The organism is Arthrobacter glycogeni (assembly GCF_054510815.1).
In genome coordinates this window covers 57,672-110,590 of record NZ_JBTNDV010000014.1, presented here as the reverse complement: position 1 = coordinate 110,590, position 52,919 = coordinate 57,672, and the positions used below count along the sequence as shown (strand labels likewise).

Annotated in this window: 49 protein-coding genes (1 of these 49 only partly in view); 25 read left to right on the top strand and 24 right to left on the bottom strand. The window is 63.1% G+C overall.

Annotation, left to right across the window (positions count from 1 at the left end; genetic code table 11):
* The first annotated feature begins 7 nt into the window (after positions 1-7).
* Entirely contained in the window at positions 8-157 is a 150-nt protein-coding gene (locus tag ACX80G_RS14605) for a DUF4396 domain-containing protein (RefSeq protein WP_459308506.1), read from the top strand.
* A 127-nt stretch (positions 158-284) separates the two neighbouring features.
* Here the strand turns inward: ACX80G_RS14605 and ACX80G_RS14600 are convergent, their stop codons facing one another.
* Positions 285-773 (bottom strand): DUF7793 family protein, encoded by a 489-nt coding sequence (locus ACX80G_RS14600; protein WP_459308502.1) that lies wholly within the window; start codon positions 771-773, stop codon positions 285-287.
* A 223-nt stretch (positions 774-996) separates the two neighbouring features.
* Here ACX80G_RS14600 and ACX80G_RS14595 point away from each other — a divergent pair, with 223 nt between their 5' ends.
* Complete coding sequence (locus ACX80G_RS14595) at positions 997-1,584, top strand: TetR/AcrR family transcriptional regulator (RefSeq protein WP_459308501.1); 588 nt, start codon at positions 997-999, stop codon at positions 1,582-1,584.
* Between the two features lie 180 nt (positions 1,585-1,764).
* Here ACX80G_RS14595 and ACX80G_RS14590 read toward each other — a convergent pair whose 3' ends face one another.
* Entirely contained in the window at positions 1,765-3,270 is a 1,506-nt protein-coding gene (locus ACX80G_RS14590) for a S8 family serine peptidase (RefSeq protein WP_459308499.1), read from the bottom strand.
* Between the two features lie 421 nt (positions 3,271-3,691).
* Here ACX80G_RS14590 and ACX80G_RS14585 point away from each other — a divergent pair, with 421 nt between their 5' ends.
* A complete protein-coding gene (locus ACX80G_RS14585; protein WP_459308497.1) occupies positions 3,692-3,844 on the top strand; it encodes a hypothetical protein in 153 nt (50 codons plus the stop codon).
* A gap of 400 nt (positions 3,845-4,244) precedes the next feature.
* Complete coding sequence (locus ACX80G_RS14580) at positions 4,245-4,460, top strand: hypothetical protein (RefSeq protein ID WP_459308496.1); 216 nt, start codon at positions 4,245-4,247, stop codon at positions 4,458-4,460.
* A gap of 223 nt (positions 4,461-4,683) precedes the next feature.
* Here the strand turns inward: ACX80G_RS14580 and ACX80G_RS14575 are convergent, their stop codons facing one another.
* From ACX80G_RS14575 to ACX80G_RS14550, 6 genes are all read right to left on the bottom strand, one after another.
* Complete coding sequence (locus ACX80G_RS14575) at positions 4,684-5,643, bottom strand: D-2-hydroxyacid dehydrogenase family protein (RefSeq protein ID WP_459308494.1); 960 nt, start codon at positions 5,641-5,643, stop codon at positions 4,684-4,686.
* 97 nt (positions 5,644-5,740) lie between these two features.
* On the bottom strand, positions 5,741-6,223 hold the full coding sequence (rraA, locus tag ACX80G_RS14570) for a ribonuclease E activity regulator RraA (RefSeq protein ID WP_459308493.1): 483 nt from the start codon (positions 6,221-6,223) through the stop codon (positions 5,741-5,743).
* A 49-nt stretch (positions 6,224-6,272) separates the two neighbouring features.
* Positions 6,273-6,671 (bottom strand): universal stress protein, encoded by a 399-nt coding sequence (locus tag ACX80G_RS14565; protein ID WP_459308491.1) that lies wholly within the window; start codon positions 6,669-6,671, stop codon positions 6,273-6,275.
* A complete protein-coding gene (locus ACX80G_RS14560) occupies positions 6,668-8,302 on the bottom strand; it encodes a tripartite tricarboxylate transporter permease (protein WP_459308489.1) in 1,635 nt (544 codons plus the stop codon). Before ACX80G_RS14560 ends, ACX80G_RS14565 begins: the two co-directional genes overlap by 4 nt.
* Complete coding sequence (locus ACX80G_RS14555; protein ID WP_459308487.1) at positions 8,303-8,806, bottom strand: tripartite tricarboxylate transporter TctB family protein; 504 nt, start codon at positions 8,804-8,806, stop codon at positions 8,303-8,305. It abuts the gene before it with no gap.
* Entirely contained in the window at positions 8,803-9,816 is a 1,014-nt protein-coding gene (locus ACX80G_RS14550; protein ID WP_459308485.1) for a Bug family tripartite tricarboxylate transporter substrate binding protein, read from the bottom strand. Before ACX80G_RS14550 ends, ACX80G_RS14555 begins: the two co-directional genes overlap by 4 nt.
* Before the next feature lie 245 nt (positions 9,817-10,061).
* Between ACX80G_RS14550 and ACX80G_RS14545 the strand changes: the two genes are divergently transcribed.
* On the top strand, positions 10,062-11,639 hold the full coding sequence (locus tag ACX80G_RS14545; RefSeq protein ID WP_459308504.1) for a sensor histidine kinase: 1,578 nt from the start codon (positions 10,062-10,064) through the stop codon (positions 11,637-11,639).
* Positions 11,636-12,304 (top strand): response regulator, encoded by a 669-nt coding sequence (locus ACX80G_RS14540; protein ID WP_459308483.1) that lies wholly within the window; start codon positions 11,636-11,638, stop codon positions 12,302-12,304. Before ACX80G_RS14545 ends, ACX80G_RS14540 begins: the two co-directional genes overlap by 4 nt.
* Before the next feature lie 177 nt (positions 12,305-12,481).
* Here the strand turns inward: ACX80G_RS14540 and ACX80G_RS14535 are convergent, their stop codons facing one another.
* Positions 12,482-12,904 carry a GNAT family N-acetyltransferase gene (locus tag ACX80G_RS14535; RefSeq protein ID WP_459308482.1) on the bottom strand — a complete coding sequence of 141 codons (423 nt, stop codon included), beginning with the start codon at positions 12,902-12,904 and terminating at the stop codon, positions 12,482-12,484.
* Between the two features lie 72 nt (positions 12,905-12,976).
* Positions 12,977-13,933, bottom strand: coding sequence for a DMT family transporter (locus ACX80G_RS14530; RefSeq protein WP_459308480.1), 957 nt, complete (start codon positions 13,931-13,933; stop codon positions 12,977-12,979).
* Between ACX80G_RS14530 and ACX80G_RS14525 the strand changes: the two genes are divergently transcribed.
* The 6 genes from ACX80G_RS14525 to nrdR all read left to right on the top strand — a co-directional run bounded on the left by ACX80G_RS14525 (position 13,932) and on the right by nrdR (position 21,245).
* A complete protein-coding gene (locus ACX80G_RS14525) occupies positions 13,932-15,341 on the top strand; it encodes an aminotransferase-like domain-containing protein (protein ID WP_459308478.1) in 1,410 nt (469 codons plus the stop codon). The two genes, ACX80G_RS14530 and ACX80G_RS14525, sit on opposite strands and share 2 nt — an antisense overlap.
* 142 nt (positions 15,342-15,483) lie before the next feature.
* The gene (locus tag ACX80G_RS14520) at positions 15,484-15,795 is read left to right on the top strand and encodes a hypothetical protein (RefSeq protein WP_459308476.1); all 312 of its coding nucleotides are present in this window, start codon (positions 15,484-15,486) and stop codon (positions 15,793-15,795) included.
* Between the two features lie 1,251 nt (positions 15,796-17,046).
* Complete coding sequence (locus ACX80G_RS14515) at positions 17,047-18,069, top strand: DUF808 domain-containing protein (RefSeq protein WP_459308474.1); 1,023 nt, start codon at positions 17,047-17,049, stop codon at positions 18,067-18,069.
* A gap of 76 nt (positions 18,070-18,145) precedes the next feature.
* On the top strand, positions 18,146-19,135 hold the full coding sequence (locus ACX80G_RS14510; protein WP_459308473.1) for a phosphotransferase family protein: 990 nt from the start codon (positions 18,146-18,148) through the stop codon (positions 19,133-19,135).
* 140 nt (positions 19,136-19,275) lie between these two features.
* Positions 19,276-20,637 carry a histidinol dehydrogenase gene (hisD, locus tag ACX80G_RS14505; protein ID WP_459308471.1) on the top strand — a complete coding sequence of 454 codons (1,362 nt, stop codon included), beginning with the start codon at positions 19,276-19,278 and terminating at the stop codon, positions 20,635-20,637.
* A 110-nt stretch (positions 20,638-20,747) separates the two neighbouring features.
* Complete coding sequence (gene nrdR, locus ACX80G_RS14500; protein WP_459308469.1) at positions 20,748-21,245, top strand: transcriptional regulator NrdR; 498 nt, start codon at positions 20,748-20,750, stop codon at positions 21,243-21,245.
* A 96-nt stretch (positions 21,246-21,341) separates the two neighbouring features.
* Here the strand turns inward: nrdR and ACX80G_RS14495 are convergent, their stop codons facing one another.
* Genes ACX80G_RS14495 through map (ACX80G_RS14485) form a run of 3 tightly spaced genes read right to left on the bottom strand, consistent with a single transcriptional unit; the run spans position 21,342 to position 23,867 of the window.
* On the bottom strand, positions 21,342-22,097 hold the full coding sequence (locus ACX80G_RS14495; RefSeq protein ID WP_459308467.1) for an SDR family oxidoreductase: 756 nt from the start codon (positions 22,095-22,097) through the stop codon (positions 21,342-21,344).
* On the bottom strand, positions 22,090-22,929 hold the full coding sequence (gene ppgK, locus ACX80G_RS14490) for a polyphosphate--glucose phosphotransferase (RefSeq protein WP_459308465.1): 840 nt from the start codon (positions 22,927-22,929) through the stop codon (positions 22,090-22,092). The genes ACX80G_RS14495 and ppgK overlap by 8 nt, the downstream gene beginning before the upstream one ends.
* Before the next feature lie 59 nt (positions 22,930-22,988).
* Positions 22,989-23,867: a type I methionyl aminopeptidase gene (gene map / locus ACX80G_RS14485; protein ID WP_459308463.1), complete on the bottom strand. Its 879-nt coding sequence runs from the start codon at positions 23,865-23,867 to the stop codon at positions 22,989-22,991.
* 60 nt (positions 23,868-23,927) lie between these two features.
* On the opposite strand from map (ACX80G_RS14485), the gene ACX80G_RS14480 reads away from it, so the two are divergent.
* Positions 23,928-24,092, top strand: a complete 165-nt coding sequence (locus ACX80G_RS14480) for an SPOR domain-containing protein (protein ID WP_019481305.1) — start codon at positions 23,928-23,930, stop codon at positions 24,090-24,092.
* Positions 24,093-24,095: 3 nt separating this feature from the next.
* On the opposite strand, the gene panB is transcribed toward ACX80G_RS14480, so the two are convergent.
* On the bottom strand, positions 24,096-24,980 hold the full coding sequence (gene panB / locus ACX80G_RS14475) for a 3-methyl-2-oxobutanoate hydroxymethyltransferase (RefSeq protein ID WP_459308462.1): 885 nt from the start codon (positions 24,978-24,980) through the stop codon (positions 24,096-24,098).
* A gap of 112 nt (positions 24,981-25,092) precedes the next feature.
* Between panB and glnA (ACX80G_RS14470) the strand changes: the two genes are divergently transcribed.
* From glnA (ACX80G_RS14470) to ACX80G_RS14455, 4 genes are all read left to right on the top strand, one after another.
* Positions 25,093-26,433 carry a type I glutamate--ammonia ligase gene (gene glnA, locus ACX80G_RS14470; RefSeq protein WP_459308460.1) on the top strand — a complete coding sequence of 447 codons (1,341 nt, stop codon included), beginning with the start codon at positions 25,093-25,095 and terminating at the stop codon, positions 26,431-26,433.
* A gap of 13 nt (positions 26,434-26,446) precedes the next feature.
* The gene (locus tag ACX80G_RS14465; protein ID WP_459308458.1) at positions 26,447-29,458 is read left to right on the top strand and encodes a bifunctional [glutamine synthetase] adenylyltransferase/[glutamine synthetase]-adenylyl-L-tyrosine phosphorylase; all 3,012 of its coding nucleotides are present in this window, start codon (positions 26,447-26,449) and stop codon (positions 29,456-29,458) included.
* A 145-nt stretch (positions 29,459-29,603) separates the two neighbouring features.
* Positions 29,604-29,804, top strand: coding sequence for an AsnC family protein (locus ACX80G_RS14460; protein ID WP_459308456.1), 201 nt, complete (start codon positions 29,604-29,606; stop codon positions 29,802-29,804).
* A gap of 114 nt (positions 29,805-29,918) precedes the next feature.
* Positions 29,919-30,068, top strand: a complete 150-nt coding sequence (locus tag ACX80G_RS14455; RefSeq protein ID WP_459308454.1) for a hypothetical protein — start codon at positions 29,919-29,921, stop codon at positions 30,066-30,068.
* A 69-nt stretch (positions 30,069-30,137) separates the two neighbouring features.
* Here the strand turns inward: ACX80G_RS14455 and glnA (ACX80G_RS14450) are convergent, their stop codons facing one another.
* On the bottom strand, positions 30,138-31,562 hold the full coding sequence (glnA, locus tag ACX80G_RS14450) for a type I glutamate--ammonia ligase (RefSeq protein WP_459308452.1): 1,425 nt from the start codon (positions 31,560-31,562) through the stop codon (positions 30,138-30,140).
* Between the two features lie 264 nt (positions 31,563-31,826).
* Here glnA (ACX80G_RS14450) and ACX80G_RS14445 point away from each other — a divergent pair, with 264 nt between their 5' ends.
* Positions 31,827-32,264, top strand: a complete 438-nt coding sequence (locus ACX80G_RS14445) for an RDD family protein (protein ID WP_459308450.1) — start codon at positions 31,827-31,829, stop codon at positions 32,262-32,264.
* A 101-nt stretch (positions 32,265-32,365) separates the two neighbouring features.
* On the top strand, positions 32,366-33,136 hold the full coding sequence (gene map / locus ACX80G_RS14440) for a type I methionyl aminopeptidase (RefSeq protein ID WP_459308448.1): 771 nt from the start codon (positions 32,366-32,368) through the stop codon (positions 33,134-33,136).
* Between the two features lie 97 nt (positions 33,137-33,233).
* Here the strand turns inward: map (ACX80G_RS14440) and ACX80G_RS14435 are convergent, their stop codons facing one another.
* From ACX80G_RS14435 to lipB, 3 genes are all read right to left on the bottom strand, one after another.
* Positions 33,234-33,986 (bottom strand): DUF4191 domain-containing protein, encoded by a 753-nt coding sequence (locus tag ACX80G_RS14435; RefSeq protein WP_459308446.1) that lies wholly within the window; start codon positions 33,984-33,986, stop codon positions 33,234-33,236.
* Between the two features lie 93 nt (positions 33,987-34,079).
* On the bottom strand, positions 34,080-35,084 hold the full coding sequence (lipA, locus tag ACX80G_RS14430; RefSeq protein WP_459308444.1) for a lipoyl synthase: 1,005 nt from the start codon (positions 35,082-35,084) through the stop codon (positions 34,080-34,082).
* A gap of 3 nt (positions 35,085-35,087) precedes the next feature.
* Positions 35,088-35,801 (bottom strand): lipoyl(octanoyl) transferase LipB, encoded by a 714-nt coding sequence (gene lipB / locus ACX80G_RS14425; protein WP_459308442.1) that lies wholly within the window; start codon positions 35,799-35,801, stop codon positions 35,088-35,090.
* Positions 35,802-35,910: 109 nt separating this feature from the next.
* Here lipB and ACX80G_RS14420 point away from each other — a divergent pair, with 109 nt between their 5' ends.
* Positions 35,911-37,656: a serine/threonine-protein kinase gene (locus ACX80G_RS14420; protein WP_459308440.1), complete on the top strand. Its 1,746-nt coding sequence runs from the start codon at positions 35,911-35,913 to the stop codon at positions 37,654-37,656.
* Positions 37,657-37,666: 10 nt separating this feature from the next.
* Here ACX80G_RS14420 and ACX80G_RS14415 read toward each other — a convergent pair whose 3' ends face one another.
* A complete protein-coding gene (locus ACX80G_RS14415) occupies positions 37,667-38,566 on the bottom strand; it encodes a TIGR01777 family oxidoreductase (protein WP_459308438.1) in 900 nt (299 codons plus the stop codon).
* A gap of 118 nt (positions 38,567-38,684) precedes the next feature.
* On the opposite strand from ACX80G_RS14415, the gene ACX80G_RS14410 reads away from it, so the two are divergent.
* Positions 38,685-42,203 carry a S41 family peptidase gene (locus ACX80G_RS14410; protein ID WP_459308436.1) on the top strand — a complete coding sequence of 1,173 codons (3,519 nt, stop codon included), beginning with the start codon at positions 38,685-38,687 and terminating at the stop codon, positions 42,201-42,203.
* Positions 42,204-42,290: 87 nt separating this feature from the next.
* On the opposite strand, the gene ACX80G_RS14405 is transcribed toward ACX80G_RS14410, so the two are convergent.
* The 4 genes from ACX80G_RS14405 to ACX80G_RS14390 form a co-directional block, all read right to left on the bottom strand.
* Positions 42,291-42,722, bottom strand: a complete 432-nt coding sequence (locus ACX80G_RS14405) for an OsmC family protein (RefSeq protein ID WP_459308434.1) — start codon at positions 42,720-42,722, stop codon at positions 42,291-42,293.
* A gap of 48 nt (positions 42,723-42,770) precedes the next feature.
* Positions 42,771-44,540 carry a 2-oxoglutarate dehydrogenase, E2 component, dihydrolipoamide succinyltransferase gene (gene sucB / locus ACX80G_RS14400; RefSeq protein ID WP_459308432.1) on the bottom strand — a complete coding sequence of 590 codons (1,770 nt, stop codon included), beginning with the start codon at positions 44,538-44,540 and terminating at the stop codon, positions 42,771-42,773.
* A 159-nt stretch (positions 44,541-44,699) separates the two neighbouring features.
* On the bottom strand, positions 44,700-46,082 hold the full coding sequence (lpdA, locus tag ACX80G_RS14395) for a dihydrolipoyl dehydrogenase (RefSeq protein ID WP_459308430.1): 1,383 nt from the start codon (positions 46,080-46,082) through the stop codon (positions 44,700-44,702).
* A 189-nt stretch (positions 46,083-46,271) separates the two neighbouring features.
* Positions 46,272-47,810, bottom strand: a complete 1,539-nt coding sequence (locus tag ACX80G_RS14390; RefSeq protein WP_459308428.1) for a leucyl aminopeptidase — start codon at positions 47,808-47,810, stop codon at positions 46,272-46,274.
* Positions 47,811-47,987: 177 nt separating this feature from the next.
* Between ACX80G_RS14390 and ACX80G_RS14385 the strand changes: the two genes are divergently transcribed.
* From ACX80G_RS14385 to ACX80G_RS14375, 3 genes are all read left to right on the top strand, one after another.
* Entirely contained in the window at positions 47,988-48,980 is a 993-nt protein-coding gene (locus ACX80G_RS14385) for a proteasome assembly chaperone family protein (protein WP_459308426.1), read from the top strand.
* 109 nt (positions 48,981-49,089) lie between these two features.
* Complete coding sequence (locus ACX80G_RS14380; protein WP_459308424.1) at positions 49,090-50,337, top strand: DUF4192 domain-containing protein; 1,248 nt, start codon at positions 49,090-49,092, stop codon at positions 50,335-50,337.
* 285 nt (positions 50,338-50,622) lie between these two features.
* Positions 50,623-51,873, top strand: coding sequence for an RNA polymerase sigma factor (locus ACX80G_RS14375; RefSeq protein ID WP_459308422.1), 1,251 nt, complete (start codon positions 50,623-50,625; stop codon positions 51,871-51,873).
* A gap of 109 nt (positions 51,874-51,982) precedes the next feature.
* On the opposite strand, the gene ACX80G_RS14370 is transcribed toward ACX80G_RS14375, so the two are convergent.
* Complete coding sequence (locus ACX80G_RS14370) at positions 51,983-52,207, bottom strand: DUF7455 domain-containing protein (RefSeq protein WP_196866630.1); 225 nt, start codon at positions 52,205-52,207, stop codon at positions 51,983-51,985.
* A gap of 259 nt (positions 52,208-52,466) precedes the next feature.
* On the opposite strand from ACX80G_RS14370, the gene ACX80G_RS14365 reads away from it, so the two are divergent.
* Positions 52,467-52,919: the beginning of a DNA gyrase/topoisomerase IV subunit B gene (locus tag ACX80G_RS14365; protein WP_459308420.1), read on the top strand. It continues 1,656 nt past the right edge of the window; only the first 453 of its 2,109 coding nucleotides appear in the window; it begins with the start codon at positions 52,467-52,469; its stop codon lies off the right edge, out of view.

Genomic DNA, 52,919 nt, shown 5'->3' with positions numbered 1-52,919 from the left:
CGGATGGATGCTTTTAATGCACTTCGGCAACTTCATGCCAGCACCCACCGACATCACCTTCTTCTTCCTCATGCAGATCGGACTCGTCCTCGGTTTCCTCACTGCCTACCCAGTAGTCCGAGGACTCATGCAGCGACGCGTCAAAGTCACCGCCTAAGCGCGGCACCGCCGAGAACCATCCATTTTATCGTGTTGCAGTACCGTCAGCACCAGCGCGGGCTGGCGATACTGCGGTTTAGCCAGCCCACGAACCCCAGAACCCGTGGACCCTCAGGTCCACTGATCTACCGCGTAGCAAAGCCACCCGACTGATCACCTGACTCGCGCGACCGTGGTGGAATTCTTTCGAGCGTATGGCGTTGAACTTCACTATGCCTCTCGTGCTCCGGTGGACTGTTGTCGAATGGGATTTCGTGTAGCCAGATTCGGGCTTCTACAGCACTTTCAAAGTATTCAATGGGATACGGCGGCCTATGCACGGCACGGAAATGTTCGATGAGTACGCGCTCGACGGGTGAGGTCCCAAAGGCGGCGACGGCGGATACGTTCAACGATGTTGCGAGCAGAGCGAAGGCATCCCTGGAGAGGGTCACCATGCCGTTGAGGTCCGCGAGCAATAAGGCGGTGACTCCTGGATGCTGTGCCTGCTGTTCCTCGATCAACGCCAGGATATCCTCCGCCGTCAATACCAGAGAGTCATCCCACCGGACCAATGACACACCATCGTCTGAGCGATCGAGTTGGAACCTGGGTTCATTTCGGGATTGCTTCACCGCTGGTGCCTCGCTTGTGTGTTCTGAGCCCATCCAGTGGGGACGAAAGCCGGTTCGCGCCGAAAGGCCTAACGAACCCGGTAGCGCCGACTCCGCGGCTTCGGTTCATAGCTATTGGGTGCCCGGCCGTTTGGGGGAACGGCCGGGCATCTCATTGTAATCACAGACAGACCAGTCTGTCTGCTATATGTTGGATAGACCACTATCCTGAGCTGGAGGAGCCATGGAAGCTGCGACCATAACGCCGGTGAGAGACGCTCGTGAGCGTATTCTCGCGACGTCCTACGATCTCTTCCAAGAACGGGGTACCCGTGCTGTCGGTGTGAACGAGATCATCGGGATGGCCGGTGTCGCCAAGGCCACGTTTTATAGCCATTTTCCTTCGAAGAACGACCTAATTCTTGCGTTCTTCGAACGACGGAAACGCCTTTTTACGCTCGGCTACCTTGCAGTCGAGGCCCAACGCCGCGGCTCCACGCCCCGGGAGCAGCTTCTGGCCATTTTCGATATCTTCGATGAGTGGTTCCATACCCCCGACTTTGCTGGCTGCCCCTATATCCGCGCACTGCTTGAGGCCGGTCCAGGGCATCCGATCGGTGCGGCCAGCCTCACGTACCTTAACGACGCGCAGTCCGAAGTGAAGAAGGCGGCGGTCGAGATGGGCTTGAACGAGCCGGACGAATTCGCGCAGTGTTGGATGATCCTTCTGCAGGGCTCCGTGGTCGCGGGGTTGGGTACCGATCGGAACGCAGCTCAACGCCTCAAGAAACTCGGGGAACACCTCATCACTCTTCACACTCCGGCAGCGTAGGCGCTGAGCCCCTCCCGTGCTTTATGTGAAACACCGTAACCGCGGATCGGATCACGACAAAGTGGCTCCCCGGAGTTCGATGGCTGCCGCAAGCCAAAGCACGGTGCGCCGGTGCCCGCCCGGGTGAGCGGAGGCACCGATGTTTGCGACGGATTCGATGTAGCTTCGGGGTGCTGGGAGTCAGGCCAGGGCGGTGATGGTGTTGGATTTCGTCGAGGCGGGGCTGCTGCCAATGGTGTTGGTCGCGGTGACCGTGAAGTTATACGCTCGTCCGGCGGTGAGACCGGTAATTGTCACTGTCGTGGCGGAGGCGGCGATGGTCACGCTGCCGATCCTTTGGGTTCCGGAGTAGGCCGTGATGGTCTGGCCTGTCAGGGCCGAACCGCCGTCGCTACCCTTGGTCCAGAACAGTGACGCCGATCTGCTACCTGCGGTCGCTACCACATTGGTTGGAGCGACCGGAGCTTTAGCGACGGTTCCACCAGATGCAGTCGATGGGGCTGCGTAAAGGAGCCTGTTCGGGGTCCCTGCACTGGCCGAAGATACGATGCTGGTCGTCGCGGCGCTGTTGAGCATCGCCGTGACTTGTGCGGGAGTCAGTGAGGGCTGCTTGGCGAGCAGGAGCGCAGCTGCGCCGGCTGCATGCGGGGCGGCCATGGATGTTCCGGACATGGTTGCCGTCGATGTCGTCGAGACATGCGACGCCGACATAATTGATACGCCGGGTGCGTAAAGGTCCACGCAGGTTCCAAAGTTGGAGAAGGAAGCCTGCCGGTCCGAAGAGTCGCTCGCGGCCACGGTAAGGGCCGCTGGCAGCCTCGCAGGGGACGCGGTGCAGGCGTCAGTGGCAGAATTTCCCGCCGCCACTACCGCGGTGACGCCGTCATTGATGACGCCCTGAAGTGCCGCGTCGACGGTAGAACTAGCGGAGCCGCCCAGGCTGAGGTTGACGACGGCCGGGGTTCCTGCGGTGTGGTGTCCGACTATCCAGTCCAAACCGGCAATCACGTCGGAGGTGTAGCCTGAGCCGGTGCAACCAAAGACCCGCACCGGGACAAGGGTGGCCGCTTTGGCTACACCATAGGTAGAGCCCGCGATGGTGCCAGCGACGTGGGTGCCGTGCCCGTTGCAATCACTGGTTCCCCGGCCGTCGGAAACGGCGGACCAGCCCTGGATAACACGACCGCCGAAGTCCGAATGAGTACGCAGGATGCCACTGTCAACTACATAGGCGCTCACTCCGGCCCCGGTGGTCGCGGCGGTGTAGGAACCGGACAGGGGCAAGGCGCGCTGGTCAGTACGGTCCAGCCCCCATGGCGCTGGCTGCTGGGTAGCCGAAATACTCATTACCGTGTCACGCTCGACGGCTTCCACCTGCGGTGAATTCGCGAGAGCGTTCGCCTCGGGTGGTGTCATGGTGACGACGGCAGCGCGCACCGCCTTCGAAAACTGGCGGTCCACGCCAATCCCTTTGCCCCGCAAAGCCCGGGCGGCGGCTGCAATGTCCGTACCCGGGGCGTACCGGACCACATATTGAGTAGCCTCGTCGGCCCCGGCCTGGGCCGTCCCGGGTTGAGTTACATCCGGCGCTATTCGAGGCGCAGCGGACGCGGCCGGGCCCATACCGGTGAGTAACACCGAAGACAGGACAACAGTGGTGAGGAAACGGGACGCAGCTGGCAGCACGCGGGCCACCTTTCAATTGGAATAATCATGGATAGGAAAAACTACGCACAGGCGTGACCTGTTCACCTAAACTAACGCGACCATGAGCAGGAACGGAGCGCCCAGGGGCGATCCTGCGGAAAGCCTGCCCATACGTCGAATGTTCCTGCGTGAAAGTAGTGTGCACACCCAAGTCTGCCCGCGTCAAAATCCAGAGTGGCTAACCTCGCGCCGGAATTGGGGCGCGGTTGTTGATCCTTCTACGACATGATCGAAGGCGGTCATTCGTGCAGGCGCCTTCGGGCAGCCACGTTTGCTGTGTAGCGAACCTCAGACCAGACCGAGGTCCACGCCGCCCTGCTCACGGGTTGTCATACGCACGTGCGCAGGGGTTCTCGAAAATCGCTGCTGTGAGCATTCGCGCCTGGGTGGACTTTTCGGCGTGGCTTTAAATCGGGCGGTCGCCGGTCTTCACCCGGTGGGTGCCCTGATTGCCATCAGTGCTCTGGCCAGCGGTATTCGCACGCCGTGGATCATTGGGTATGGCTTAGTGGTGATTGTGGGAACCGCCGGGTTTGGTACCCTTCCTCACTGACCGTGGGCAGGCAGCTTGCCGACGTCGACTGGGCGCTCCTTATCCCGGTGGGCGCGGTGGGGGCGGTGGTGGAATTGGCGGTCGCCGCGGCGCGACCTGTGTGGAGGCGCCGCCGCATACGGAGCCCGGAGTGTCCGCTACAAAGCCACAGCGCCGCCGGCCGGGCGGCCCGGCCTTGCTGGTTCTTGGCGCACTCTTCACGGTTTCCGTCGTCCTCGGTCCGGGGAACTTCCTGGTACCCGGGCCCTGATCCGGTCCCGCTTCTTCTTCGTGCGCAGCGCCAGCCGAAGGAGCGCCGAGCTGGATCGCTAACCGACCAGGTGTCGTCGCGCCCATCATCGGCGCGAGAACCCTCGGCCAGCTCGAAGAGAACCCATCCGCATCCGACCTCAAATAAGAGGTGGAGGCCATTCACCGCCTCAATGAGGTCAATGCCACCCACGCCGAACGACTACCCAGACGGGCGATTCGGGACGTAAGGTTTGAAGCCGCCGGGACCGACGACGAGGCAGCCATTGAGGCTGCCTACGAAAACAAATACCCTGACAGCTCCGCCGCGCAAGTCATGCGGGGCCCCCGACCCAAAGCAGCTTCCTTCCGAATCTCGCAGCGCTGAGAGTCGCTACGAACAATAGGAGCGCCCGAAGGCTCGGAACGTGCCTAGTGCTTTCGCTTTCGTTGTCGCCGGGAAGGTTCCCGGTTAGAGGTTGCTGGCCCCTCCACCAGATCGTTTCTGGTCCTGGCTAGCCGTTTCCCAGTAGCCACCAGGGGTTTGAACTGACCCTACGCCTGAATGACGAGCCCTCGGACTATGGCGAACACGCCTACGCCTGGTGTTGTCACGGCGAAAGAACTCTTTTAGGTTGCCCGCTTAACCATGCCTGAATGTTTTCGAGCGCTTCGGAGTAGTACCTGCGGTAGCTTTCATTCGTGACGTAGCCGATATGTGGGGTGAGAACTGTGCGGGGGCATGATGCCCACCTGCTTCCCGCCGGGGGAGGTTCTTGGTCATACACGTCCAGACCTGCTCCGGCGATCCAGTTGTTATCCAAAGCATTGATCAGCGCATCCTCGTCGATGAGGGGTCCACGCGCCGTATTGATCAGGTAGCCATGAGGTCCGAGAAGCCGAAGCTCTTCTTCTCCGACGATGTGCCGGGACCGTTCCGAAAGCCGCACGTGCACGCTGACGACATCCGATTGACTAAACAGTTCCCGTTTGGTGACTAGCCGTGCGCCTGCTTCTTCGGCTTTGTCAGCAGTCAGGTTGGGGCTCCACGCGATGACCTCCATATCGAAGGCCTGTGCGTAACGGGTGACAGTGCGTCCAATGCGCCCAAGTCCTAGTACGCCGAAAGTTCTTCCGGATAGTTCGACTCCTACTCCTTGCTGCCAACCTCCGTCGCGCAGGTATCTGTCCTCGACTGGAATGTTGCGAACGAGCGCCATCAGGAGGGCCCAGGTGAGCTCCGGCGCTGCTGCTGCAGACCCACCGGTTCCGCATACTTCGATGCCAAGATCACGGGTGGCGTTGAGGTCAATGGAATCATTGGCCATGCCAGTGGTCACCATGAGTCGCAGGTTGGGTAAGTGTTCCAGTACCTCACGCGGAAAAGCAGTGCGCTCCCGCATGACGATCAGGACGTCGAACGGCTCTAATTGGTGCACCAAAGTATCGGACGACTCGATGTGTTCCTCGAAGACGGTGATTCCGATGTCGTCTTCGCCGAGTTCGTGCCAAGGGGCAAACGATGTTGCTACCCCTTGGTAGTCGTCGAGAATTGCCAGTCGCAGGGCCATTGCCGATCCTCCTGGTTCAATGTTGAAGCGGCGGCATTGCGGCTGAGTGTGCTTGCCGCAGGCAAGGGTGCGTGCTGGGAAGGTCCTGCCTGTCTGGTTAGGACGGCGATTGGGGTGTTCCGACCAGGATTCCGTCCCCGTCACTCCAGAGGCTGTGACCGGGCAGGAACGCTACACCGCCGAAGGTGACTTCGACGTCTATTTCGCCCACGCCTTGCTTGAAGCTTTTCCGCGGGTTGGTTCCGAGGGCTTTGATTCCGAGGTCCAATTTGGCCAGTGCTTCTGAATCCCTCACCGCCCCGTTTACTACCAGTCCCGCCCAGCCGTTGTTGACGGCGCTGCCAGCGATCAGGTCTCCAACCAGGGCGCTGTGTAGTGACCCGCCTCCGTCAATGACGAGAACGCATCCGTTGCCGGGTTCGGCGAGTAATTGCTTAACTAGGGCGTTATCACGTTCACAGCGGACTGTTCGGATTGTTCCGGTGAACCGGGGCTGTCCGCCCATTTGGCGCATTTGCAGATCGCAACTGTTTACCTCATCAGCGTGTTCGTCAACGAGGTCAGCGGTCGTGAAATTCATTGTGTATTCCTTCGCTTGATCGGGTGCAGCTAAAGGGTAACTGCAGTCTCTAGTCTTGTGCGGCTTTCACGGATAATACCGAACACGTCGATTGCAGGAGGATGCGTTGGGCCGTGCTTCCCATGATCATTTTCCCGACTGGAGTCCGTTTCCGTAGTCCGATGACGATGAGATGTGCCTGATGTTCCTCCGCTGCGGTGAGGACTTCTTCGGCAGCGTCGTGTCCGCGAAGCGGTTGTACCATCTGGTAGGCGACCCCGGCCTGTTGGAGGCGGTTGTCCAGTGTTGCGGCTTGCTCAGGTTGGACAAAGTGATTGTCCACTAGCGCTTCTCCGCGCGAGGAATTGACCACTATGAGTCGGTCTTGATGGCGAAGAGTTTCTTCGATGGCACGGGTCAACGCCGCTTCGCCTTCGGCGGTGGGGATGTACCCGACGACTATGCTCATGGGACTTCACTATCCTTGTTCCTGGGGTTGCTGGCCGTGTCCGTACCTGTGTGGATCCCGGCATCGTGGGCGCGGGTCGACCTATCGGTCCCCGTCTGTCGGGCTGCGCTGGATTCTGGGGTCGGTTGGGGCAGCGCAGGACGCTGGGGGTGTGATCGCTTCCATATTCTGGCTGCCAAAGGCCACGCCAGCACAAGCAGAATGATGATGTAGGTTCCAATGGCGATGGGTTCGCTCCAAAGACCGGAGATCTCGCCTGCGCTGAGTTGCAACGATTTCCGCAGTTCCTCCTCTATTCGTGGACCGAGAATCAGACCAAGGACCAGAGGCAGCACGGGAAGGCCATATCGGCGCATTGCGAATCCCAGCAGGCCCAAGACGAGGAGAATGACCAGGTCGAAGGTTTGAAGGTTCACAGCGTAGGCGCCGAGTGTCGCGAAGAACAGAATCCCTGAGTACAGGTAAGGACGTGGGATCTGCAGGAGTTTAGCCCAGAGTGGTGCCAATGGCAGGTTGATGAGCAACAGCAGTGTATTGCCGATGAAGAGGCTAGCGATGAGTGCCCAGACCAGTTCTGGTTCCCTTTCGAATAGGAGAGGGCCGGGTTGGATGTCCATCTGGACGAAAGCGGCGAGCATGACTGCAGCGGTGGCGTTGGTGGGCAGTCCGAGGGCCAGCAGCGGAGTCAGCGTTCCTGCCGCAGACGCGTTGTTCGCGGCTTCTGGGCCGGCGACACCTTCGATCGCGCCGTGACCGAACTCCTCGGGGTGCTTGGATAGCTTTTTCTCCGTTACGTAGGACAGGAAGGTCGGAATTTCTGCGCCCCCGGCGGGCAATGCTCCGAAGGGGAAGCCGTAGGCGGTGCCGCGAAGCCATGGTTTCCAGGAACGTTTGAAGTCTTCCTTGCCCATCCAGGGGCGTCCCACGGGGATGGTTTGCATGGGGTTTCTGCGCAGGTGGGCGGCGATCCAGAGTGCTTCACCGATTGCGAAGATAGCGACGGCGACAACGACGATGTCGAGGCCGTCGGTGAGCAGGGGTTGCCCGAAAATCAGGCGCTGTTGGCCGGAGACGGGGTCTATGCCGACAAGGCCGATTGCCAGGCCGAGACCGAGCGATGCGAAACCACGCAGCCTTGAGGATCCAAGAACCGCGGTGACGGCCAGTAAGGCCAGGATCATGATGGCCAGGTAGCTGGGCGAGCCTAGGGAGACCGCGAATTTTACGACGAGCGGCGCGAAGAAGACCAGGAGTGCAGTGCCAATGGTTCCAGCGACGAATGATCCAATTGCCGCAGTGGCCAGGGCCTGAGCGGCGCGGCCGGCTTTAGCCATCTTGTGGCCCTCGATCGCCGTGATGACCGTCGATGACTCACCTGGTGTGTTGAGCAGAATCGAGGTGGTTGATCCCCCATACATTCCGCCGTAATAGATTCCGGCGAACATGATGAAGGCACTGGTAGGTTCCAGCGCGTAGGTCACCGGAAGTAGGAGTGCAATGGCCATCGCGGGACCGATGCCCGGCAGGACGCCAATAGCGGTGCCGAGGAGCACCCCGATGAAGGCGTAGAGAAGATTCATGGGGGTTGCTGCTGTGGCGAAACCCTCCGTGAGCATGTTCAGGGAGTCCATTTAGAGCACTCCTTCCAGGAGGCCTGCGGGTAGACGGATGCCAAGTCCGATGTAGAAGCCATAAAACGTTCCTAGAGCCAGCAGGAGGCTGATGACGCCGTCCCGGACGTAATGGCGGCTTCCCAGGGACCAGACGCTGCCCCAAAAGAGGATGGTTCCTGAGATGACCCAACCTGTCTGGTCGATGAGCACAATGTTCAGGATGAAAAAGCCCAGCAGGGAGAGGATGGTCCGCCAGTCGCTGGGGTGAGTGAGGTCGACGTCTTCGCCGACCTCTGCCTCACCTCGCCCGCCTCTGAGGACGTTCACCGTCAAGAGAACGGCGCATACGAGCAGCAAACCTCCCACAATGTAGGGCAGGGTTCGCGGCCCGACGGGATCGGTCTGCGAGTAGGGGACGTCGATTCCCGCAGCATCGACCAGAACAGTGATGCCGACCGCTCCGAGCAGGGCAACCATGCCCAGCTCGGAGCGGCCCGCAAATCGGGTACGTACTGAGCTCACGCCAAACCAAGTTCAGCCAGGACGTCAGAGACGCGCTTGTCCTGCTCGGTGAGGAAAGATTCGAATTCATCGCCGGTCAGGAACGCGTCCGACCAGCCGTTGGATTCAAGGGCTTCCTGCCACTCAGGAGTGCCGTGCATTTCTTCGAGGGCCGCAATCAGGCGATCCCGGTCAGCGTCGGAAACCTCAGGCGGAGCGACGATTCCGCGCCAGTTGGTGAAAACCAGGTCAATGTCTGACTCCTGAAGCGTCGGTGCGTCGACACCTTCGAGGCGTTCCTCACCGCTGGTTGCAAGGACACGCACTTCACCGGACTCGATCTGATCGAGGTATTCGCCAGCACCGGAAGCCGCGAATCCGAGCTTGTTACCAAGGATTGCTGGTAGGAGATCACCACCGCCGTCGTAGGACACGAAGTTCACAGTCTTGGGGTCAATACCCAGCGCCCCCGCCAGCTGCATGGGAAGGAGGTGATCTGGGCCTCCTGGCGATGACCCGCCCCCGACACTAATTTGCGAGGGATCTTTTTTCCAAGCCGCTACCAGATCATCGATGCTCTGGTAGGGCGAATCCTTGGAGACCATGATCGCACCCGGCTCTTCAATCAAGCGGGCCAGGGGAGTGGTGTCCGTAAGTTTGGCTTCCGATTCATTGGTGTAGCTGGCGCCCACGACACCCAGCCCCATCAGCATGGCCAGATCGCCGTTGCCCTTCTCGTTCACTGTTCGAGCCAGACCTACGGTGCCTCCGGCACCCGCAAGGTTGAACACCTCGATGCTGGAGGCGAGGTCAGTGTCCTCCATGACCTTGGCCGCTACCCGTGCGGTGGTGTCGTATCCGCCACCAGGCGTATTGGGAACCAGGATGCGTAAGTCGGTAATCGGCCCCCCGGCTGCAGTGCTTCCGGAAGCTCCAGCAGTGCTTTCACCGCCGGTCACCCCGCAGCCCGAGGCGGCCAGCACAATTCCTGCGGCCACTGCTGTGAGACGGACTGTCGTTGATCCACGCATGATATTCCTCTTCATCGAGTTGGTGTACAGGGCTTCAACCTACGAGACAATGTGACCCACGTCTCTCTTGTGTTCTCAAAGAACATTGTGTTCATTGAGTTCACACTCAGCAGGTCCGGAGAACTGATCTGCCGTAGAGTTCAGGCAGCTTGGCCTATGTCAGAAAGACCAATTCAGCTGGCAATTTTCCAGAAAGGGCGCTAACGCAGTGGGCACGCCAAGGGAAGCTATCCAAGCCTAAGAGAATGTCCCTTGCGAGCCAGTTTCTCGCTCTTCAACTAGTGATTGTTTTCGCTGTCCTTTGTGGGGTTTTGGCCATCTCGCTGGCGCAGTCCGCGGAAACTTTCCAGCGGGTGGAGGGCAGGCGAGCGCTCGCCGCAGCTGAAACCCTTGCTGCGCTGCCAGCCGTCAGATCCCTGCTGGCGGAGGCCGAGCCCCGCATTGGAGCAGCCTTACCGGCCGCTGCTGAATCGGTACGCTCGGTCTCGGCATCGAAATACGCGATCCTGGCCAAACCCGACGGCACGGTGTTGACCTCACAGGACCCCGCGCAACTGGGTGCGATCGTGAACTTCGGGAAAAGCGATGTCCGCAGCGGCAGGTCCTGGACAGGGTTAGTGGAATCGGGCAGTGAGTTAGCTTTGGCAGCTCACGTCCCAATCCTCGGGGATACCGGTGACATGGTTGGTATTGCAGTTGTCGGTCGACAATACCCGTCCTTGGTGGAGCGTTTAGCCCAAGCCACCCCCAACCTCATCATCTACTTGGGGGTCGCGAGTATCGTTGGCGTGACCGGCTCGCTCCTCCTCGCCCGGCGCGTCAAGCGCCAGACTTTGGGTCTGGAACCCGACCAAATTTCAGGACTGGTCGAGCACCGCGAAGCCATTCTCTATGGCGTGAAAGAAGGAGTTATAGCGCTTGACCCGAACCATCGCGTGACCCTGGCGAACGACAGCGCGAAGAGACTCCTTCATCTGCCAGCCAACTGCATCGGCCAGGACCTTGACCAGCTCTCAGTTCATCGCGACCTGCACGACGTTCTTACTCGCGACCATTCTTCACCTGATCAGCTGGTTCTGGTGGAAGGCCGATTGGTGGCCTGCAACAGGATGCCCATCGAATCCCATGGGCGGATTATCGGGTCGGTTATTACGCTAAGGGATCGGACGGAACTGTCAACGCTGGAGACCGAGTTAGGTGCCACGCGGAACACCACAGAAACGCTGAGGGCCCAGACACACGAGTTTGCAAATCAGCTCCATACCATCTCTGGGCTTATCCAGCTCGGTGAATATGACGAGGTCACCCGATTTGTGGATGGCGTTAGCCAGAGCCGCACGCGTCTTTACGACGACGTCACCACAGTCATTAAGGATCCGGCCCTCGCCGCCCTTTTTATTGCCAAAGCAAGTCTCGCTTCCGAACGCGGGGTGACCCTCAGGCTAGCCGAAGGCTCTTACCTTCCGCGGATGGAAGATGAACTTTCGCGTGATGTGAATACAGTGGTAGGAAACCTTGTAGACAACGCCATGGACGCAGCCGGCGGACTCGACAACCCGACAGTCGAAGTACTTCTCGTCGACGAAACGGACTACGTCGCTGTCACTGTGCAGGATTCCGGGCCCGGAGTTCCCACTGAATTTACTGACTCAATCTTCAAACAGGGTTTCACCACAAAAACGTCTGTCGCGGATACTGAAAGGGGCTTCGGACTGGCTTTGACTCGTCTGATCTGTCGTAAGCGTGGCGGAGAAATCGAGGTCTACAATGACGAAGGAGCGGTCTTCACGGCGACCCTCAACAAAGTAAAACTTCACTCATGATTCGGGTCCTTATCGTCGATGACGATTTCATGGTGGCGAAGGTCCACGCCGGGTTCGGTCGACAATGCCTAGGGTTCGAAGTGATAGGTATCGCTCACACGGGGGCTAACGCCCTGTTAAAGGTCCGGCTTGAGAAGCCAGACCTGGTCCTTCTCGACATCCACCTTCCTGACATCAACGGCTTGGACCTCCTCCACCAATTGCGGTCAGCATCACCGGAGCTGGATGTCATTGTCATCAGCGCGGCTCGGGAGGTGGCAACGGTCCGACGTGCCCTGCGTGGCGGGATTGTGCACTACCTCATCAAGCCTTTTTCAGGCCCTGAGCTCCGGGAACGGCTGGAACACTACCAGCAGGCTTACCAACAGCTCGCTTCAGCCAAAAGCGAGGCGGAACAGGCAGACGTCAATAAGGTGTTCGGCATCAGCCGCCCCGACCGGCCGCTCCCGAAAGGATGCAGCGTCGAAACCCTGTATCTGGTCGAAACGCTGCTACAGGGGGTCAGCACCGATCTTTCCGCCGCGGAAGCTGCCGGTGCCCTCGGCACTTCCCGGGTTAGCGCCAGACGCTATCTCGAATATCTCAGCGAAGAGGGCCGGGTTATCGTTCAGCTACGGTACGGCGGTGTCGGCCGCCCCGAACGCCGCTATCACTGGAAAACATAGACTGCGAAAGTGACTCCTTACGGAATGCTTTTCTGCGTCGCGGTGCGGGACCGGTGCGCTTGAATCGCCGGGGCAGTCTTGCATGCCAGCGCTGCGATAGGTCCTGATGCTGAATCCTGCCGGGACATCGTTTCGGGGCGGGTCAGGAAAGGGAGCCTGATTGTCTCTCCACTGCATTTAGTCGAATCTGATGAACGCCCTCACCGATCCTCCACGAAAATCATCCGTCTGGCTATAGCCCAAGGATTCATAGAACGCTTTCTGCCCTGGCTCGTCGTCGGTGATCAGGACTTTCTGACGAACTCTGGGATACTCACCGAGCGCTCGTTCCACCAAGGCTCGTCCTATACCCCTTCTGTGATGGGACGGCAGGACGAGAATGTCCTGGAGATAGCAAATCGAGGCGCCATCAGAGATAACTCGCGCGAGTCCTACCAAGGCTTTGCCATCGCGGGCCGCAACCAGGGTCGAGGACCCCTTGAGTCCCGCAAGTAGCGCGTCCGGATCCCTCGTATAAGCGCGCCAATCAACTGCTCCGTAAAGTTCAAGAACATCACTCAGCTCTAGATCGGTGGCCTTCACTAACTCGATTGTGGTCATGGTCTATCGAAACACAGGACGAACGGGGCTGCCCTGGAGAGATGAACTGGCTGAGTCCAGCAGTGCCTGTATCTAAGGTTTGCTTGACTGGTTGACGACTGTGGCCGGTAGTTTTGGCCGGTTTAGTCGGGTGCGGACGGCGACGCCCGCGCAGAGAATCACGGCGAAGCCGCCGAGGATAGTCGCCCCGGTAATTTCTTCCCTGAGGAGGAGGACGGCCCAGAGGATGCTGAGCACTGGTTGGACGAGCTGGACCTGGCTGACCTGCGACATGGGGCCGGTGGCGAGGCCGCGATACCAGGCGAAGAACCCCAGGAACATGCTGACCACGCCAAGGTAGCCGAAAGCAGCCCACTCTAGGGGCGTCCCCGTAGGTGGTTGCTGAACCGCCGCGACCACGGTGAGCGCGACCATCAGCGGTAAAGCGATGACTAGAGCCCAGGACACGGTTTGCCAGGCGCCAAGCTCGCGGGCGAGTAATCCCCCTTCTGCGTACCCGATGGCTGCTGCGATAACAGCCCCAAAAAGCAACAGGTCCGACACGGTGAGAGCCGAAAACCCGCCGCCCTGGACGGAGGCGAAGCCGATCGCCACGATCGCCCCGATCATCGCCATGACCCAGAATGAACGAGGTGGCCGTTCCTTCCCCCTGATGACAGCCATGATGGCTGTGGCTGCGGGGAGGAGGGCAATGACCACGGCTCCGTGGCTTGCCGGCGCTGTGGTGAGAGCGAAGGAGGTCAGCAGTGGGAAGCCGATAACGATCCCGCTGGCAACGACGGCGAGGCGTATCCACTGGTCGGCGTGCGGGATCCGTTGTCGTGTGAGAGCCAGGGCGGCAATAGCGAGGAGTGCGGCAATGACCGCGCGGCCCGAGCCGATGAACAAAGGAGAGAGACCGCCGACCGCGACGCGGGTGAAAGGGACGGTGAAGGAGAACGCTGCAACCCCGAGTAAACCCCAGGCAATGCCTGATCGAGACGATAGCAGGGGCGATATTCGTCGAGTAGCGCTACTATTGGGGTTCATGACCAACGATAGCAGTATGCGGATTGTTGTGGCTCTTCGTGACTGGATTGCAGGTGCTCCGGCCGGTGCCAGACTGCCGTCGACCCGGTCGCTCGTGACACGCCATCAGGCAAGTCCTGTCACGGTCCAGCAAGCACTCCGTACCTTGGCCGCCCAGGGTCTCATCGAGAGTCGTCCAGGGGTGGGGACCTTCGTGCGGGCCGTCCGCACAGCGCGCCCGTCTGATTTCGGGTGGCAGACCGCGGCCCTCGGATCCGCTCACAATCGGCTGACTTCAGGTTCGGCAACGATGCGTGCTGCCCCTGCCGGCGGGATGACGCTCCACGGTGGGTACCCGGATCGAGACCTCCTCCCGGAACGCTTGGTGCGCGCTGCCCTCCTTCGGGCTGCACGCATCGAATCCGCTCTGACGAGATCCCCGGTGGCTGGCAATCCTGAGCTGCAGTCCTGGTTTGCTTCGGAACTGACCGCCGCCACCCCGGTAGATGTGACCCCCGCCCTGGCCAGCGACGTCGTCGTGCTTCCTGGGAGCCAGAGTGGACTCAGCTCCATCTTTCGTGCGCTGGTTCCCCCGGGGCAGCCGTTGCTGATCGAATCCCCGACCTATTGGGGCGCGATCCTTGCAGCCGAGAAGGCTGGAGTTCGTCTGGTCCCCGTTCCTTCCGGTCCCACTGGCCCGAACCCCGACGACGTCGCGCGCGCCTTCGAGGAGACCGGTGCGCGTGCCTTCTACGCACAGCCCAACTACGCCAACCCGATCGGCGCCCAATGGTCCCGAAACACTGCAGCTCAGATTCTTGATGTGGTGAAAACCTATCGCGCGTTCCTGATCGAAGACGATTGGGCCCACGACTTCGGTATCACCACGAAATCGGCGCCGGTAGCAGCCCACGACGACGGCGGTCACGTGGTGTACATCCGCTCACTTACCAAAAGCGTCTCCCCAGCGCTGAGAGTCGCCGCGGTCATCGTCCGCGGCCCAGCACGCGAACGAATCACTGCTGACCTTACCGCCGCCTCGATGTACGTCAGCGGTGTTCTGCAAGCCGCTGCCCTCGACGTCGTCACCCAACCCGGTTGGCAGACCCACCTCCGGGGACTCCGCCAGCAACTCCAGTCACGCCGGGACCTCCTCGTCGACAGCGTCAACAAATACGCGCCCCTCGCTCAGGTCACGACGGTCCCACCGGGCGGACTGAACCTCTGGATCAGACTTCCGGACACGACAAACCTCTCCGAACTGATCAAAGAGTGCGAGGCTAGCAACGTTTTCATCGCATCCGGCAACGAATGGTTCCCAGCCGAACCCACCGGACCACACATCCGGCTCAACTACGCCGGCCCAGACCCAGCAGGATACCCCGAAGCAGCCAAAGTCATCGGCGGGGTTCTCGACGGCAAAAAATAGCGCAACTCGAAGAACCGCCCGACCGAACCTGGCCGAGGAGCTGACCAAAGGCCGTTCAGGAAAGGATTGCCACATGGGTAAAGGCAATCCGCTGGCTGGTGTTTACTCTGGTGCAGAGGCGGCATCGAACTAGACTCGCCGGATGAAGCCTTTTGACGTCGTCGTCGATCACGAGCTGTTCCGAATCAGTGAACGAAGGCAACCAGCTGCATCCCGCTGCTATGAGTTCGTTTGGCTCAATGGTCCGATGGACGGGACCTATGTCCTTACCGTGGGCCGGTTTGCAACCATTTCGGGCGGTGATGCCTCAGACGTCGTGGCTCGTATGACGGAGGAGGAGCTGATTGCTGAAGCGCGAGGGTTTGCCAGGTCGGTTTACGAGCCCGGTGGGATTGCCGAAGAAAATTTCCCTGACCACATTCCGGCCAAAACCCGCCAAATCCGTGAGCAGTGAGTAACGGACCTGCCGGCGCTTTCTGTGCGGTCCCGCAGCGACACGAGGTCACTCAGCCGGGGCGCCGCCACCACAGCTGAGCGACCGGACTACGCCCCGGCGATAATCAAGGTCGACTCGGCGCGCATCGGTCCTCCGCAGTCCTCAGACCCGCCATGTCTTGTCCATTCCAGAGCCGCTCGGTGTAGGCGAGAATCTCACCACCTGCGCCCCTGGCGGGTGGCATCCATGCGATGCCGATCCTTATCGGCGGCGGAGTGTCCGACCTCCATCATGTTCTGGGCGCGCCAATGCAAATGCGCCTATACCTCCTCGATTGGAACGGAGGCAACGTCGCGATAGAAGTCACGGCCGTACTGGATCAGCACAGCCCCACCACATACCTCAACGAAATTGGTGCAGCCCCGATAGTCGCCTCTTTCGCTTTTGCGCCCTGATCGTGCAACGCCAGGACCCCGACTCCGTCCCCACCTGCCACGATTCCGCTTGGCTCCTTGGCATTGTCGCATCAATAGGGGTGTTGCAACGACCGACTGAACTCACCATCTGCTAACGGGCAACAAGAGCGACCTCGCACCGACTATCAGTCGATCGGCCATCAACTGTGAAGTCGAGGTGCAGGCTCGTTGCCGATGAGTATGGCGCGGGCGTGTAGATGCGCATATCGTCCCACCCAATCCCGTCTCCCACCATTCGAAACCCTGCTGGCTCATAGTGGGCCCCCATATGGTCTGTCATGGTGATCCCTACCCGCTCTAGATTGCTCAGTTTAGGAGGCCCTCCGGTTCCTTGGCCATCGTCTGCTTCTACCTCACGGTGCTGTGTACCGTAAGCCAAAGCAAGAGCACCGTCATGGCGCACCGTCCCGTAACCTCTGACCGCACTCAGGTAGACGATGATGCAGGACGTGCCGGATGGAACATCGACAAAGAGTGGAGCTTTCGCAACGTCTACCCCCGCCAGGCGAACGTCAATGGTGTCGATAGTTGCGACGACGAGGTTCTCCGGAGCGCGGACAAGAGTGGTCATAAACCAGCCTAACCCGGCCGCCTGAAGGGCAACCCGAGTCACGTCAGACCGGATTGTTCAAGGACGATCCTCAGGTGACCGTCAGCGGGGCACCGTCATGAACTAGCGGTCGGATCGCCCTGACGGGCCGCCCGCATAATATACTTCGAGCATGCCGATCAACCGCCTCGACCGAGGTATTCACGCCCAGCCGTCCGTTTCCGAGTCGCGCAGGGGCACCCTGTGAGCGGCGGTCTCGTCGCTCTTTTGGACGACGTCGCGGCCCTGGCCCGCATTGCTGCCGCTTCGGTGGACGACGTCGCTGCCGGAGCCGCTAAGGCTGGGGCGAAGGCCGCCGGCGTCGTGATCGACGACGCTGCCGTTACTCCGCAGTACGTGTCAGGGGCGGACCCGTCTCGCGAACTGCCGATGATCAAACGAATCTTCTGGGGATCGCTCCGCAACAAACTGTTGATCATCCTGCCGGCACTGCTGCTGATCAGCGCCTTCATCCCGGGGGTCATTCCGTTCATCCTGATGCTCGGCGGCACCTACCTTTGCTTTGAGGGCGCCGAGAAGGTCTGGCATAAAATCCGCGGCCACTCAGCGGCTGAGAAAGCCCCGGCAGTCGAACGAGGTCCCGAGGCGGAGGCCAAGGTGACCAAGGGTGCCATCACCACGGACTTCATCCTGTCCTGCGAAATCATGGTCATTTCGATGAACGAGGTGGCCGATGAGTCCTTGTTGGCCCGGGCGATTATCCTTGTCGTCGTAGCGATCGCGATCACGGTGATCGTGTATGGAGCCGTCGCTCTCATTGTCAAAATGGACGACATCGGCCTGCATCTGACCACCAAAGACTCGGCGGGTTCGAAGCGCTTCGGTGAGTTGCTCGTCAAGGCGATGCCCGGCGTCCTCGCCGCAATCACTCTGATTGGCACGGTGGCCATGCTCTGGGTTGGCGGGCACATCATGCTTCAAGGGGTCTACGACCTAGGGTGGCACCTGCCCTATGACCTGGTCCATACCCTTGAATCACCTTTCGTCGGAATTCCGGTAGTGGGCGGCTTCCTGGCTTGGCTCGTGAATACCGTGTGCTCGGCCGTCCTCGGACTCGGCTGGGGCCTCGTCGTCATGGCGATCCTGCACCCACTCCTCAAAGCACTGCCGTTCGGCAAGGCGAAGGGCGAACACGAAGAGGGAGACGTGCGCGCCGCGATCGCCGGCTACCGGCCAGCGAAACGTAACGCTGATTCGGTCTCTTAGCTCACACCCCTCGGAGGAAGGACGAAGGCGGACTATCGCTGAGGGAGCCAGGAACAGTAATCCGGGAGTGCAACGGATGGATGTGCTGTCATTGCCTCGGAAGCCGCTGGAATTTCAGCAGCCCCTGTCTCGCGATGAATTGCTTGCGGTTATCCAGCAGGCTTTTCCCGCCGGGCCACCAGTGAATGCCGTTCGTGAGGTGTCCGGGGGCCGCTACAACACGACCTACCGGTTGGACAGAAAGGATGCACCGTCACTGATCCTGCGCGTAGCCCCCGAACCGCGCCGTCAGTCACGCCTGGGACACCAACTGCTGCGAAACGAGTATGCCAGCATTCCCTTGCTGGCGTCCGTGGGGCACCTGATGCCGGTGGTTGTCCGCGCGGATTTCACTCAAACAATCATCGAGCGTGACTACCTGATTCAGACCCATCTTCCGGGGGTTCCCGCGGCACAGGCACTCAAACTGTATACAGCCGAGCAGCAACTCGATTTCTGGTTCCAGCTAGGACAGATCCTGGCGGACATCCATTCCCAAACCGGACATCACTATGGGTCGGTGACCGGTGATCAGCACGAGAGTTGGAGTAACAGCCTCACAGCGACGTTTCACGCTATCGCAGCCGACATGGCTGATACCGGCCTTGATGCAGCGGACATTCATCAGGTGCTGCACCTGATCGAGGAACACAGCCCGGAGATCGATCAGTGTGGCCTACCGCGGCTGCTCCATGGTGATTTGTGGATCGGCAACGTCATGCTCAAGGCCGGGGAGCCGTCGCCGCGCATCGTGGGAATCTTCGACTGTGATCGTACATCATGGGGGGATCCCGAGTCGGATTGGACTCTATTCCTTCTGCGTAGTCGCTCTGACGAAGTGCAGCAGGCCTTTCGGCGTGGCTACGGACGGGCGCCCGAGGCTTCCTCCCGCGCGACCGTGAGAGGGCGTTTCTACCGCGCGCGAAGTATTGCTGAGGCTCGACTGGAATACCGCCGGATGGGGGAGGAAGAACTCATGGCAGGAACCCACATCGAGATGAAAGATGTGCTCTCGCAGTTCGACTAGCGTCGAATTCAGTCCTTCGAGGGATCCCCAAGGCCGTTCGCCTCGCCCGTGCTTGGTCAATGTCGGGCGAGGTTGATGCATCAGGATGATCACCGGAGGAGCGTGGGTTTCGCGGGGGCGTCTCCCGGTAGACTGACCGGGTGAATATTTCGCTCGCTCAACAGTCTCCAGCTGACTCCTTCGCCGAGTTCCGGACTATCGACCTGCGCGGCAGCGCCCTCACTGGCGCCGCCCTCACCGCAGTCATGCCGCGGCCGGAAGTGAGCGGCGCCGGCGTCGAGGCCCCGGTCGCCGCCATCCTGGCTGACGTTCGGGAGCGTGGCCTGACTGCACTGAGAGAACTCGCCCTGAAGTTCGACGGCGTGGAGCAGGCCTCACCGCGCGTGCCCCGCGAGGCACTGACGAGGGCCCTCAACGACCTCGCGCCGGATGTCCGGCTGGCTTTGGCCGAATCAATCGACCGCGCCCGCCGGTTTGCCGCCGCCCAGATTCCCGCTGACGTCGAGGTAGAGATTGGTGCGGGGGCGATAGTGACCCACAAATGGATAGCGGTTCGCCGGGTGGGCCTCTATGTGCCGGGTGGTCTGGCAGTGTATCCGTCGTCGGTGGTGATGAACGTGGTGCCCGCCCAGGCTGCCGGAGTCCAGTCGATTGCCGTTGCTTCTCCACCCCAGAAGGAGTTTGGTGGACTCCCGCACCCGGTGATCCTCGCCGCGGCGGAGATGCTCGGGATCCAGGAGGTGTACGCCATTGGTGGAGCGCAGGCGGTCGCAGCTTTCGCCTACGGGGTGGAGGGTGAAACCGCCGACGACACGCTCGAGCGGGTGGACGTGGTCACCGGCCCCGGCAATATCTTTGTGGCCACCGCCAAACGGCTGCTTAAGGGTACGATCGGCATCGACGCCGAGGCGGGCACCACAGAGATCGCCGTGCTGGCCGACGCCCATGCCGACCCGCGGCTGATCGCTGCTGACCTGATCAGCCAGGCTGAGCATGACCCGAACGCGGCGTCCGTCCTCATCACCGACTCCGAAGATCTCGCGGTAAAGGTCCGGAGCCAGCTGGCCGTGCAAATCGCCACCACCAAGCACGCCGGGCGGGTGCGCGAGGCGTTGGCCGGGCAACAGTCCGGCACCATCCTGGTGGACGACGTCGAGCACGGTATCGCCATCTGCGATGCGTACGCTGCCGAACACCTGGAAATCCAGACCGCGGACGCCGCGGCCGTTGCCAGCCGGATCCGCAATGCCGGCGCCGTTTTTGTTGGCGAGTACAGCCCGGTCAGCCTGGGTGACTATTGCGCCGGGTCCAACCACGTACTCCCCACCGGGGGGACGGCGACGTTCGCCTCGGGGCTGAACGTCACCACCTTCCTGAAGGCGGTGCAGGTGATCAACTACAACCGGGCTGCCCTGCAGAAAGTGAGTCGGCACATCACCAACCTTGCCGATGCTGAGGATTTGCCGGCCCACGGTGACGCTGTCATGGTTCGCTTCGGCTAATCACTACATCTAGTAATAACACTGTTGTAGTTTTCCCATATCTAGTTCTACAATGGTGGTGTTCCACACGGTGGCGCGACCACCGACCATCAGCAATTGAAAGGCGCGGCATGTTTTGTCCCTTCTGCCGTAACGCCGATTCCCGGGTGGTCGACAGTCGGTTAGCCGATGATGGGTCGGCTATCCGGCGTCGTCGTCAATGTCCAGAATGTGGACGCCGATTCACCACCGTGGAGACCACGAGCCTGAGCGTCATCAAGCGCTCCGGAGTCGGCGAGCCGTTCAGCCGCAGCAAAGTCATCAATGGTGCGCGGAAAGCCTGCCAGGGGCGGCCAGTCACTGAAGACGACCTCGCGTTACTTGCGCAGGAGGTTGAAGAGTCGGTTCGGGCCAGCGGCGTCGCGGAAATTGATGCCCATGAAGTGGGGCTCGCTATCCTCGGACCGCTGCAAAAGCTGGACCAGGTGGCGTATCTGCGGTTTGCCAGCGTGTATCAGGGATTCGACTCCCTTGAGGATTTCGAGGCCGCTATCGCGAAGCTGCGCCGCGAAGCAGGCGACGCGCCGACTGTGCCCACCGGTACCCAGAGGCCGCTGACCGCGCAGTAACACTAAGCTCCGGTGGTGGCTGCGGAGGGGAAGCCGACGCCACCACCGGCACCACTTCTGGACCATCCCGGCACGCGACTGGTCGGGCGCGATGAGTCAGCGTCCGCCGCTGACGGGCAGGATCGCCCCGGTGATATAGGAAGCTTCGGCGGACAGTAGCCAGGCGACTGCAGCTGCAACCTCGTCCGGCTCCGCGGGACGACCCAACGGGACACTCTGGCTGAGCCTTTCCGCACGGTCGGGCATACCGGCCGCCGCGTGGAGCCCGGTCTTGGTGCTGCCGGGGGACACACAGTTCACCCGGATACCTTCGCGCCCCACCTCCGAGGCAAGACCAACGGTCAACACGTCGACGGCGCCCTTGGTGGCCGCATAATGCACCCAGGTACCCGGCGAGCCGGCCCTGGTTGCGGTCGAGGAGATGTTGATGATCTGCCCACCGGTACCACCCCTCAGTGTGGACATGCCTAGGACAGCCTCGCGACTGACCAGCAACGGTCCCACCACATTGACCTCGGTCACCCGCTGCAGCACGTCGGCGGGGACGTCAGCCAGCGGGCCGATCAGATTACCGGTGATCCCTGCGTTGTTCACGACGGCGGTCACCTCGCCGAGTGCACGCGCCCGGTCAAAGAGCGCGACGACGTCGGCTGCGATGCTCACATCCGCCCGAATAGCCGAGGCGGATCCTCCCGCGGCAACAATGTCGGCCACCGTCTGCAGCGCCCCTGCGCTATCAGAGGCGTAGTTCACTGCCACCACGTAGCCGTCCCGGGCGCAGCGCCGCGCGATAGCTGCACCGATTCCCCGGCTCGCGCCGGTGACAACGGCAACTCCCGGACGGTCAGGCATCCGGAACGGCCGCCGCCAGTTTCGCCAGTCGCTTGAAGTGCAGGGCAGCCTGCAACGCGGCGCCAACAATGCCGGCCTGGTTCTTCAGCTGGGCCGGAATGATGCGGGTACGCAGGTTCAGCCCGGGCAGGTACTCCTGGCTGCGCTTGGAAATCCCGCCGCCCACAATGAACAGTTCAGGCGAAAACAGGAACTCGACGTGGGAGAAATACCGCTGCAGGCGGATCGAGTATTCGTCCCAGTCGATGCCGTCCCGTTCGCGGGCGACCGCGGAGGCCCTGGTTTCGGCGTCGTACCCGTCAATCTCCAGATGACCGAGCTCAGCGTTGGGCACCAGCTTCCCGTCAAAAATGAACGCGGACCCAATGCCGGTGCCCAGGGTGATCACCAGCACCGTTCCGTCAACGCCCTTGCCGGCTCCATAGCGCACCTCCGCGAGGCCGGCGGCGTCCGCGTCGTTGATGACGTGCACGTCGCGTTGGAGGACCGTGCTGAACAGCGTGTCGACGTCGGTGTTCACCCAGCTCTGGTCAACGTTGGCCGCCGACCGGGCGATGCCGTGCTGGATGATGGCGGGGAACGTGACACCAACGGGCACCTCGGGTGCCGGTGCGCCGGGACGGGTGGAGAGTTCGTCGACAATCCGTGCCACCACCTCGGCGACCGCCTCAGGGGTGGACGGCTGAGGGGTGGGCACGCGGTACCGTTCACCGACAATGTCACCGCCGACCAGGTCAACAATGCCGCCCTTGATGCCGGTACCGCCGATGTCGATGCCGATCACGGTGTTGGGCAGGGCCTTTCCCTGCTTCTTCTCGCTGCTCTTGCCCATGTTTCTCCAGAGTTCGTGTCTTGGCCTCCGGCGCGACAGGTGCCGCCGGGACCCGATGGTTAGGGGACGGTGAGGATCTCGGCGCCGCTGTCGGTCACCAGGAGGGTGTGCTCAAACTGCGCGGTGCGCTGACGGTCCCTGGTCAGCACGGTCCAGTCGTCGGGCCACATGTCCCATTCGATGGCGCCGAGGGTCAGCATGGGTTCGATGGTGAACGTCATGCCCGGTTCGATAATTCTGTTGTAGGCCGGTGCGGCGTCGTAATGCGGGATGATCAGTCCGGTGTGGAAGGCTTCGCCGACGCCGTGGCCGGTGAAGTCGCGCACTACCCCGTAGCCGAAGCGGCGGGCGTAGGACTCGATGGTCCTGCCAATCACGTTGATCTCGCGGCCGGGAGCCACGGCCTTGATGGCCCGGTTCAGTGATTCCTTGGTGCGCTCGACCAGCAGCCGCGACTCGTCGTCGACGTCGCCCACCAGGAAGGTGTAGTTGGTATCGCCGTGGACGCCGTCCAAATAGGCGGTGATGTCGATGTTCAGGATGTCGCCGTCGCGCACCACCGTGGTGTCGGGGATGCCGTGGCAGATCACCTCGTTCAAGGACGAGCAGAGTGATTTGGGGAACCCGCGGTAGCCCAGGGTCGACGGGTACGCTCCATTGTCGACGAGGAATTGGTGTCCCACCCGGTCCAACTGATCGGTGGTGACACCGGGTTCAATCTGGCGTCCCACCTCGACGATGGCCTGTGCAGCCAGACGGCTCGCGCGGCGGATCTTTTCGATAGTTTCGGGGGTCTTGACCTCTGACCCGGTGAAGGGGGCGGGCCCGCTGCGACCAACGTACTCGGGGCGGGGAATACTCGCTGGGACGGTCCGTTCGGGGCTGACGGTTCCCGGCACGAGATTTCCCACGGGTGCGCTGACGGATTGCTGAGGCATAGTCTTGATCTTATAGGCGGTACGGCGTCCCGCCGAAAGTCACCACCAAGGAGGACCCTCATGGCCGAATTCTGGTACAACGTGCAAACCCACGAGATCGAAGAGGACGCACAGTCCGATTGGCGGAAACTGATTGGACCCTACCCGACGCGGGCCGAGGCCGAGCGTGCCCTGGAAAAGGTGGCGCAACGCAACCAGGCGTGGGATGCCGAAGACGAGCAGTAGCGTCTAGAAGCTGTGTTCCGGGCCGGGAAAAGTCCCATTCCGGACTTCGTCAGCGTATGCGGTCGCTGCAGCAGCGAGCACTGAGCGGACGTCGGCGAACTGTTTCACGAACTTCGGCTGCCGGCCGGTGCGTACCCCGGCCATGTCCTGCCATACCAGCACCTGCCCGGTCGTGGCGTTGCCCGCCCCGATTCCGATGGTCGGCACCCTGACGGCGCGGTCGACGGCGGCGGCCACGTCGGCGGGCACCATCTCCATGAGCACGCAGAACGCCCCGGCGTCGGCGAGGGCAACGGCGTCGTCGATCAGTTCCTGCGCCGCATCACCGCGGCCCTGGACCCGGTACCCGCCGAGGGCATGCTCGCTCTGCGGGGTGAAACCGATGTGGGCCATGACGGGGATCCCGGCGGTGGCGAGCGCGCGGACGGTGTCGGCGTAGTGGCGGCCGCCCTCCATCTTTACTGCGTGGACCCCGCCCTCTTTCATCAGGCGGACCGACGATTCGATGGCCTGGGCGGGAGAGATCTCGTAGCTGCCGAAGGGAAGATCGCAGACCACGAGGGCGCGGCTGGCTCCGTTGGTGACGGCCCGCGAGAAGATGATCATCTCGTCCACGGTGATCGGCAGGGTGGTCGTGTACCCGAGGACATTGTTGGCCGCAGAATCGCCCACGAGGAGCACCTCGATGCCCGCGTCGTCGAAGATCTCGGCGGCGTATTGGTCATAGGCGGTGAGCATGGCGAAGCGGCGTCCCTCAACCTTCGCCTGTTGCAGGTGATGGGTGCGGATCCTGGCGGGGGTGCGCCGGGCTTCTCCTGCAGCTGGTGTCCCGGCGTCGGCATCGTGGGCGCCCGTACCGTAGGGTGCTGGAATCTCTGCGGAAGTCATAGTGTCGAGCCTACTTCAGAACCTCTTGTGGCAGGCGGGAAGTAGAGTGAACTGGTGGACCGACGCTCGATGATCACCCGGGACACCACCGACGGCATGAAAGAGGGTAACTATGGATCGGCAGCAAGAATTTGTACTGCGTACCATCGAGGAACGCGATGTGCGGTTTGTGCGGCTCTGGTTCACGGACGTTGTGGGTTCGTTGAAGTCGGTTGCCCTGGCACCGGCCGAGGTGGAGGGTGCATTTGAGGAGGGCCTGGGCTTTGATGGTTCGTCCATTGAAGGGCTGGCCCGCGTTTTCGAATCGGACATGCTCGCCCAACCCGACCCGTCGACGTTCCAGATCCTGCCCTGGCGGGGCGAGAAGGAACCAACCTCCAGAATGTTTTGCGACATCCTTACCCCCGACGGTATGCCGTCGACGGCTGACCCACGTGGGGTGCTGAAGCGGACTCTTGCCAAGGCAGCAGACATGGGGTTCACCTGCTACACCCACCCGGAAATCGAGTTCTACCTGCTCAAGTCAGATGAACTGGGGCCCGACGGTCAACCCATCCCGGTGGACCAGGCCGGCTATTTTGACCACGTACCGGGCGGAGTGGCCCAGGACTTCCGGCGGACAGCGGTGGCGATGCTCGAATCCGTGGGCATCTCGGTGGAGTTCAGTCACCACGAGGCCGGCCCGGGGCAGAACGAAATCGATCTCCGGTACGCGGATGCCCTGCAGACCGCCGACAACATCATGACGTTCCGCACCATCATCAAGGAGGTGGCGCTGACCCAGGACAGCTACGCCACGTTCATGCCCAAGCCGTTCTCCGATCATCCCGGCTCCGGGATGCACACCCACTTCTCCCTCTTCGAGGGCGACGCCAACGCGTTCTTCGAAGCGGGTGCCGAGTTCCAGCTGTCCAAGACGGCACGCCAGTTCATCGCCGGGATCCTGAAGCACGCACCTGAGTTCACGGCTGTCACCAACCAATTCGTCAACTCGTACAAGCGTCTCTGGGGTGGGGGAGAAGCCCCGAGCTACCTGTCCTGGGGCCACAACAACCGCTCAGCCCTGGTCCGCGTGCCGCTCTACAAGCCGAACAAGGGCCAGTCGGCGCGCATTGAGTACCGCGGTATTGATTCGGCCAGCAACCCGTACCTCGCCTACTCGGTGCTGCTCGGTGCGGGCCTGAAGGGTATCGAGGAAGGGTACGAACTTCCGCCGGGAGCCGAGGACGACGTCTGGAGTCTCACGGCCACCGAACGTCGAGCCATGGGCCATGACCCGTTGCCGGCTAGCCTTCACGACGCCATCCGGGTGATGGAGGAGTCGGAGCTGGTTGCCGGGATCCTGGGCGAGCAGGTCTTCGAAAATTTTCTGCGCAACAAGCGCGCCGAATGGCACGACTACCGGATCCAGGTCACGCCCTACGAGCTGCGACGCAACCTCGGAATTCTCTAACCTGGCGCCCGCGATGAGCCTGAACCGCCAACTCATCAGCCGTGGTTTCACCGACCTCGAGAAGAGCTCCCGTTTCCTGGCTGCGCCCGAGCTGGTGGGCATCCCGCAGGCGGCGCTGTTCGATGGGTTGGCCCGATCGGCCAACCCCGATCTGGCGTTGCAATCCCTGGTGCGGTTGCTGGCGGTCCGACCGGGCCTTGCCGCGGTGGTTGCGGACGGCGGCGCCAGCAGCGAGCCGCTATTCCGGTTGCTCGGCGCGTCCGAGGCGCTGGCCGAGTTCCTGATGAGGTGCCCGGAGCACCTCGACACCGTCAAGGTCTCCCCCAGCCGGACGCCCGGGGGAGTCTCCGCCGAGTCCCTACGGTCCTCCCTCCTCGAGTCGGTGGGCGCCGACCCGTCGTCGGGCACTCCCGTTGCCGGTCTCGGCGGCACCGCGGCGTACGCGCTGCTGCGGGCACGTTACCGGCGCCACCTGGTGGAACTTGCCGTCCGCGACCTGTGCTCGGCGTCGCCGGTCGACTACCTGCCGACCGTCGGCGAGGAACTGGCCGACCTCGCGGCGGCTGCGGTCGAAGCGGCGCTGGCCGTTTCCCGAGCCGAATTGGCGAACAGCTTCTCAGCCACCGACGTGTCATCCGTCCGCCTCGCGGTGATGGGGATGGGCAAGTGCGGTGCCGGTGAGCTGAACTACATTTCCGACGTCGACGTCATCTACGTGATCGAAGCGTCGGACCTTGCCGAGGATCTGGCGACCCGGATTGGTACAGCGCTGGCCACCGGGATTTCGCGGGCCATCTCCGCCAGCGGAGGTGAGCCCGGCCTGTGGGAAGTGGACGCCAACCTACGCCCGGAGGGGCGGGACGGCCCACTGGTGCGCACCCTCGATTCCCACCTGTCCTACTACGCGCGGTGGGCGCAAAGCTGGGAATTCCAGGCTCTGCTTAAGGCCCGTACCATTGCCGGCGACGCCGATCTGGGCCGCCGCTACGAGGAGTCAGTGGCGCCGCTGGTCTGGAACTCGTCCGAACGTGAGGGGTTTGTTGACTCCGTGCAGGCGATGCGCCGCCGGGTGACCGACAATATTCCGTCCCATGAGGCGGAGCGGCAGCTGAAGCTCGGCCCGGGCGGGCTCCGCGACGTAGAATTTACTGTTCAGCTGCTGCAGCTGGTGCACGGCAAAGCCGACGAATCGATCCGGATCCGCGACACCACCTCAGCCATCGCCGCGCTCAGCGCCGCCGGCTATATCGGCCGGACCGATGCCAAAGCGTTCGACGAGTCCTACCGGTATCTGCGCGTCCTTGAGCACCGGATTCAGCTCGTCAATATGCGCCGTACCCACCTGATGCCCGAGGGCGACGCGTCCCGGCGGGCCCTCGCCATGTCCTCCCAGGGGGCGCAGCTCACCACTCGCCCCGCCGCTGCTGCGCTGCTGGAGCAGTGGCAGCAGACCAAGCGGTTGGTGCGCGGGCTCCACGAGAACATCTTCTACCGTCCACTTCTCAATACTGCTGCGAATCTCAGCGTCGACGAGGTCAGGTTGACGCCCGAAGCGGCCCGCGCACGGCTAGCCGCGCTGGGTTACCTGGACCCGAAGGTGGCGATGCGCCACATCGAAGCGCTCACCTCGGGTCTCAGCAGGCGGTCCGCGCTGCAACGGAACCTTCTGCCGGTCCTCCTGGGCTGGTTGGCCGACGGGGTGGATCCCGACGCCGGGCTCCTGGGCTTCCGCCGTCTGAGCGAGGGCCTCGGGCAGACCCACTGGTACCTGGGTATGCTTCGAGACTCTAAAGCTGCGGCCGAGCGGCTCTGCCACATCCTCTCCAGCAGCCGCTTTATCGCGGACTTGCTGGAAGTCTCACCCGAGTCGACCAAGTGGCTGGGCAATGACAGAGACCTGCTTCCAGTCGACTTCGAGGCCCAGTGGGGTGAGATCCAGTCGAAGATGTCGCGTCACCCTCAACCACGCGAGGCGATGCGCCTGATCCGGCTCATTCGTCGTCGTGAGCTGCTGCGCATTGCTATTGCCGACAGTTCAGGGCTGCTGGATCAGGCGGCGGTGGGCGCCGCCCTTTCCGCCACCGACCGCGCCGCCATCCTCGGCGCACTGCATGTGGCCGAGGGCGCGATCTTCGCGAATGAGAAGCAGTTGACCGACGTCGTCGTCGTCGCGATGGGGCGGCAGGGCGGCCGTGAGATCACTTATGGGTCGGACGCTGACATAATGTACGTGCACCGGGCACGTCAGGGGGCCGACGAGTCGGCAGCGCAAAACCAGGCGGAGCGGATTGTCAGCCAGCTCTCTGCCCTGCTGCAGCAACCCTGCTCACCCGCCATCCAGGCGGAGCGGGTGCTAGAGGTCGACGCCGACCTGCGCCCGGAGGGCAAACAGGGGCCGATGGTGAGATCCCTTGAGTCGTTCCGCGAGTATTACCGGCGCTGGTCCCTAGTCTGGGAGTCGCAGGCGCTCCTGCGCGCGCTGCCCGTGGCAGGGAGCGACGACCTGGCCGCAGCGTTCACCGAGCTGATTGACCCGATCCGGTATCCCGAGGAACTGTCCGGCCAGAGTCTGCGCGAGATCCGCCGTTTGAAGGCGCGGATGGAGTCGGAGCGCCTTCCTCGCGGTGCCGACCCGTCGCGCCACCTCAAACTCGGTCGGGGCGGGCTCAGCGACGTCGAGTGGCTGGTGCAACTGCTGCAACTGCAGCATGCTCACGCGAACCCTGATCTGAAGACCACCTCGACCCTCGCGGCCATGGATGCCATCGAGGCCGCCGAGCTTCTGCCCGCCTCTGATGTGCAGACCCTACGGCGCAGCTGGTGCCTGTCGAGCAGGGTGCGGGCAGCCAATGTGATCTGGAGCGGTAGGGCATCGGATCTGCTGCCGTCCTCGCGGCGCGACCTTGAAGCGGTGGCCCGCTGGTGCGGGTACGGGCCCGGAATGGGCGCGCGGCTGGAGGAGGACTACCTGCGGATCACCCGCCGTAGCCGTGCCATCTTCGAGCGGTCGTTTTACGGCTACTAGCAGCACACCTGCCCGCCAGGACTGCCCGTTCGGTAGGCATAAACGTTCATGCCCAGTAGCTAGCTCGCCCACTGGGCACCGGTGTAAGGTTTCTCTTGCCTCGCACCCCAACGTCAACTAGGGTTGACGGATGGAGGTGGAACGCATGAAGACACTCGTCGGATTGCTCGACGACGGCGGGCCGGTCAACCGGCTGCAGGCCGTCAGTGAGCTACGCAAGGAACTCGGCCGGGCCGAGACTGCTGCCGTCCGGCAGGCACGCCAGGCAGGGCTGTCCTGGGAGGCCATCGCCCAGGCGCTCGGGGTGACCCGTCAGGCCGTACACAAGAAGTACGGGAGGACGTAAACCATGTGAGCCGCGACACGCCCCAGGATTCATCGAGGGAGCTTGCACAGTTGCACCAGCATCTGCCGTTACCTTTTGATATCAGGTAGGAACCGTTCAGGGAGGATGCTCGTGATGACGAACAACAGTGCAATGACGCAAGTTGGTGGTCGGTCACTACTCGCTGTGGTCGGGGCGATCGGTGTTGAGGCCGCCATGAGGGTCAGTACAGCGGTGCGGGACGCCATCATGGTGCTCACCTCGTTGGACGAAGCATCCTACTGACCTGCTGCTGATCCACCACAAAAGAAAGACCCGCACGGTGATCCGTGCGGGTCTTCTGTCATTTAGAGACTAGACGCCGTAGTACAGCTCGAACTCGTAAGGGTTCGGCCGCAATGACAGCGGGATGATCTCGAATTCGCGCTTGTAGTCGATCCAGGTGTCGATCAGGTCCTGGGTGAAGACGCCGCCGGCCTGCAGGAACTCGTTGTCGGCCTCGAGGGCGAGCAGAGCTTCCTCCAGCGAACCTGGAGCCTTCTGGATATCTTTGGCTTCCTCCGCGGGAAGCTCGTAGAGGTCCTTGTCGATCGGGTCAGCTGGCTCGATCCGGTTCTTGATGCCGTCGAGGCCGGCCATCAGCTGGGCCGCGAACGCCAGGTACGGGTTGGAGGAGGGGTCTGGCGCGCGGAACTCGATGCGCTTTGCCTTCGGGTTGGAGCCCGTGATCGGGATCCGGATGCCGGCTGAGCGGTTGCCCTGCGAGTACACCATATTGACCGGGGCTTCGAAGCCCTTGACCAGACGACGGTAGGAGTTAACCGTCGGGTTGGTAAACGCGAGGACCGCCGAGGCGTGCTTCAGCAGGCCGCCGATGTACCAGCGTGCCATGTCGGACAGTCCTGCGTAACCGCGCTCATCGTAGAACAGCGGCTCGCCCGCACTCCACAGCGACTGGTGGCAGTGCATGCCCGAGCCGTTGTCTCCGAAGACTGGCTTCGGCATGAACGTTGCCGATTTGCCCCACGCATCGGACACGTTCTTGACGATGTACTTGAACTTCTGCAGGTCATCAGCAGCATGCGTCATGGTGGTGAACTTGTAATTGATCTCTGCCTGGCCGGCGCTACCTACCTCGTGGTGGGACCGCTCAACCTCAAGGCCAGCGTTGTCCAGCTCGACACAGATCGCGTCACGGAGGTCGGCCTGCTTGTCGACGGGGGAGACAGGGAAGTAGCCGCCCTTGAACGGGGTCTTGTTGCCAAGGTTCCCGCCCGCTTCTTCGCGGCCGCTGTTCCAGGGTGCCTCAATTGAGTCGACCTTGTAGAAGCTGCCCTGCGGCAGGGACTCGTACTGCACGTTGTCAAAGATGTAGAACTCGGCTTCCGGCGCGAAGAACGCGGTATCGGCGATGCCGGTGGAGCTCAGGTACGCCTCGGCGCGTTCTGCCACACCCCGCGGGTCACGGTGGTAGGGATCGCCGGTCCGAGGATTCACAATCGAGAAGCTCAGCGCAAGCGTCTTCTCCATGCGGAAGGGATCAATGAACGCAGTAGTGACGTCCGGAATCAGCTGCATGTCCGACTCGGCAATTCCCTGGAAGCCGCGGATCGACGAACCGTCGAACAGCTGGCCGTTGACAAAGAAGTCTGCATCGACCGACTTTGCCGGAACGTTGAAGTGCTGCTGCACTCCGGGAAGATCGGTGAATCGGACGTCGACAAACTTCACGTCTTCGTCAGCGATGAACTTGAGGACTTCGTCCGCATTCTTGAACATCGTTTATGCTCCTAACGCATGTGGGGGGGTAACGACCGGGGGCAGATTAGAGGCCTTATGCGCCGCCGCCGCAATGGTTACAACTGTAGGAGTTTGCAGTTTCCCACTGGTGTCACGATTGTTTCCGGCACGTTACTTAATGGATGGTCGGGGACTGGAGGCTCTTTCAGCCTAGCGTGATTTAGCCCGGCGGGTCGGAGGGCGACGCGGGCGACGACGACGACGACGCGCAGTCGGCCCGGGCGAACGCGTTAAGATTGGATTGTGGTAGACAGAAACGACATCGGTTCATGGCTCGGCGGTACACCGGCTGATAGTTCCAACTACTGGCCGGGCCAGGGGATGGGCCGACCCAAGGATGGTCCGGCGGCGATCGCCCGGCCGGGGCGCCGAATCGTTGCCCTGCTGATCGATTGGGCTCTCGCGTCGCTGATGTCCTACGGATTCCTCGACTACAACAGCTTCGCCACGCTGGGCATCTTTGCCGTGATGCAGCTCCTACTGGTGGGCTTCTTCGGCTACAGCATCGGCCACCGAATGGCGGGAATGCAAGTACAGACCGTCGCAGGCCGTCCCGCCGGTTACGCAAAAGCGCTGGTCCGCACCCTTCTAATCTGCCTCGTGATTCCGGCAGTGATTGTCGACCGCGATCAACGTGGCGTCCACGACCGCGCCGTGAACACCGTCCTGGTCCGCATCTAACCAGAACCTGGCACCTCATCATGGGACAGCGCTGCGTCGTCGGCTGACCCGGATATTCGCTGACTGCACAATGACACTGACTGCACCATGAGAGACACCGAATGATCGAGATCCTGAACGCAACCGAACTGATCCGGGCCAAAGACACCGGCGCGCTGGTGGCCACCATCCTGCAGACGGTGAAGAGCCGCTGCACGATCGGCACCAACCTTCTGGACATCAACGCCTGGACGAAGACGATGATCACCGACGCCGGAGCGGAGTCCTGCTACGTCGACTACGCGCCCTCGTTTGGCCGCGGACCGTTTGGTCACTACATCTGCACGGCCGTCAACGATGCGGTGCTCCACGGGCTGCCCCATGACTATGCCCTGGCCGACGGCGACCTGCTCACGCTCGATCTCGCCGTCTCCAAGCGCGGCATCGCCGCTGACTCGGCCATCAGTTTCATCGTGGGGGATTCGGAGCCGACGGAGAGCGTGGAAATGATCCTCGCCACCGAACGCGCTCTCGCCTCAGCCATCGCCACGGCCGGCCCCGGAGTGAAAATCGGGGATATTTCCTATGCCATCGGCAGGGTTCTCACCGACGCGGGGTATCCGATCAATACCGAGTTCGGCGGTCACGGCATCGGATCGACCATGCACCAGGAACCACATGTCCCAAATATGGGGAGACCAGGCCGCGGCTATGTGCTCCGGCCCGGACTGCTTCTGGCGCTGGAGCCGTGGGTCATGGTGGACACCGCCAAGCTCGTCACGGACCCCGACGGCTGGACCCTCAGGAGCGCCACCGGTTGTCGGACGGCCCACAGTGAGCACACCATCGCCATCACCGACGACGGCGCCGAGATTCTCACTCTGCCGGGCTAGACGAATCTATCGAACCGGAAATACCTGCAGACATAAAAAAGCCGACCCTAGTCCGAAGGAAAAGCTCCCGGGACTAAAGCCGGCTTTCACGTTTTGCTTAGCGGCCGCGCATTGCCTTGCGGTCCGGGCGTGCCTTGAACGGGTCGATGCCCTTCGGGATCGGCAGCTTGGTTCCTAGGGCAGTAAGCCGCTTGTTCACGGCCTGGACTTCCTGCTTGGTGAGATTCTTCTTGAGCTTCTGGGCCTTCTTGGCCACTTGGGCCAGAGGAACCTGTCCTTCGCCGCGCCCGGCCTCAATAACGTGCACCTTCACGTTGGGGACGATTCTGGCCATCTTGCGGCGTTCGGCCTCAGCCAGCGGCTTGACCCGGGCCGACGGACCCTCGGTCACGAGGACGATACCTGGCCGGCCAATGGCGCGGAACACCGCGTCCTGCGAACGGGGGTTCATCGCGACTGGCTGGTCCTGAAGGATCCACCCGCGCCGCAGTACACTCAGCGCAGCGCCTGCCGCGCCTGCCTGGCCCTCGATCTGGGAGAACGCTGCCCGCTCGGCTCGCCGGGAGAGGATGAAGACCGCTGCAAGGAAGCCCAGTGGGATGGCGATGATCAGCATGGTGATCCAGTTTTGGATCAGGAATCCGATCACCAAGCCGACGGCGACAATCGACAGGAAGGCCAGCAGCATGATCCACACGACGTTGGGATCGTTCCGCCGGGTCATTTTGAAGACCTCGGAGATCTGCTTCATCCGCCCGGTTTTCTTCGGCCCCTTCTCTGGCTTTGGCTTTCGGGAGAAGAGGCGCCGCTTAGGGGTGGATGATCCGTCTGATTCAGTGCTGTTGGCCATAGTGACTCAATTCTACGTGATCCGGGATGTCGGGCGGACGTGCGGAAACCACCCTGGTCGGTCGATCAAGGCGGTCCCGAACCGACCGAAGGGTTAGCCGGTTGGTGCGAGGCTCGACGCTTCTTGGAGCGTCGAGCCGGAATCCTCGATGTGCGCCAGTGCGGGCGGCAACTCGAGGCCCTTCTTGCGCATGGCGCGCGCCCAGAGCCTGCCGGCACGGTAGGACGAACGCACCAGAGGTCCGCTCATGACGCCCAGAAAACCAATCTCCTCTGCCTCTTCCCGGAGTTCGACGAACTCCTGGGGCTTCACCCAACGGTCCACTGGGAGGTGGCGTTCGCTGGGTCGCAGGTACTGGTTGATGGTGATCAGGTCGCACCCGGCGTCGTGCAGGTCCCGCATGGCCTCGGAAATTTCCTGTCGGGTTTCGCCCATGCCGAGGATCAGGTTGGATTTGGTCACCATGCCGAGGTCCCGGCCCTGGGTGACGACATCGAGGGACCGTTCATAGCGGAAAGCGGGGCGGATGCGCTTGAAGATGCGCGGGACCGTCTCAACGTTGTGGGCGAAGACCTCCGGCGCAGCATCGCAGATGGCCTTGATGTGCTCTGGCTTACCCGAGAAGTCGGGGATCAGGATTTCGACGCCGGTGCCCGGGTTCATGCTGTGGATCTGGCGAATTGTCTCCGCGTATAGCCAGACGCCCTCATCGGCGAGGTCATCACGGGCGACGCCGGTCACCGTGGCATAGCGCAGATTCATTGACTGTACCGACTGCGCTACCTTAAACGGTTCGCTCCGGTCCAGCGGCTGGGGCTTGCCGGTATCAATCTGGCAGAAGTCACAGCGGCGGGTGCACTCGGAGCCGCCGATCAGGAAGGTAGCCTCCCGGTCTTCCCAGCACTCGAAAATATTGGGACAGCCAGCCTCCTCACAGACAGTGTGAAGGCCCTCCTTCTTCACCAGGTTCTTCATGGCCACGAATTCGGGGCCGATGTTCACCTTCGCTTTGATCCAGTCGGGTTTACGATCCACCGGGATCTCGGCGTTTCTCGCCTCGATGCGGAGAAGGCGGCGTCCTTCGGGGGCCAGGCTCACAGGTTATGCTCCTTCCGGCCGGATACCGGCTGGGTTGACTGTGTTTGCCGGGCGGACATCCTCTGCCGCCCCGGCAACCAGTGATGATTCATTCTTGCGCAGTTCTTCTTCAATCCGCGAAACGATGTCCGACGGCGTCACCGTGCGGCCCGTTTCAGCCGAGATGGTGGTCACCCCAGCATCAGAGATACCGCACGGCACAATCTGGGTGAAGGGCATCAGATCGTTGCTGCAGTTCACCGCGAATCCGTGCATAGTGACCCGCCGGTTGATGCGGATCCCGATGGCAGCAATCTTGCGGTCGGGTCCGCGTTCGTCGGCAGCGACCCAGACCCCCGACCTGCCGTCGATCCGGACCCCCGAGACCCCATAGTCCCGAAGGACGGCGATGATCACATCTTCGAGGATGGCCACGTACCCGGTGACCCGCGTCGGCTCGGGAAGGGCCAGGACGGGGTACCCCACCAGCTGGCCGGGTCCGTGCCAGGTGAGTTTCCCGCCACGATCAACCGGGACAACAGGCGTTCCGTCGAAGGGCCGTTCATGGTCTTCGGTTCGCCGCCCTGCCGTGTACACGGCCTCGTGTTCCAGCAGGAGGACGGTGCTGGGGGTAGTCCCTGCGACAACGCCGGCGTGCAGCTCGCGTTGCAGATCCCACCCGGCCCCATAGTCGACAAAATCCGGGTCCAGCCCAACCCGCGAGTACTGAAGTGTCATGGATCAAGGGTAGACCTGCGGGAGGTCATCGCTGACACCAACGGCGCCGTGCCCGCGGTCCTTGTGGATAACTTCTGCGGGATCTTTGGCGATCCGCTACAACTGGTGCATGGACAGCACACCTGCCGGCATCGGAGCCCAGCACGTCCCGGACCCTGCTCCGCCAGTGCTGCACGGCTATCATAATGAACGTCTGCTGGGGCGCGGGGGAAGCGCCAGCGTCTGGCTGATCCGGAACGCCGCGGGGGAAGCTTTCGCCCTGAAGGTCATCGACCCGGCCACCGACGTCCACATCGACCCGGCCACCGACGTCCACCTCGATGCGGACGCCCTCCGGCGGGAGGAACGGTTTCTTGCGCGGTTCCGCCACGACCACCTGCTCGCGGTGCACGATCTGGTGGCCACCGAGCAGGGCACGGCGCTGAGGATGGAGTACGCAGCGGGCGGATCCCTACTCCACCTCATCTCGGTACGGGGACCACTGCCGCCGGGGGAGGTGGTGACAGTGCTGACGCCCATGGCCCAGGTCCTCGCCTACCTGCACGATGAGGGAGCCGCACACGGCGACGTCTCTCCCGGCAACATTGTGTTCACTGAGCTGGGCAAGCCGCTGCTGGCGGACTTCGGGATTGGCCGCCTCCTCGGAGAGGGAGGCCGCTCCGCCGGCGGGACCCCCGGGTTTCACGAGGGTTCCCCCGATCCTGACCGCTTGAACACCGAAGCGGACATTTATGCGCTGGCAGCTGTCGGTTGGTTCGCTCTCACCGGCAGGGTCCCGGGACCAGCGATGCAGCGGCCGCCGCTTTCCCTGCTGGTGCCGGAGACGCCTGCCGAGCTTCTCGACCTCATCAACTGGGGCCTGGACGGTGACCCGGCGGCCCGGCCCGGAGCCCATGAGTTCGCGCGGGCGGTGCAGCGCACGGCCCAGGCCGAGCCGCTGGACCTGGTGGCGGCAGTCCACCCGGAGGTGCTGCCTAACCTCAGGACGCGCCGGTCCTATCCTGATGAAACAGCAACGAGGCCCGGACGACGTCGCCGGCGAGGTGCCCGACGCCTGGCCGATCCCCGACTTGGCCGGCGCCATTCCGCAACGCGGGAAGCCCGTCTGCGGACGATGGGGAACCGCGCTACGGGGAACCGTGCTGGTGCCGTCCGCTCCGTTAGCATCCGCGCTGTTGGTGTGGCAGGACTGGCAGCCGCTGTTCTCACCCTGATCGGACTGCTGATCTCCGGGGTGCTGGGCGTTGCGCCTGCGCTGCTCGGTGGAGGGGTGTACGCCGTCCTACCACCCTCGACAGCGGCCCCTCCCGGCTCCACACCTCCCGGCTCCACCCCGGCGCGGGAACTGCCTCCTGCGGCTGCTGTACCCACCGAGCTGGGCGGCCGCGCTGTCGACGGAGTGCCCGCCGAGGTCCTCGCGGGGACGGATCCGCGCGCCGTCCTGCCCTACCTGTCGAAGGTCAGGGAGCATGCCTACGAAACCGCCGATCCGGCACTGTTGCAGCTGGTCAACGTGAGGGGATCGACGGCGATGGCCGCCGATAGCCAGGCCGTTGCGGAGTTGGCAAGTCGGGGGCACATTCTGGCCGGGCTCACGATAGAACTCACGGACGTCGCGCCAGCCACCTCTCCGGGCCCCGCGGGCAACCCCGAAACCGGCTGGGGGGACGATGCCGCAGCTACCGCAGTCCTCATAGCGACAGCAACGACGTCGGGGTACACCGAGGTCGTTGCCGGTGGGACGCAGCCCGGCAACGTGGAGCAGACCCAGTCCTCCCCAGTCACCCAGCAACTCTTTTTCGTTCTGGAACAGGAGGATGGCAGGTGGCGGATTCGCGCGGTCCACGAACCCTAGGCGCCGGGTGCTAGGTGTCCCGGGATTCGCCCACCCATCTAGCCAGGTCGTCGAGGGACTCGTGACGGAACTCGAACCCGGCCCGCTTGAGCACCGTGGGGTCGAGCCGGGCGCTGGGCAGCAACAGTTCGCGGGCCAGCTGTCCCAGAACAGTGGTCAACACCCACTCGGGCACCCTGAGCCGGGTGGGGCGATTGAGCGCCGCGCCGAGGGCCACCGTCAGATCCGTCACCGTGGCGGGGGAGGGGGAGGAGATATTGACTGGGCCACTGACCTCGGCGTCGAGCAGGAAAGCCATCGCGCGGACCTGGTCATCAAGGGTCACCCATGGCCACCATTGGTCACCGGAACCCAGGGGCCCGCCAACGAAGAACTTCAGTGGCAGCAACAGTTTGGGCAGCGCGCCGCCGCTGGCGGACATCACCACGCCGGTGCGCATTAGGACCGTGCGCACCGACGACGGAGCGCGGAGCGCCTCAGCTTCCCACCGCCGGCAAATATCGGAGAGGAGGAGCTCACCGGATTCAGCGCTCTCCGGCAACACCTCTGATCCGCGGTCCCCGTAAAACCCTGACGCTGACTGGCTCAGGAACGTTGCCGGCGGTGCTGCCGCACGGCGCATGCTGTCCACCAGTGTCCGGGTCGCCGTCAGCCGGGATGAGTAGAGGGTCTCCTTGTATCCGCGGGTCCAGGGCGCCCCGGCAATTCCTGCCCCCGACAGGTTGACGACCGCGTCGGTGGCGTCCATGATCGCCGGATCCAGCCGACCGCTTGTCGGGTCCCACTGGATCTCATCAGGTCCCGACGGCGTGCGGCGGACCAGTCGCTTCACCTGATGCGTGCCCGGGTTGAGCTGCTTGACGAAGGCCTTGCCAATGGTTCCGGAGGCACCGGAGATCAGAATTCTCATACCCCTATCCCACCACTCGGACGGGCCGGATGGGAACAACTTACTCCCGTGGCGCTGCAACGTTTGGCCGCGGCTGCCCTGCGCCGCCGCCGGGTGGGTCTGTGGCTATGATCGACTGATGGGTTCCTCACACTACTTACGCTTTCCGCATGTCCACGGTGACCTGCTCACTTTCGTAGCCGAAAACGATGTCTGGGTTGCGCCAGTATCCGGGGGACGCGCGTGGCGGATCTCGGCCATGCAGTTGCCTGCACGTGGCCCCCGGTTCTCACCTGATGGGTCGACCATCGCCTGGGCCGTCACCCAGGCAGGTGCGCCGGAAGTGGTGGCTGCCGACACCGAGGGCGGGAACTTCCGCCGCCTGACCTACTGGGGGCACCAAAGCACTAAGGTCCGCGGATTTACCGCCGACGGCGAGGTGATAGCCACCAGCGCCTTCCGGCATGAGGACCCCCGCCACGCCTGGGGCTACCGGGTTCCGCTGGATGGCTCAGCCCAGACGGCTTTCCCCTACGGCCCGCTCGATGCGATCGTGCACGGCCCGGCGGTCGGCGACGAGCGGCCCCTCGTCATCTCCAGCGTGCTCACCCGCGAGCCCGCCTGGTGGAAGCGATACCGGGGCGGCACGGCCGGGAAGCTGTGGATGGACGCCGACGGGTCGGGGGACTTCACCCGTTTCCTCCCAGAGCTCGACGGTAACCTTGCCGACCCCATGTGGATCAACAACCGTCTCGCCTTCCTGTCCGACCACGAAGGTTACGGAAATCTGTACTCGGTGACGCCACAGGGCGGGGACCTGCAGCGCCACACCGACCACGAGGACTTCTACGTACGGCACGCCACCTCTGATGGCACCCGAATCGTGTACGAATCCGCCGGATCCCTTTGGCTCATGACCTCGCACGACGCCGAGCCGGTCAAGGTGGACATCTCACTCGGGTCAGCTTCGACCGGACGCCGTCCCCAGCCCCTGAATGTGGTTAGGCACCTCACCGCGGTCACCCCGGTAGCGTCCGGTGTAGCCAGCGTCGTGGAGAGCCATGGCACCCTGCACTGGCTGACCCACCGGGATGGACCGTCGAGGGTGGTGGAGGCCACCGCTGGAGTCCGCGCCCGGCTCGGGCGGCCTCTCGGCGTTGACCGCGTGGCTTACATCGCCGACCGTGATGGAGAGGAGGCTCTGTTCATCAGCAACGTCTTTGAGCCGCGTGTCCACCCCGGCCCGGTCGGGGGGAGCCAGCCCGGTGGCGTCCGGGCGGCGGCCCGCGGTCCGGGCTCGCCAATCCATGGGGAGCCCGTCCTGCCGGCGCCCGTTCCCGCGGTCAGTACGCCCGACGACCCGGCCCAGCCGGTCCCCGACGCCCACCTGGGTTCCGGCCCGGACTCATCCCGTGAGGGTGAGCGGCAAAGCGCGCCAGCCGAAGACATCGTGGTGGCCCAGGACAGCGCGGTCGGCGCCGGAGTCTCCCGCTGGGCGTTCGACGGACCCTTCAGGACCAGCAACCTCACCACCAGCCCAGACGGGACGCGCGTGGCAGTCGCTGGCGAGAAGGGAGAGATCCTGGTACTGGAGGTGGCCACCGGCGCACTGTTCACCCTTGCCTCCACCCACCACGGTGCGGTCGACGATTTAGCCTTCTCACCGGATTCCCGGTGGCTGACCTGGGCAGAACCGGTGACGGGTGAGGGTGCGCGGACCCGCGTCCGGATGGCCCAGGCAGAGTCCGGCGCCGAGGTCCTCGATGTGACTGACGGACGGTTCCGCGACCATTCACCGGTGTTCACCCGGGATGGCCGCTTCCTGGCGTTTCTGTCGGACCGAAGCTTCGATCCGGTCTATGACACCCACCGTTTTGACCTCAGTTTCCCTGTCTCCACCAAGCCGTACCTGGTGGCCCTTGCCGCTGACACACCGTCGCCGTTCGGTCCGTCAGTACACCCGGCCGGCTCGGCCTCGCCCTCCACGACCTCCACGTCCTCCGCGGACGCTGACGAGACCAACCAGCCAGTCGTCGTCGACCCGGACCGTCTCGCCGAACGGATCATCGCCGTTCCCGTGCCGCAGGGCGGATACGAAGGACTGCGCGCCGTCGACGGCGCGCTGCTGTGGACAGCAATGGACCGTGTCGGCGTGACCGGCGACGGTCGGGCCACGACCACAGCCAAGGACCCGGCGAAGAGGCTGGAACGCTTTGACCTCGCCAAGCGTGACACGGAGACGCTGGTGGCGGAGGTGGACAGCTTTGAGGTGAGCGGCGACGGAGCGAAAGCAGTCTTGATCCACGCTGGAAAGGTGACAGCCGTGCCCACCAGGGGCAAGGTGGACAAGGAATCACCGGACTTCGTTGAGGTTGATCTGGGTCGGATCCGCGTGCTGCTTGACCCAGTCAGCGTGTGGCGGCAGGCCTTTGACGAAACCTGGCGGCTGCAGCGCGACTTTTTCTGGGCCGAAGACATGGGCGGCCTCGACTGGCCGGCCATCCGCGACCGGTACCGGCCCCTGGTGGAGCGGCTCGGGTCGCACGATGACCTGGTGGATGTGCTCTGGGAGGTGCAGGGGGAGCTGGGGACCTCCCACGCGTATGTGACGCCCATGCTCTTCGGCGAACCGGGGACCGGTGCCCAGGGTTTCCTGGGTGCGGAGCTGGCCCCATCGGCCGACGGCTGGGTAGTGAAGCGGATCTTCGCCGGTGAGTCCTCGGACCCGCAGGCAGTCTCCCCGCTGACCGCGCCGGGCGTGGCGGTAGCCGTTGGCGACATCATTGCCGCTGTGGACGGGGTGCCGGTGCCGTTGGCTCACGGTCCGGCGGTCCTGCTCACCGGTGCCGCCGGGAAGACCGTCGAACTGACGGTGGTCCGGCCGGCCGGGGATGACACGGATGACGGCGGATCGTCGGTCAGGCGGGTCGCCGTGGTGCCGCTGCGCAGCGAGGAACGCCTGCGGTACCAGAACTGGGTCAACGCCAACCGGGCGATCGTTCATCAAGCGTCAGGGGGGACCTTCGGGTACCTGCACGTGCCGGACATGGTGGCGCGCGGCTGGGCCCAGCTGCACCGCGATCTGGACCGGGAAACCGCCCGCGACGGGCTCGTCGTCGATGTCCGCCGCAACCGCGGCGGCCACACCTCGCAGCTCGTCGCGGAGCTCATCGGCCGGAAAGTCACCGCCTGGTCCTTTCCCCGCGGTGAGCAGCCCGGCACCTACCCGGCCCATGCTCCCCGCGGACCAGTGGTCATCCTGACCGACGAGTTCGCCGGATCCGACGGCGACATCATCACCCAGGTCGCCAAACTCAGGGGGATCGGCCCGGTCATTGGGACGCGCACCTGGGGCGGCGTCATCGGGATCGACGGCAGGTTCTCGCTCGCCGACGGTACGGCGGTAACCCAGCCGCGGTACGCGTTCTGGATGACGGGCGGCGTCGAATGGGGTGTGGAGAACTATGGGGTGGATCCTGACATTGAGGTACCGTTCCCGCCGCACGCCTACGCCGCAGGGGAGGACCCCCAGCTCGAACAGGGCGTCGCTATCCTGCGCGAAATGATCGCCGAGCTGCCCACCGATGTGCCACCGGAGCGCGCGAATCACCCCCGGCTCAATCCGGGCCCCCTGCCTGCACGACCCGCCAGGGCCTAGAGCCACAGGGCAGGTCAATGCGTTCCACACGACAAAGGCGGCCATTCGGTGAGAACCGAATGGCCGCCTTTTTCGTGCTTCCGAGCGTTACGCCTGCAGGGTTGCCTCAAGAGAGATGCTCTTGACGCCGGCCAGCGCCTGGGAGACAGGGCAGCCGACCTTGGCGGACTCGGCGATGCGCTGGAAGTCGGCTTCCTCGATGCCAGGAATCACAGCCTTGAGGATCAGCCGGATGGCGGTGATTCCTTCACCGGGCACGAAATCGACCTCGGCTTTGGTCTCGATCCGGTCGGCGGTCTTGCCTTCCTCGCTGAGCGCCAGGCTGAATGCCATGGAGAAGCAGGAGGAGTGGGCGGCGGCGATCAGCTCTTCAGGGCTGGTCTTGCCTCCCGCCTCTTCCGAGCGGGCTTTCCAGGTGACGTCATAGGTACCCAGGCCGGACGAGTCGAGACTGACCTGTCCGGTTCCGGACTGCAGGTTGCCGCTCCAGACGGTGTGGGCATTACGAACTGTAGCCATAACTGATTCTCCTTTGTGGGTGATTGCTGACCTCGGCGTTGGTGTTGGTCACAGACCGAGATCCGATTCGAACGCTCCGGCTTCGAGGCGCGCCTTCAGCGACTGCAGGAAGCGGCCGGCGTCGGCGCCGTCCACCAGACGGTGGTCGTAGCTCAGGCTGAGGTACATCATCGAGCGGATCGCAATGGTGTCTTCACCGTTGGCGGTCACCACGACAGGGCGCTTCACAATCGCACCGGTGCCCAGGATGCCGACTTGGGGCTGGTTGATGATCGGGGTGTCGAACAAGGCGCCTACCGAGCCGATGTTCGTGATGGTAAAGGTACCGCCGGACAGCTCGTCCGGTCCGATCTTGCCGCTGCGGGTCCGGGATCCGACGTCGGCGATTTTCTTGGCCAGACCAGCCAGGTTCAGATTCCCGGCGTCGCTGATCACCGGAACCAGGAGGCCTTTTTCGGTGTCTACAGCGATCGCAAGGTGCTCGGCGTCGTGGTAGGTGATTTCCTTGGCCTCCTCATCGAACGAGGCGTTCAGCTTGGGGTGCTGCTTGAGCGCCTCGGTCACTGCCTTGGAAATGAAGGGCAGGAACGTGAGCTTGGCGCCGTTCTGGGCCTGGAAGTTGTCCTTGGCGGAGGTGCGCAGGCGAGCCACCTTGCTCATGTCCACTTCGATGACCTGGGTCAGCTGGGCTGAGATTTCCAGTGACTCGCGCATGCGACGGGCGATGGTCTGCCGGATACGTGGGGCCTTCTCGACAGTTCCGCGAAGCTTGGCTGCCTCAGCGGATGGCTCTGCCGGTGCTGCGGACGCTGCGGGTGCTGGAGCTGGCTCGGCTGTCTTCTTCGCAGCCTCGGCGGCTTCGAGAACATCCTGCTTGCGGATCCGCCCACCAACGCCGGTGCCCTTGACTGACTGCAGATCGACGCCCTGGTCTTTCGCGAGACGACGGACCAGGGGAGTGACATAGGCCGCGTCTGAGCCGCCTGACTTGTCCTCGGCTGGCTTCTGCTCGGCTGGTTTCTCCTCAGCCTTTGGGGTGGCGGGCTTGGCTTCTTCCTTGGGAGCCGGCGTTTCGTCCTTCGCCGGGGGCTCATCGGTGTTGGCCGGCTTGGCGACCGGCTCTTCGCGTTCCTCTGATGGAGCAGCGGCTACTGGCTCCGCGCCGCCTTCAGCCTTTGCCGGAGCCGAGCCGCCGGATCCGATGACTGCCAGAACGGCGCCAACCTCGGCGGTCTCGTCCTCGGCCACGAGGATCTCCAGCAACTTCCCGGCAACCGGGGAGGGGATCTCGGTATCAACCTTGTCGGTGGACACCTCCAGCAGCGGCTCGTCCACCTCGACGTCATCGCCGACGGCCTTCAACCAGCGGGTAACGGTGCCTTCGGTGACGCTCTCGCCCAGGGCGGGAAGCGTGACCTCGGTGCTGTCGCCGCCCGCCGATTCGTCAGAGGACTCGTCCGTGGCGGGCTCGGGCGCCTTCTCCTCGGGCTCAGCCTCGGCGGAGGGTTCTTCAGCGGCCGGTTCCTCGGTCTCTGCTGCCTTCTCGTCGGAGGCGTCCCCTGAAGAGTCTGAATCGCCGGAGCCGTCGCCGATGCGCACAAGCGGCGCCCCTACTTCTGCGGTCTCGTCCTCGGCAACCAGGATTTCTTCGATGACCCCGGCGATTGGCGAGGGGATTTCCGTGTCGACTTTGTCGGTGGACACCTCGAGCAGGGGCTCGTCAACCTCCACGCGGTCGCCAACCGCTTTCAGCCAGCGCGTGACGGTGCCTTCGGTAACGCTTTCGCCGAGGGCGGGTAAGTTGACGGATTCAGACATAGTGTCCCCGTTTCTCCTAATTAGTTCTTGCCTCACGGTGCCGAATCCCTGGGATCCGGCACCGTGAGGCCGAGGTTGCGAGTAATGCTGGTGGAACGCTTAGAAGCGAGCTTAGTGCACGATGTGTAGCTGCTCCGGGGAGCGGTGGGGCGTGCCGGACTATCCGTGCAGTGCCTTGCCCGCCAGAGCGAGGTGGGCTTCGCCCAGTGCTTCGTTCTGGGTGGGGTGGGCGTGAACCAGCTGTGCGACGTCTTCCGGGTAGGCCTCCCAGTTCACGATCAGTTGCGCTTCACCGATCTGCTCGCCCATGCGGGTGCCGATCATGTGGACACCGATCACCGGGCCGTCCTTCTCACTGACGAGCTTGACGAGGCCGCCCGACCCCAGGATGGAGGTCTTGCCGTTTCCGGCGAGGTTGTACTCCTGGGTGAGGACCTTGTCGTCACCCAGCTTCTCCCTGGCGGCCTTCTCGGTGAGACCGACCGAAGCGATTTCCGGTTCGCTGTAGGTGACCTTGGGGATGTTGACGTCCTCGACGATGACCGGCTTCAGGCCGGCAATCTCCTCGGCAACGAAAATGCCCTGCTGGAACCCGCGGTGCGCAAGCTGGAGGCCAGGAACGATGTCACCGACGGCGTAGACGTTCCCGACGCCGGTGTGCAGACGCTCGTCGGTGATGACGAAGCCGCGATCGATGGTGACGCCGGCCTCTTCGTATCCGAGTCCGTCGGTGACAGGCCCACGGCCGACGGCGACGAGCAACAGATCAGCTTCAAAGGTTTTGCCATCGACGAGGGTGACGACGACGCCGTCGTCGTTCTGCTCGACCTTCTCAAAGAAGGTGCCGGTGGTGAAGTTGATGCCACGCTTCTTGAAGGCACGCTCGAACGCCTTGATGATGGTGGCGTCCTCGTTGGGAACGAGCGAGGGGAGGCCTTCGATGATGGTGACGTCGACGCCGAAGGACTTCCAGACCGAGGCGAATTCGCAGCCGATCACACCGCCGCCCAGCACAATGGCCTTCTTGGGGAGGGTGTCCATTTTCAGCGCGTGGTCCGAGGTGATGACTTTGCCGCCGATTTCCAGCCCGGGGAGGGTCCGAGAGTAGGAGCCGGTCGCCAGGATGATGTTCTTGCCGGTGTAGGACGTGCCATCGACATCAACGGTGTTGGTGGAGGTGAGCTTGCCAGCACCCTCGATCACGGTGATGCCTTTGGACTTGATCAGGCCCTGCAGCCCCTTGTACTTTCCGGCGATGATTCCGTCTTTGTAGGCGTTGACGGCGGGCATGTCGATCGACTCGAAGGTCGCGTTGATCCCGTACTTCCCGGCGGAGCGTGCAGTGTCAGCGACCTCGGCCGAGTGCAGCAGGGCTTTGGTGGGAATACACCCGTTGTGCAGGCAGGTGCCTCCGAGCTTGCCCTTCTCGATGAGTCCCACTGTGAATCCCAGCTGGACGGCTCGGAGTGCAGCGGCATAGCCACCGCTGCCCCCGCCCAGGATCAGGATGTCGAATTCTTGCGCAGCTGCCGTATCGGCCACTTGAACGCTCCCTCGCGTAATCTGTGACGGGCTGATGCGCCCGTCGGTTGATGATTTTGGCGGAATGCTTGGTGTGATCAGGATTCACCCTAGCCGCAGATCCGGCCAGCATCCACTCGGTGTGAGACGATCCATCCCCGGATGTGGGCAGTCTCACCCCGTTCATTGAGGTAAGACTGCCCAGTAGGCTTACCTAACTGTGACAGCCAGATCCTCGGCGTAGGCCAGCAGGGTGCGGACACCGACGCCGGTGGCCTCCTTCGGCGTGTAGCCGTGGGCGGCACCTTCGTTGAACGCCGGTCCGGCGATGTCCAGGTGGGCCCAGGGAATTTTGCGACCGTTTACTTCGCCCACGAACTCGCGGAGGAAGACGGCTGCAGTCATCATGCCGCCGAACTTTTCGCCGATGTTGGCGATGTCAGCGACCTGCGAGTCGAGGCTGGGGCGCAGCTCCTCGGGGAGAGGCATCGGCCAGAACAGTTCGCCTGAGCGGTCAGCGGCGCCCTTGACGGCGTCGACGACGTCGTCGTCGCCCATGACCCCCGACACCCGGCGCCCGAGGGCAATCATTTGGGCACCGGTGAGCGTCGCGATATCGATGAGCGCGTCCGGTGCTTCTTCGCTGGCTGCGGCCAGTGCATCAGCCATGACCAGTCGGCCTTCGGCGTCGGTGTTGAGCACTTCGACGGTGCGGCCGCCGTAGGTGGTCATGACATCCGAGGGGCGCTGGGCGGTTCCGGACGGCATGTTCTCCGCGAGGCACAGCCAGCCGGTCACCTTGATGGGCAGGCCCAGTTCGGCGATGGCGAGGACAGTGTTCAGAACGACGGCGGCTCCGGCCATGTCGAGCTTCATGGTCTGCATTCCCGCAGCGGGCTTCAGCGATAGTCCGCCGGAATCGAAGGTAATCCCCTTACCGACCAGGGCGAGGCTCTTCTTGGCCGAGCCGGGGGAGTATTCAACCTTGACCAGACGCGGCGGGCGGGACGAGCCCTTGCCGACGCCCAGGATTCCGCCGTACCCGTCCTTTTCCAGCCGCGCTTCATCGAGCACGGTGACCTTGACAGGCAGCCCTTTGGCGAGATCCTTGGCGGCCTGCGCGAAGGACTCCGGGTAGAGGTGGCTCGGTGGTTGGTTGACCAGCGTCCGGGTGACATTGACTCCCTGGCCCAGGACGCTGGCACGGCGCAGCGCTGTTTTCAGTTGGCGGTCCTGCGCGGCCGGGGTCACGATGGTGACGCTGTTGACGGGCTGCTTTGCTGGCACGCCGTCTGACGCGGCGCGGACCGACCGGTGCTCGGAGTAGGAGTAAGCCCCCATCACTGCACCTTCGGCAACTGCCGCGGCGGCAGCCACCGTGGCCGCGGGCAACGCGATCGTTACTGAGTCGAGACCCATGAGCTGGCGGATAGCGGCGCCTGCGGCCCGGCGAAGCGTCTCCTCGGTGAGGGTTCCGTCTGTGGGAAGCCGGCCAACGCCGGTCAGTACGAGAATGTCGGCTGTGGTGCCCTCCAGACCCGGCAGCCGGCGCACTTCGTCAGCGCTTCCGGTGATTCCGAGCATGGGCAGGGAGTCGGCGAGTGCCGCCGAGTCCTTCGCCGAGAGCGGCGAGTCGAGCAGGACGGGCCCGCCGGATTGTTGGCCGACGCCGATCACCAGGGCGTCGCCGGCGGTCTTCCTGGAGTCCTTGGTGACAGCTGTCAGCTTGACTTCGCTGGCTTTATTCACTGGGTATGTTCCTCACTTCCATGTGCTGGACAGATTGGTGGTTGGGCGCTCAATGACGCGCCGATCCAGTATCGATCGTAGTCTGTTGGGGAACCTATGGCCGGGCGGAATGAATGTGTGCCCCCCTGGCGTTGGACTAGGTATCCACTAAAAGCCACGAACCTGTTAGGAGGGGAGATGCTCAATCCAGAGACTCTATTCAACGCAAACATTGACCTGATCGACGATCAGCAACTGCGGGGGCTCCCTCTTCTTGCCGGGTTCACCGGGTTTGTCGATGCCGGACACGTGGTGTCCCAGGTAATCGAGGAAATGCTCACCACCCTGGACCACGAGCTGGTGGCGGTGTTCGACGCCGACCAGTTGATCGACTACCGCAGCCGGCGGCCGAGGGTCACCTTCGCCGAGGATCACCTCGCCGATTACCACCCGCCGCGGCTCGAATTGCACCGGGTGCATGACGGGATGGGCGTGCCTTTTCTCCTGCTGGCCGGCTTCGAGCCTGACCTGCAATGGGAGCGGTTTATCAGCGCCGTGACGGGCCTCATTGACCGCCTCCAGGTGCCGCTGGTGTCCTGGATCAATTCGATTCCCATGCCGGTGCCGCATACGAGACCGCTCGGGGTCACCGTCCACGGTAACCGGTCGGACCTGATCGAAGGCATGAACACCTGGCGCCCGACCGCTGAACTTCAGGCTTCGGTGGGCCACCTCCTTGAGTTGCGCCTGATCGAATCGGGACACGACGTCGTCGGCTATGTGGTTCATGTTCCTCACTACCTTGCCGAGGCCGAGTACCCCCCGGCGGCTGTCACCGCGCTGGAGTACCTGGGCGCATCGGCGTCCCTCGTCCTTCCGACTGACCGGTTGCGTGAGGCGGGCCGGGACGTGGAGCGGCAGATTGCCCGCCAGGTTGACGGCTCTGCCGAAGTCAGGGGGGTAGTCTCCACCCTGGAGGAGCGCTTCGATGAGCGCGCAGGGTCGGCTGAGCGGCGCTCTCTATTGGTCAAAGACAACAGCGAGCTGGCTGACGCTGACGAGATTGGTGCAGCAGTGGAGGCATATCTCGCGAGCCCCCAGGCCGCCGACGAGTCGGTGCAGCTGTTGGAAGAGGATCGCAGGGCCGGCGATGCCGCTGACCCGGATGGTGGCGGGAACACCGGACGGTAGGGAATGCCTCCGGTCTCGACCCGTCCTCCACAGCAGTTGATTCGGGGTGGTTGCACACATAGCCCTGGCTACTACGTTGGACGAGTTGTGCGGCGGCCATGCTCGATGTATGACTTCCATCACCACACCCCCTGAACAGCCCTATCAGGTGACCTCGGCGGCGGACATTCTCAGCTATGTCCTTCACACTCTGGGGTTCCAGCCAGCCGAAAGCCTGGTTTTGCTGACCATGTGCGGGAAGCGGGTCGGCGCAACGCTACGGGTTGACCTACCGGATGAGGACGTCGACCCGGGCGACTATGCCGCAGGGGTCTGTTCCATCCTCGCTTCGGACACCTCGGCGGACGGCGCCTTGCTGGTCCTCTACACGACCGATTCGTGGGTTCTGCCCTCGGGCCCACCCCGGCAGGAGCTGGTGCGCTGCCTGAAAAGATCTTTGCACGCGTCGGGACTGCAATTGCGTGACGGGTGGCTGGTCTCCGACACCATTTGGCGCGACTATTTTTGTAACGACCAGGGTTGCTGCCCGTGGCCGGGTCACCCGTTGGACAGCGTGACCGACAGCCCCCTGAACACCGAGTTGGTCTTTCGCGGCAGCAGTGTTGCCCGGTCACTGAGCGCTGCGGTGCAAGGCGACACCCCGCAACCGTGGGCTGACCCGAGTGAGATTGCCCGCCGGTGTCAGAACCAGCAGGATCGATTGGGTCGGCGCTGGACAACTGCACCTCAATTCGCTGCAACCCTTGCCTTATGGGATGTTTTACTGGCGTCCCCAGCTGACCCAGCGCCACTCGACGATCACGACATTACCGCTCACCTCCTGGCTTCGCTCGTTTCCCGTTCGCTCCGCGACGCAGTGCTGGTTTTGGCAGCGCTCGGCAGGGAAACCGCAGTGAGCGGTGCAGCAGGAAATGGAGTGCAGCGTCCGGGCGGGGGTGCTCCTGATCTGCCTCCGGTTGCCTGGGCGTTGCTGGACCTCGAGCCCGGCGATGGGATGCCCACGACCCGAGGCGCCGCAGGCCGGCGGTACACGCGCGAGTTCTGCGACGTGTTGATCGGTCAGCACCGGGGTCAGCTGCTGTGGGATCGGGTTGACGTGGCGCATCATCTGTTCAGCCGGCTGTCGGCTGTGGCGACGGGTGAACCGCGGGTTGCCCTACTCACTATGCTCGGCTGGATTGAGTGGGCCCGGGGGCGGGGGTCCAGGGCCCACGTCTATCTGCAGGAGGCATTGAAAGAAATGCCCGGCTACTCCCTGGCCGGGCTGCTTGAACAGGTGGTGGCCCGCGGCATGCTCGCGGAGTGGACCCGGGACAAGGAACTGGCTTGGCGTAATGGCGCACCGCACGCCGCGTGAGCAGCAGCGAAGCGGTAGATCCAGGGGGGCAGGTGATTTATAGAAGCCCATGAATCGTGCGACAATGGGAATAGAGACCCGGTCGGGTTCGTGTGTCAAGTGGTGTTCTGCAATGTCAACCAACCAACCTTTACGGGATGGTGTGGGAATAGTGCAGGGAGTGGGACTGTTCCTCTTCAGTGAGGAAAGCCCCGTTTAGCCACTTGAATCCACTCACGGACTTGACAGGGTCATAGTGGTGTTGCCCCCTTGGCAACATCACAGACGCCGTATGAAAGGTTCTCTGTGTCGGCCAAGAAGACAACTGCACCGGATGTAACAGAACCCGGGGCAACGACCACCAAACGCCGGGCCGCCCCCAAGAAGGCGGCACCGAAGACCGCTGCCGTCAAGCCGCTGTCAGCGCGGGCCGCCAAGGCCGCTGCAGCCCAGAACGCCGCAGCCGTTGAGGTTGAAGATGACAGCCCCGAGCTCGACGCTGCGGGAAACCCCATCGAGCCAGCTGAAACCACAGAGCGTGCCGCCGCCGAGGCCGAAACCAAGGCCGGTTCAGGCTTCGTCTACTCGGACGCCGACGACGACGACGCCCCCGCGCAGCAGGTCATCTCAGCTGGGGCGACCGCCGATCCCGTTAAGGACTACCTGAAGCAGATCGGGAAGGTAGCGCTTCTGAACGCGGAGCAGGAAGTCGATCTTGCCTTGCGGATCGAAGCTGGCTTGTTTGCCGAGGAAAAGCTGGCGGCCGACAAGGATGCGGCGAAGCCGATGGATCCGAAGCTGCGCCGTGAGCTGGAATGGGTCATTCACGATGGCAAGCGTGCGAAGAATCACCTGCTGGAAGCCAACCTGCGCCTGGTGGTGTCACTGGCCAAGCGGTACACCGGCCGGGGGATGCTGTTCCTCGACCTCATTCAGGAAGGCAACCTGGGTCTGATCCGTGCGGTCGAGAAGTTCGACTACACCAAGGGCTTCAAGTTCTCCACCTACGCCACCTGGTGGATCCGTCAGGCGATTACCCGCGCCATGGCCGACCAGGCACGGACCATCCGTATTCCGGTCCATATGGTTGAGGTCATCAACAAGCTGGCGCGTGTCCAGCGCCAGATGCTGCAGGACCTCGGCCGCGAGCCGACCCCTGAGGAGCTCGCCCTTGAGCTGGACATGACGCCCGAGAAGGTTGTCGAAGTCCAGAAGTACGGCCGCGAGCCGATTTCGTTGCACACCCCGCTGGGTGAAGACGGGGATTCCGAGTTCGGCGACCTCATTGAGGACTCCGAGGCCGTCGTCCCCGCGGACGCCGTCAGCTTCACCCTGCTGCAGGAACAGCTGCATTCGGTGCTCGACACCTTATCGGAACGCGAAGCGGGAGTCGTCGCGATGCGCTTCGGACTGACCGACGGTCAGCCGAAGACGTTAGACGAAATCGGCAAGGTCTACGGCGTGACCCGCGAGCGGATCCGCCAGATCGAATCGAAGACGATGTCCAAGCTGCGCCACCCCTCCAGGTCACAGGTGCTGCGCGACTACCTGGACTAGGAAAATCTTGTCAGCCGGTAACCGGCCTCAACCAAGAAAGGACCCCCACACCTCAGGTGTGGGGGTCCTTTCTTGGTTTCGGGTCGCTCTACGAGCCCGGGTTATGCGCTTAGTCTTCGCTTACCGGTCCGGGTGCTGCATTCAGACGGTTGGTCTCATCCTGCCACTCGGACGTTAGCGGCCTCAGATTCGACTCGACGGAACGCGCGTGGTGGCCACAGAAGAGCAGCTCACCACCGGAGGACTGAAGAACTGCGCGCACATAGGCCTGGGCTCCGCAGCGGTCACAGCGGTCCAGCGCGGTCATTTCGCGGGTTGCTACTGCTGTTGTCATGATTGCCTCCTTGGTGGTTCCTGTAGTTCATATAACCACTATTCGTTGCCGATCTATTGCAAGCTGGGTGATCTTTCGCTGAGCGCGTAGCATCGCCCGGCGGCGTCACACTTTTGGTGGCCGGGTACCCGGCCCGCCTACGCGGAACCGCGGGGCAGGGGGAATATGCTGGAATAATGCGTCCGGGGGTCCCCGGCGTGGCGCCCGATTTCCGGTTTCGCCAAGAACCTGTAGCACCGGCAAAGGAGTCTTACCCAACGTGGCGCCACCCAGCACTGAATACAACGCCCGGCACCTCTCGGTCCTGGAAGGCCTCGAAGCCGTCCGCAAGCGTCCGGGCATGTATATCGGTTCGACTGACTCCCGCGGGTTGATGCACTGCCTGTGGGAAATCATCGACAATTCGGTGGATGAAGCCCTCGCCGGTCACGGCCAAAGTATCAAGGTCATCCTGCACCCCGACGGGTCGGTTGAAATTCACGACGACGGGCGAGGCATCCCCGTCGACTCCGAACCGAAGACGGGACTGAGCGGTGTCGAGGTGGTCTTCACCAAGCTGCATGCCGGCGGAAAGTTCGGCGGCGGGTCCTACACCGCCTCGGGTGGTCTGCACGGTGTCGGGGCCAGCGTGGTGAACGCCCTGTCCTCCCGCCTCGATGTCCAGGTCGACCGCGGCAGCAAAACCTACCAGATGTCCTTCAGGCGCGGCGAG

Excerpts from the sequence above, each read along its gene's own strand:
- rraA (WP_459308493.1), bottom strand. The coding sequence starts at position 6,223 with ATGAATTTCACGACCGCTGACCTCGTTGACGAACACGCTGATGAGGTA.
- ACX80G_RS14455 (WP_459308454.1), top strand. The coding sequence starts at position 29,919 with ATGACGAACAACAGTGCAATGACGCAAGTTGGTGGTCGGTCACTACTC.
- ACX80G_RS14415 (WP_459308438.1), bottom strand. The coding sequence starts at position 38,566 with ATGAGAATTCTGATCTCCGGTGCCTCCGGAACCATTGGCAAGGCCTTC.
- ACX80G_RS14385 (WP_459308426.1), top strand. The coding sequence starts at position 47,988 with ATGCTCAATCCAGAGACTCTATTCAACGCAAACATTGACCTGATCGAC.
- glnA (WP_459308460.1), top strand. The coding sequence starts at position 25,093 with ATGGATCGGCAGCAAGAATTTGTACTGCGTACCATCGAGGAACGCGAT.
- ACX80G_RS14510 (WP_459308473.1), top strand. The coding sequence starts at position 18,146 with ATGGATGTGCTGTCATTGCCTCGGAAGCCGCTGGAATTTCAGCAGCCC.
- nrdR (WP_459308469.1), top strand. The coding sequence starts at position 20,748 with ATGTTTTGTCCCTTCTGCCGTAACGCCGATTCCCGGGTGGTCGACAGT.
- ACX80G_RS14380 (WP_459308424.1), top strand. The coding sequence starts at position 49,090 with ATGACTTCCATCACCACACCCCCTGAACAGCCCTATCAGGTGACCTCG.
- ACX80G_RS14575 (WP_459308494.1), bottom strand. The coding sequence starts at position 5,643 with ATGGCCCTGCGACTGGCAATTCTCGACGACTACCAAGGGGTAGCAACA.
- ACX80G_RS14605 (WP_459308506.1), top strand. The coding sequence starts at position 8 with ATGCTTTTAATGCACTTCGGCAACTTCATGCCAGCACCCACCGACATC.
- ACX80G_RS14435 (WP_459308446.1), bottom strand. The coding sequence starts at position 33,986 with ATGGCCAACAGCACTGAATCAGACGGATCATCCACCCCTAAGCGGCGC.
- ACX80G_RS14525 (WP_459308478.1), top strand. The coding sequence starts at position 13,932 with ATGACCAACGATAGCAGTATGCGGATTGTTGTGGCTCTTCGTGACTGG.
- ACX80G_RS14480 (WP_019481305.1), top strand. The coding sequence starts at position 23,928 with ATGGCCGAATTCTGGTACAACGTGCAAACCCACGAGATCGAAGAGGAC.
- map (WP_459308463.1), bottom strand. The coding sequence starts at position 23,867 with ATGCCTCAGCAATCCGTCAGCGCACCCGTGGGAAATCTCGTGCCGGGA.
- ACX80G_RS14535 (WP_459308482.1), bottom strand. The coding sequence starts at position 12,904 with ATGACCACAATCGAGTTAGTGAAGGCCACCGATCTAGAGCTGAGTGAT.
- ACX80G_RS14405 (WP_459308434.1), bottom strand. The coding sequence starts at position 42,722 with ATGGCTACAGTTCGTAATGCCCACACCGTCTGGAGCGGCAACCTGCAG.
- lipB (WP_459308442.1), bottom strand. The coding sequence starts at position 35,801 with ATGACACTTCAGTACTCGCGGGTTGGGCTGGACCCGGATTTTGTCGAC.
- ACX80G_RS14520 (WP_459308476.1), top strand. The coding sequence starts at position 15,484 with ATGAAGCCTTTTGACGTCGTCGTCGATCACGAGCTGTTCCGAATCAGT.
- ACX80G_RS14540 (WP_459308483.1), top strand. The coding sequence starts at position 11,636 with ATGATTCGGGTCCTTATCGTCGATGACGATTTCATGGTGGCGAAGGTC.
- panB (WP_459308462.1), bottom strand. The coding sequence starts at position 24,980 with ATGACTTCCGCAGAGATTCCAGCACCCTACGGTACGGGCGCCCACGAT.
- sucB (WP_459308432.1), bottom strand. The coding sequence starts at position 44,540 with ATGTCTGAATCCGTCAACTTACCCGCCCTCGGCGAAAGCGTTACCGAA.
- ACX80G_RS14545 (WP_459308504.1), top strand. The coding sequence starts at position 10,062 with ATGTCCCTTGCGAGCCAGTTTCTCGCTCTTCAACTAGTGATTGTTTTC.
- ACX80G_RS14565 (WP_459308491.1), bottom strand. The coding sequence starts at position 6,671 with ATGAGCATAGTCGTCGGGTACATCCCCACCGCCGAAGGCGAAGCGGCG.
- ppgK (WP_459308465.1), bottom strand. The coding sequence starts at position 22,929 with ATGGGCAAGAGCAGCGAGAAGAAGCAGGGAAAGGCCCTGCCCAACACC.
- ACX80G_RS14595 (WP_459308501.1), top strand. The coding sequence starts at position 997 with ATGGAAGCTGCGACCATAACGCCGGTGAGAGACGCTCGTGAGCGTATT.
- glnA (WP_459308452.1), bottom strand. The coding sequence starts at position 31,562 with ATGTTCAAGAATGCGGACGAAGTCCTCAAGTTCATCGCTGACGAAGAC.
- ACX80G_RS14465 (WP_459308458.1), top strand. The coding sequence starts at position 26,447 with ATGAGCCTGAACCGCCAACTCATCAGCCGTGGTTTCACCGACCTCGAG.
- ACX80G_RS14460 (WP_459308456.1), top strand. The coding sequence starts at position 29,604 with ATGAAGACACTCGTCGGATTGCTCGACGACGGCGGGCCGGTCAACCGG.
- ACX80G_RS14410 (WP_459308436.1), top strand. The coding sequence starts at position 38,685 with ATGGGTTCCTCACACTACTTACGCTTTCCGCATGTCCACGGTGACCTG.
- ACX80G_RS14550 (WP_459308485.1), bottom strand. The coding sequence starts at position 9,816 with ATGCGTGGATCAACGACAGTCCGTCTCACAGCAGTGGCCGCAGGAATT.
- ACX80G_RS14495 (WP_459308467.1), bottom strand. The coding sequence starts at position 22,097 with ATGCCTGACCGTCCGGGAGTTGCCGTTGTCACCGGCGCGAGCCGGGGA.
- map (WP_459308448.1), top strand. The coding sequence starts at position 32,366 with ATGATCGAGATCCTGAACGCAACCGAACTGATCCGGGCCAAAGACACC.
- ACX80G_RS14420 (WP_459308440.1), top strand. The coding sequence starts at position 35,911 with ATGGACAGCACACCTGCCGGCATCGGAGCCCAGCACGTCCCGGACCCT.
- ACX80G_RS14560 (WP_459308489.1), bottom strand. The coding sequence starts at position 8,302 with ATGGACTCCCTGAACATGCTCACGGAGGGTTTCGCCACAGCAGCAACC.
- ACX80G_RS14530 (WP_459308480.1), bottom strand. The coding sequence starts at position 13,933 with ATGAACCCCAATAGTAGCGCTACTCGACGAATATCGCCCCTGCTATCG.
- ACX80G_RS14370 (WP_196866630.1), bottom strand. The coding sequence starts at position 52,207 with ATGACAACAGCAGTAGCAACCCGCGAAATGACCGCGCTGGACCGCTGT.